This is a genomic window from Pseudomonas viridiflava (assembly GCF_900602065.1).
Classification (GTDB): domain Bacteria; phylum Pseudomonadota; class Gammaproteobacteria; order Pseudomonadales; family Pseudomonadaceae; genus Aquipseudomonas.
Genome location: NZ_UWFN01000245.1, coordinates 1 through 56,476, shown reverse-complemented (window position 1 = coordinate 56,476; position 56,476 = coordinate 1). Strand labels below are relative to the sequence as shown.

55 protein-coding genes and 2 tRNA genes (1 of these 57 cut by a window edge) are annotated in these 56,476 nt (G+C 57.5%); 34 read left to right on the top strand and 23 right to left on the bottom strand.

The annotated features are described in order from the left end of the window. The 8 genes in view from phrB to EE949_RS13305 are tightly spaced (at most 16 nt apart) and all read left to right on the top strand, a layout consistent with a single transcriptional unit that may run on beyond the window. Positions 1-944, top strand: partial view of a deoxyribodipyrimidine photo-lyase gene (phrB, locus tag EE949_RS13340; RefSeq protein ID WP_122664711.1) — the 3' portion only. 505 nt of this gene lie to the left of the window's left edge; 944 of the gene's 1,449 nt are visible here — the last part of the coding sequence; the start codon falls outside the window, past its left edge; the stop codon is at positions 942-944. Next, positions 937-1,359: a nuclear transport factor 2 family protein gene (locus EE949_RS13335; protein ID WP_122664710.1), complete on the top strand. Its 423-nt coding sequence runs from the start codon at positions 937-939 to the stop codon at positions 1,357-1,359. Before phrB ends, EE949_RS13335 begins: the two co-directional genes overlap by 8 nt. Further along, a complete protein-coding gene (locus tag EE949_RS13330) occupies positions 1,356-2,144 on the top strand; it encodes an SDR family NAD(P)-dependent oxidoreductase (protein WP_122664709.1) in 789 nt (262 codons plus the stop codon). Before EE949_RS13335 ends, EE949_RS13330 begins: the two co-directional genes overlap by 4 nt. After that, entirely contained in the window at positions 2,141-3,388 is a 1,248-nt protein-coding gene (locus tag EE949_RS13325; protein WP_122664708.1) for an NAD(P)/FAD-dependent oxidoreductase, read from the top strand. The genes EE949_RS13330 and EE949_RS13325 overlap by 4 nt, the downstream gene beginning before the upstream one ends. Continuing rightward, positions 3,385-4,185 carry a DUF1365 domain-containing protein gene (locus tag EE949_RS13320; protein ID WP_122664707.1) on the top strand — a complete coding sequence of 267 codons (801 nt, stop codon included), beginning with the start codon at positions 3,385-3,387 and terminating at the stop codon, positions 4,183-4,185. Before EE949_RS13325 ends, EE949_RS13320 begins: the two co-directional genes overlap by 4 nt. Then, positions 4,172-5,440 carry an SAM-dependent methyltransferase gene (locus EE949_RS13315; RefSeq protein WP_122664706.1) on the top strand — a complete coding sequence of 423 codons (1,269 nt, stop codon included), beginning with the start codon at positions 4,172-4,174 and terminating at the stop codon, positions 5,438-5,440. Before EE949_RS13320 ends, EE949_RS13315 begins: the two co-directional genes overlap by 14 nt. Further along, positions 5,433-5,954 carry a DUF2878 domain-containing protein gene (locus EE949_RS13310; RefSeq protein WP_122664705.1) on the top strand — a complete coding sequence of 174 codons (522 nt, stop codon included), beginning with the start codon at positions 5,433-5,435 and terminating at the stop codon, positions 5,952-5,954. The genes EE949_RS13315 and EE949_RS13310 overlap by 8 nt, the downstream gene beginning before the upstream one ends. Positions 5,955-5,970: 16 nt before the next feature. Next, positions 5,971-6,285, top strand: a complete 315-nt coding sequence (locus EE949_RS13305; RefSeq protein WP_122664704.1) for a YkgJ family cysteine cluster protein — start codon at positions 5,971-5,973, stop codon at positions 6,283-6,285. 43 nt (positions 6,286-6,328) lie between these two features. Here the strand turns inward: EE949_RS13305 and EE949_RS13300 are convergent, their stop codons facing one another. From EE949_RS13300 to hemA, 6 genes are all read right to left on the bottom strand, one after another. After that, positions 6,329-6,847: an acyloxyacyl hydrolase gene (locus EE949_RS13300; RefSeq protein ID WP_122664703.1), complete on the bottom strand. Its 519-nt coding sequence runs from the start codon at positions 6,845-6,847 to the stop codon at positions 6,329-6,331. A 116-nt stretch (positions 6,848-6,963) separates the two neighbouring features. Continuing rightward, a complete protein-coding gene (murI, locus tag EE949_RS13295) occupies positions 6,964-7,764 on the bottom strand; it encodes a glutamate racemase (RefSeq protein WP_122664702.1) in 801 nt (266 codons plus the stop codon). Next, complete coding sequence (locus EE949_RS13290; RefSeq protein WP_122664701.1) at positions 7,757-8,515, bottom strand: molybdopterin-synthase adenylyltransferase MoeB; 759 nt, start codon at positions 8,513-8,515, stop codon at positions 7,757-7,759. Before EE949_RS13290 ends, murI begins: the two co-directional genes overlap by 8 nt. Further along, a complete protein-coding gene (gene prmC / locus EE949_RS13285; protein WP_122664700.1) occupies positions 8,509-9,342 on the bottom strand; it encodes a peptide chain release factor N(5)-glutamine methyltransferase in 834 nt (277 codons plus the stop codon). Before prmC ends, EE949_RS13290 begins: the two co-directional genes overlap by 7 nt. Further along, the gene (prfA, locus tag EE949_RS13280; RefSeq protein WP_122664699.1) at positions 9,343-10,425 is read right to left on the bottom strand and encodes a peptide chain release factor 1; all 1,083 of its coding nucleotides are present in this window, start codon (positions 10,423-10,425) and stop codon (positions 9,343-9,345) included. After that, positions 10,422-11,699 (bottom strand): glutamyl-tRNA reductase, encoded by a 1,278-nt coding sequence (gene hemA, locus EE949_RS13275; protein WP_122664698.1) that lies wholly within the window; start codon positions 11,697-11,699, stop codon positions 10,422-10,424. The genes prfA and hemA overlap by 4 nt, the downstream gene beginning before the upstream one ends. A gap of 226 nt (positions 11,700-11,925) precedes the next feature. Between hemA and EE949_RS13270 the strand changes: the two genes are divergently transcribed. The 9 genes from EE949_RS13270 (at position 11,926) to EE949_RS13230 (ending at position 20,302) form a co-directional block, all read left to right on the top strand. Further along, positions 11,926-13,653, top strand: a complete 1,728-nt coding sequence (locus EE949_RS13270) for a tetratricopeptide repeat protein (RefSeq protein WP_122664697.1) — start codon at positions 11,926-11,928, stop codon at positions 13,651-13,653. Between the two features lie 4 nt (positions 13,654-13,657). Continuing rightward, positions 13,658-14,275 carry a lipoprotein insertase outer membrane protein LolB gene (lolB, locus tag EE949_RS13265; RefSeq protein ID WP_122664696.1) on the top strand — a complete coding sequence of 206 codons (618 nt, stop codon included), beginning with the start codon at positions 13,658-13,660 and terminating at the stop codon, positions 14,273-14,275. 2 nt (positions 14,276-14,277) lie between these two features. Further along, positions 14,278-15,129, top strand: coding sequence for a 4-(cytidine 5'-diphospho)-2-C-methyl-D-erythritol kinase (gene ispE / locus EE949_RS13260; RefSeq protein WP_122664695.1), 852 nt, complete (start codon positions 14,278-14,280; stop codon positions 15,127-15,129). A 37-nt stretch (positions 15,130-15,166) separates the two neighbouring features. Beyond that, positions 15,167-15,241: transfer RNA gene (locus EE949_RS13255), tRNA-Gln, on the top strand. 46 nt (positions 15,242-15,287) lie between these two features. Further along, positions 15,288-16,229, top strand: a complete 942-nt coding sequence (locus EE949_RS13250; RefSeq protein WP_002552145.1) for a ribose-phosphate pyrophosphokinase — start codon at positions 15,288-15,290, stop codon at positions 16,227-16,229. Positions 16,230-16,367: 138 nt separating this feature from the next. After that, positions 16,368-16,973, top strand: a complete 606-nt coding sequence (locus EE949_RS13245; RefSeq protein WP_122664694.1) for a 50S ribosomal protein L25/general stress protein Ctc — start codon at positions 16,368-16,370, stop codon at positions 16,971-16,973. 162 nt (positions 16,974-17,135) lie between these two features. Then, positions 17,136-17,720 carry an aminoacyl-tRNA hydrolase gene (pth, locus tag EE949_RS13240; protein ID WP_027902866.1) on the top strand — a complete coding sequence of 195 codons (585 nt, stop codon included), beginning with the start codon at positions 17,136-17,138 and terminating at the stop codon, positions 17,718-17,720. 21 nt (positions 17,721-17,741) lie between these two features. Continuing rightward, positions 17,742-18,842, top strand: a complete 1,101-nt coding sequence (gene ychF / locus EE949_RS13235) for a redox-regulated ATPase YchF (protein ID WP_099270509.1) — start codon at positions 17,742-17,744, stop codon at positions 18,840-18,842. 245 nt (positions 18,843-19,087) lie between these two features. Further along, a complete protein-coding gene (locus EE949_RS13230; protein WP_240350560.1) occupies positions 19,088-20,302 on the top strand; it encodes a M20/M25/M40 family metallo-hydrolase in 1,215 nt (404 codons plus the stop codon). Positions 20,303-20,508: 206 nt separating this feature from the next. Here EE949_RS13230 and EE949_RS13225 read toward each other — a convergent pair whose 3' ends face one another. Beyond that, positions 20,509-21,417 (bottom strand): LysR family transcriptional regulator, encoded by a 909-nt coding sequence (locus EE949_RS13225; RefSeq protein ID WP_122664692.1) that lies wholly within the window; start codon positions 21,415-21,417, stop codon positions 20,509-20,511. Between the two features lie 145 nt (positions 21,418-21,562). Here EE949_RS13225 and EE949_RS13220 point away from each other — a divergent pair, with 145 nt between their 5' ends. From EE949_RS13220 to EE949_RS13210, 3 genes are read left to right on the top strand one after another with little or no spacing between them, the layout of a single operon-like run. After that, positions 21,563-22,453, top strand: a complete 891-nt coding sequence (locus tag EE949_RS13220) for an NAD(P)-dependent oxidoreductase (protein WP_122664691.1) — start codon at positions 21,563-21,565, stop codon at positions 22,451-22,453. 3 nt (positions 22,454-22,456) lie between these two features. Next, complete coding sequence (locus tag EE949_RS13215) at positions 22,457-23,974, top strand: aldehyde dehydrogenase family protein (RefSeq protein WP_122664690.1); 1,518 nt, start codon at positions 22,457-22,459, stop codon at positions 23,972-23,974. 5 nt (positions 23,975-23,979) lie between these two features. Next, a complete protein-coding gene (locus EE949_RS13210) occupies positions 23,980-25,137 on the top strand; it encodes a M20 aminoacylase family protein (protein WP_122664689.1) in 1,158 nt (385 codons plus the stop codon). Between the two features lie 147 nt (positions 25,138-25,284). Here the strand turns inward: EE949_RS13210 and EE949_RS13205 are convergent, their stop codons facing one another. Continuing rightward, positions 25,285-26,661: an L-serine ammonia-lyase gene (locus EE949_RS13205; protein WP_122664688.1), complete on the bottom strand. Its 1,377-nt coding sequence runs from the start codon at positions 26,659-26,661 to the stop codon at positions 25,285-25,287. A 129-nt stretch (positions 26,662-26,790) separates the two neighbouring features. Between EE949_RS13205 and EE949_RS13200 the strand changes: the two genes are divergently transcribed. After that, positions 26,791-27,705, top strand: coding sequence for a LysR substrate-binding domain-containing protein (locus tag EE949_RS13200; RefSeq protein WP_122664687.1), 915 nt, complete (start codon positions 26,791-26,793; stop codon positions 27,703-27,705). A gap of 253 nt (positions 27,706-27,958) precedes the next feature. Here EE949_RS13200 and EE949_RS13195 read toward each other — a convergent pair whose 3' ends face one another. After that, the gene (locus EE949_RS13195; protein WP_122664686.1) at positions 27,959-29,287 is read right to left on the bottom strand and encodes a DUF3100 domain-containing protein; all 1,329 of its coding nucleotides are present in this window, start codon (positions 29,285-29,287) and stop codon (positions 27,959-27,961) included. Positions 29,288-29,797: 510 nt separating this feature from the next. After that, positions 29,798-31,855, bottom strand: coding sequence for a methyl-accepting chemotaxis protein (locus tag EE949_RS13185; RefSeq protein ID WP_122664685.1), 2,058 nt, complete (start codon positions 31,853-31,855; stop codon positions 29,798-29,800). A 613-nt stretch (positions 31,856-32,468) separates the two neighbouring features. Here EE949_RS13185 and EE949_RS13175 point away from each other — a divergent pair. From EE949_RS13175 to EE949_RS13165, 3 genes are all read left to right on the top strand, one after another. Further along, positions 32,469-32,545: transfer RNA gene (locus tag EE949_RS13175), tRNA-Met, on the top strand. 331 nt (positions 32,546-32,876) lie between these two features. Then, positions 32,877-33,209 (top strand): type II toxin-antitoxin system HigB family toxin, encoded by a 333-nt coding sequence (locus EE949_RS13170; RefSeq protein ID WP_122664683.1) that lies wholly within the window; start codon positions 32,877-32,879, stop codon positions 33,207-33,209. Then, entirely contained in the window at positions 33,206-33,835 is a 630-nt protein-coding gene (locus tag EE949_RS13165; protein ID WP_122664682.1) for a helix-turn-helix domain-containing protein, read from the top strand. Before EE949_RS13170 ends, EE949_RS13165 begins: the two co-directional genes overlap by 4 nt. Positions 33,836-33,843: 8 nt before the next feature. On the opposite strand, the gene EE949_RS13160 is transcribed toward EE949_RS13165, so the two are convergent. From EE949_RS13160 to EE949_RS13135, 6 genes are all read right to left on the bottom strand, one after another. Further along, on the bottom strand, positions 33,844-36,270 hold the full coding sequence (locus tag EE949_RS13160; RefSeq protein WP_122664681.1) for a TonB-dependent siderophore receptor: 2,427 nt from the start codon (positions 36,268-36,270) through the stop codon (positions 33,844-33,846). 108 nt (positions 36,271-36,378) lie between these two features. Beyond that, positions 36,379-37,347, bottom strand: a complete 969-nt coding sequence (locus EE949_RS13155) for a DUF4880 domain-containing protein (RefSeq protein WP_122664680.1) — start codon at positions 37,345-37,347, stop codon at positions 36,379-36,381. After that, positions 37,344-37,853, bottom strand: coding sequence for a sigma-70 family RNA polymerase sigma factor (locus tag EE949_RS13150; RefSeq protein WP_122664679.1), 510 nt, complete (start codon positions 37,851-37,853; stop codon positions 37,344-37,346). Before EE949_RS13150 ends, EE949_RS13155 begins: the two co-directional genes overlap by 4 nt. Positions 37,854-37,951: 98 nt before the next feature. Beyond that, positions 37,952-38,242 carry a type II toxin-antitoxin system RelE/ParE family toxin gene (locus EE949_RS13145; protein ID WP_122664678.1) on the bottom strand — a complete coding sequence of 97 codons (291 nt, stop codon included), beginning with the start codon at positions 38,240-38,242 and terminating at the stop codon, positions 37,952-37,954. Then, complete coding sequence (locus EE949_RS13140) at positions 38,235-38,480, bottom strand: type II toxin-antitoxin system ParD family antitoxin (protein WP_122664677.1); 246 nt, start codon at positions 38,478-38,480, stop codon at positions 38,235-38,237. The genes EE949_RS13145 and EE949_RS13140 overlap by 8 nt, the downstream gene beginning before the upstream one ends. Before the next feature lie 241 nt (positions 38,481-38,721). Further along, a complete protein-coding gene (locus EE949_RS13135) occupies positions 38,722-38,985 on the bottom strand; it encodes a hypothetical protein (RefSeq protein WP_122664676.1) in 264 nt (87 codons plus the stop codon). A gap of 565 nt (positions 38,986-39,550) precedes the next feature. Here EE949_RS13135 and EE949_RS13130 point away from each other — a divergent pair. Then, positions 39,551-40,012, top strand: coding sequence for a hypothetical protein (locus tag EE949_RS13130; protein WP_122664675.1), 462 nt, complete (start codon positions 39,551-39,553; stop codon positions 40,010-40,012). On the opposite strand, the gene EE949_RS13125 is transcribed toward EE949_RS13130, so the two are convergent. Then, a complete protein-coding gene (locus tag EE949_RS13125) occupies positions 40,009-40,539 on the bottom strand; it encodes an AAA family ATPase (RefSeq protein WP_122664674.1) in 531 nt (176 codons plus the stop codon). The genes EE949_RS13130 and EE949_RS13125 overlap by 4 nt on opposite strands. Positions 40,540-40,683: 144 nt before the next feature. Between EE949_RS13125 and EE949_RS13120 the strand changes: the two genes are divergently transcribed. From EE949_RS13120 to EE949_RS13105, 4 genes are all read left to right on the top strand, one after another. Continuing rightward, complete coding sequence (locus EE949_RS13120; RefSeq protein WP_122664673.1) at positions 40,684-41,106, top strand: RidA family protein; 423 nt, start codon at positions 40,684-40,686, stop codon at positions 41,104-41,106. A 754-nt stretch (positions 41,107-41,860) separates the two neighbouring features. After that, a complete protein-coding gene (locus EE949_RS13115; protein ID WP_122664672.1) occupies positions 41,861-42,580 on the top strand; it encodes a gluconate 2-dehydrogenase subunit 3 family protein in 720 nt (239 codons plus the stop codon). 36 nt (positions 42,581-42,616) lie between these two features. Further along, a complete protein-coding gene (locus EE949_RS13110) occupies positions 42,617-44,386 on the top strand; it encodes a GMC family oxidoreductase (RefSeq protein WP_122664671.1) in 1,770 nt (589 codons plus the stop codon). 11 nt (positions 44,387-44,397) lie between these two features. Further along, positions 44,398-45,774: a c-type cytochrome gene (locus EE949_RS13105; RefSeq protein ID WP_122664670.1), complete on the top strand. Its 1,377-nt coding sequence runs from the start codon at positions 44,398-44,400 to the stop codon at positions 45,772-45,774. A 408-nt stretch (positions 45,775-46,182) separates the two neighbouring features. Here EE949_RS13105 and EE949_RS13100 read toward each other — a convergent pair whose 3' ends face one another. Continuing rightward, the gene (locus EE949_RS13100; protein WP_240350559.1) at positions 46,183-47,505 is read right to left on the bottom strand and encodes an ATP-binding protein; all 1,323 of its coding nucleotides are present in this window, start codon (positions 47,503-47,505) and stop codon (positions 46,183-46,185) included. Positions 47,506-47,581: 76 nt separating this feature from the next. Further along, the gene (locus EE949_RS13095) at positions 47,582-48,301 is read right to left on the bottom strand and encodes a response regulator (protein WP_122664668.1); all 720 of its coding nucleotides are present in this window, start codon (positions 48,299-48,301) and stop codon (positions 47,582-47,584) included. A gap of 240 nt (positions 48,302-48,541) precedes the next feature. On the opposite strand from EE949_RS13095, the gene EE949_RS13090 reads away from it, so the two are divergent. The 3 genes from EE949_RS13090 (at position 48,542) to EE949_RS13080 (ending at position 51,482) form a co-directional block, all read left to right on the top strand. Then, complete coding sequence (locus EE949_RS13090) at positions 48,542-50,761, top strand: TonB-dependent siderophore receptor (protein ID WP_122664718.1); 2,220 nt, start codon at positions 48,542-48,544, stop codon at positions 50,759-50,761. 156 nt (positions 50,762-50,917) lie between these two features. Beyond that, a complete protein-coding gene (locus tag EE949_RS13085) occupies positions 50,918-51,172 on the top strand; it encodes a type II toxin-antitoxin system RelE family toxin (protein ID WP_122664667.1) in 255 nt (84 codons plus the stop codon). Continuing rightward, the gene (locus tag EE949_RS13080) at positions 51,111-51,482 is read left to right on the top strand and encodes a helix-turn-helix domain-containing protein (RefSeq protein ID WP_122664666.1); all 372 of its coding nucleotides are present in this window, start codon (positions 51,111-51,113) and stop codon (positions 51,480-51,482) included. The genes EE949_RS13085 and EE949_RS13080 overlap by 62 nt, the downstream gene beginning before the upstream one ends. A 221-nt stretch (positions 51,483-51,703) precedes the next feature. On the opposite strand, the gene EE949_RS13075 is transcribed toward EE949_RS13080, so the two are convergent. Together EE949_RS13075 and EE949_RS13070 are read right to left on the bottom strand one after the other, a co-directional pair. Continuing rightward, positions 51,704-52,267: a GNAT family N-acetyltransferase gene (locus EE949_RS13075; protein ID WP_122664665.1), complete on the bottom strand. Its 564-nt coding sequence runs from the start codon at positions 52,265-52,267 to the stop codon at positions 51,704-51,706. A gap of 174 nt (positions 52,268-52,441) precedes the next feature. Then, on the bottom strand, positions 52,442-52,813 hold the full coding sequence (locus tag EE949_RS13070; RefSeq protein WP_122664664.1) for a PH domain-containing protein: 372 nt from the start codon (positions 52,811-52,813) through the stop codon (positions 52,442-52,444). 90 nt (positions 52,814-52,903) lie between these two features. Between EE949_RS13070 and EE949_RS13065 the strand changes: the two genes are divergently transcribed. Beyond that, positions 52,904-53,218 (top strand): DUF7693 family protein, encoded by a 315-nt coding sequence (locus tag EE949_RS13065; protein ID WP_122664663.1) that lies wholly within the window; start codon positions 52,904-52,906, stop codon positions 53,216-53,218. Here the strand turns inward: EE949_RS13065 and EE949_RS13060 are convergent. Then, on the bottom strand, positions 53,209-54,540 hold the full coding sequence (locus tag EE949_RS13060) for a PLP-dependent aminotransferase family protein (RefSeq protein ID WP_122664662.1): 1,332 nt from the start codon (positions 54,538-54,540) through the stop codon (positions 53,209-53,211). The two genes, EE949_RS13065 and EE949_RS13060, sit on opposite strands and share 10 nt — an antisense overlap. An 87-nt stretch (positions 54,541-54,627) precedes the next feature. Here EE949_RS13060 and EE949_RS13055 point away from each other — a divergent pair, with 87 nt between their 5' ends. Then, the gene (locus EE949_RS13055) at positions 54,628-55,524 is read left to right on the top strand and encodes a DMT family transporter (RefSeq protein ID WP_122664661.1); all 897 of its coding nucleotides are present in this window, start codon (positions 54,628-54,630) and stop codon (positions 55,522-55,524) included. Between the two features lie 278 nt (positions 55,525-55,802). Here EE949_RS13055 and EE949_RS13050 read toward each other — a convergent pair whose 3' ends face one another. Then, the gene (locus EE949_RS13050) at positions 55,803-56,153 is read right to left on the bottom strand and encodes a DUF6152 family protein (protein WP_122664660.1); all 351 of its coding nucleotides are present in this window, start codon (positions 56,151-56,153) and stop codon (positions 55,803-55,805) included. Between the last annotated feature and the right edge of the window lie 323 nt (positions 56,154-56,476).

The following is a 56,476-nucleotide window of genomic DNA, read 5'->3' as shown; positions in this document are numbered from 1 at the left end:
GCCTGCCCAAACCACAGGCCCCGCTGGATATAAAGAGTGATCACATCCCCGAACAGGTAAAGGGCTTCCCGACGCCGACTCAGGCACTTCAAGCCTTGTGGCCTGCGGGTGAAGACGAAGCCAGTCGGCGTCTGGCCGAGTTCAGCGATGAGCAGATCGACTATTACCGCTCCGAACGTGACTTCCCGGCCAAACCTGGCACCAGCCAGCTCTCGGCCTACCTGGCCGCAGGCGTGATATCGCCGCGCCAATGCCTGCACGCGGCCCTGAGCAGCAATCAGGGTGAATTCGAAACCGGCAGCGTCGGCGCCGTCACCTGGATCAACGAGCTGCTGTGGCGCGAATTCTATAAACACATTCTGGTTGGCTTCCCACGCGTCTCGCGCCACCGTGCGTTCCGCCCGGAAACCGAAGCACTGAAATGGCGTGACGCGCCAGAAGAGCTGGCCGCGTGGCAAGAGGCACGTACAGGGCTGCCAATCATCGACGCCGCCATGCGCCAACTGCTCGACACCGGCTGGATGCACAACCGCCTGCGCATGGTCGTGGCAATGTTCCTGACCAAAAACCTGCTGATTGACTGGCGCGAAGGCGAACGTTTCTTCATGCAGCACCTGATCGACGGTGATCTGGCCGCCAACAACGGTGGCTGGCAGTGGAGCTCTTCTACAGGCACTGACTCTTCGCCCTACTTCCGGATTTTCAATCCGTTGTCGCAATCGGAAAAGTTCGACCCTGAAGGTCGCTTCCTGAAGCAGTGGTTGCCGGAACTGGCCGAGCTCAACAAGAAAGAAGTGCACAACCCGGCCGCTGCCGGTGGCTTGTTCGGCATTGCCAACTATCCAAAACCTATTGTCGACCTGAGCAGCAGTCGCGCCCGTGCTTTGGCCGCGTTCAAGGCCCTGCCTCATCGCCAGCCCGCAACCGGAGTTGCTGATGACTGATTTCCTGCAGCGCTTTGCTCATGAGTTTGCCGCTTTGGACAAGAACAGTCTGGACCGGCTTGGCGAGATGTACAGCGACGACGTGAAGTTCACTGATCCGCTGCATCAGATTCACGGCCTGCCGCAAATGCGCCGCTACTTTGCCGATCTGTACGCCAACGTGACCGATCTGCGTTTCGACTTCCATGGTTTTGACCAGGTCAGTGAAGGCAACGGTTATTTACGCTGGACCATGAGCTACTCACATCCGCGCCTTGCTAAAGGCAAGACCATCCGGGTTGAGGGCTGCTCGCACCTGCTCTGGCGCGACAAGGTTTATCAACATCGCGATTATTTCGACGCAGGCGCTTTGCTGTACGAGCACCTGCCGATCATGGGCCAGCTCATCAGTTGGCTGAAAAGGAGACTGGGATGAGTAATCCGAACATGCGACGTATCTGGTTGACCGGAGCCAGCAGTGGTATTGGTCTCGCGCTCGCTGAAGAGCTGCTCATCGCCGGTCACCATCTGGCACTCACTGCCCGGACGCTGGCCCCGCTTGAAGAGCTGGAACGACGCTTTCCCGGCCAGGTACTGCTCGCGCCGGGGGATTTGAACGACGGCGAGCAAATTACCGCCATCGGCGATCGCATCAGTCAGGAATGGGGGGCTCTGGACAGCGCAATCATCAATGCCGGTACCTGCGAATACATCGACACCAATCACTTCGACGCCGCGCTGCTTGAGCGAGTGGTTCGCACCAACCTGCTGGCCAGCTCCTACTGCGTTCAAGAAGCATTGTTGCTGTTGCGCAAGGGCAACAAACCGCATCTGGTCGGCGTTTGCAGTTCGGTGACGTATCTGCCGCTGACCCGCAGCGAGGCCTACGGCGCGTCCAAGGCCGGTATGCGCTACCTGTTCGAATCCCTGCGGATCGATCTGGCACATGAGCACATTGACGTTACCGTCGTCAGCCCTGGCTTCGTTGATACCCCGCTGACCGCTAAAAACGATTTCGCCATGCCCATGCGCTGGCCGGTCAGAAAAGCCGCCAAGTACATTGCCGAACGCTTGCAGCGGACTCGTCGCCCCATGGAAATCGCCTTCCCCGGGCTGTTCATTCTGACCCTGCGGTTATTGGCGCTGCTCCCCACCCGCGTGCAACTCGCGTTAGGAAAACGTATGGCCCGCTCAGCGGCTCAAACCAGGGACGCCCAATGAAAATCGCCATCATCGGCAGTGGTATCGCCGGCCTGACCAGCGCCTATCTGCTGAACCGCTCTCACGACATTACGGTGTTCGAGGCGGCCGACTGGATTGGCGGGCACACCCATACCGTTGATGTACAGCTGAACGGACGCGACTACGCCATCGATACCGGCTTCATCGTGTTCAACGACTGGACCTACCCGAACTTCATTCGCCTGCTCGGGCAACTCGGCGTGACGTTCAAGCCTACCGAAATGAGCTTCTCCGTCAGCGACCCGAAGACCCGGACTGAATACAACGGCAATAACCTCAACAGCCTGTTCGCCCAACGCAGTAACCTGCTATCTCCGAGCTTCTGGGGCATGCTGCGCGACATTCTGCGCTTTAACCGTGAAGCACTGAGCGATCTGGAAAACCAGCGCATTGCTCAGGACACCACTCTGGGTGATTACCTGCACAGTCGGGGTTACGGCACACGTTTCATTGAGCATTACATTGTGCCCATGGGTGCAGCGATATGGTCGATGTCTCTGGCGGACATGCTTGCGTTTCCTCTGCAGTTCTTTGTGCGCTTTTTCAAGAATCACGGTTTGTTGTCAGTCAGCAATCGGCCACAGTGGTGCGTCATAGAAGGCGGTTCCAGCCGTTACATCGAGCCGTTGACCGCGTCGTTTGCCCAGCGGATTCGCCTGTCGTGCCCGGTCAGCCTCGTGGAACGGGATGCAGAGGGCGTGACCGTTCATAGTTCCGCAGGCATCGAGCGATTCGACAAAGTCGTGTTCGCCTGTCACAGCGACCAGGCCCTGAAAATGCTCGCGCAACCGAGCGCAGCCGAACGGGAAATCCTCGGTGCCCTGCCCTACGCCGAAAACGACGTGGTACTGCATACCGATACGAGCCTGTTGCCCAAGCGACCGCTGGCCTGGGCCAGCTGGAACTACCGACTCGGCGGTGGCGAGCAACAGCTGGCCGCCGTGACTTACGACATGAACATCCTGCAGGGCATCGACAGCGAAACGACGTTCTGCGTCAGCCTCAATCAGACCCAAGCCATCGACCCGAACAAAATTCTTGCCCGCTACAGCTACGCCCATCCGCAGTACAGCCTGGCAGGCGTAGAGGCGCAGGCGCGCTGGCCCGAACTCGACGGTGTTAACCACACCTGGTTCTGCGGCGCGTACTGGGCAAATGGTTTCCATGAAGACGGCGTGGTCAGCGGCCTGCGCGTCGCCTCGGCACTGGGCGAATCATTGTGAACAGCGCCCTGTACAGCGGCTGGATCGCCCACCGGCGTTTTGCGCCGCGAGCCCACGACTTCCGGTATCGAATAGGCCTGCTGTATCTGGACCTGGACGAACAAAGCGCTGTGTTGAATGTGTCGCCGGTCGCGGGCAACAGTCGCTGGGCGCCGTTTTCGTTTCGCGAAACGGACTACCTGCGAGAGCAAACCCGGCAAGGCATCCCACTGATAGACGCTGTGCGCGAGCGAGTCAGCCAGGCTATCGGTCATACGCCGCAGGGCAGGATATGCCTGCTGACCCAAGCGCGCAGTTGGGGCCTGGCGTTCAATCCGGTCAGCTTTTTTTATTGCTTCGAAGAAGACGGCACGCTGGCGGCAATTCTCTGTGAAGTAAGCAATACCCCATGGCGCGAGCGCTACCACTATGTATTGCCGGCCGATGGCGAGGGGCATCAGCATTTCGCGGTGGCCAAAGCCTTTCACGTTTCACCGTTTCTGCCCCGCGACCTTGAGTACCGCATGAGTTTCAGCCCACCGGGCGAGCGTCTCGGCGTGCACATGGCGGACTGGCAAGGTGAGCTGAAAATGTTCGACGCCACGCTCAATCTTGAACGCCAGGACCTGAACCGGGGCAACCTGCATCGTTATCTGCTGGCCTTTCCGTGGATGACCGCCAAGACCTGTCTGGCGATCTACTGGCAAGCCCTGCGTCTGCTTTTGAAACGTATTCCGATTTTTCCTCATCAGGCCGCTGACGGCGACTACCGCACTGCCGCCACGCAATTGAAGGGTCAACGCCATGAAAAGCAGTAGCAGCAGTTTTTCGGCCAATCTGGGCACCAACAGTTTGACGGCCAATATTTTGCGACGAGGCGTGCTGCGTCAACTTGCGCGGCTACGTACCGGCCAACTGGTGGTCACCGAAGGTGAGGAACGCCATGTCTTCGGCGCCGCCGGGGCGCTGATCCAGGGCGAAATCCAGATTCTTGATTCTGCCGTCTGGGGCATGGTCGCCAGCAATGGCTCCATCGGTGCAGGCGAAGCGTTCATCCACGGTTATTGGACCTCGCCCGACCTGACTGCAGTCATCAGGGTGTTTGTCAGCAACCTGGATGTGCTGGATGCCATGGAAGGTGGCATGGCGCGCCTGAGTCGCCCGTTCATTCAAGGGCTGCACTGGCTGAATCGCAATACCCGTGAAGGCTCGCAAAAAAACATCGCCGCTCACTACGATCTGGGCAATGAGCTGTTCGAACAGTTTCTGGATCCGACCATGATGTATTCCGCCGCGCAGTTCCTGACACCGGAAGACACGCTGGAACAGGCACAACTGAACAAACTGGAGCGCATCTGCCAGAAGCTCGGGCTCAAACCCGACGACCATCTGCTGGAAATCGGTACCGGCTGGGGCAGCATGGCGATTTACGCCGCGCAGCAGTATGGCTGCAAAGTCACCACCACGACCCTCTCCAAAGAACAGTTCGCGTACACCGAGAAGCGCATCGAAGCATTGGGCCTGCAGGACAGGATCACCCTGCTGCTCAAAGATTATCGGGACCTCACCGGGCAGTTCGACAAGCTGGTGTCCATCGAAATGATCGAGGCAGTCGGTCACCGCTTTTTACCCACCTACTTCAAGCAGTGTGCGCATTTGCTCAAGGACGATGGCCTGATGCTGCTGCAAGCCATCACCATCCGCGAGCAACGTTATGAACAAGCCAAACGCAGCGTCGACTTCATCCAGCGCTACATCTTCCCGGGCGGAGCATTACCTTCCGTGCACAAAATGCTCGAAATCGTCGGCCGCGATACCGACATGAATCTACTGCACATGGAAGATTTCGGCCTGCATTACGCGCGTACCCTGCGCCTCTGGCACGACAACTTCCGTCATGCACACGGCTACCTCGCAGAGCTGGGTTACGACGATTACTTCCTGCGACTCTGGGAGTTTTACCTGTGCTACTGCGAGGGCGGTTTTCTCGAACGCACCATCGGTACTGCACAATTGCTGCTGGCGAAACCTTGCGCAGTGCCACAACCGTTGCTGGGCCGCTTCGATGCTTAAACAAATAGCCAATGCCGTGCTGTTCCAGATGGGCTGGTTTGCCAGTGTGATGGGCGGCAACAGCTATTGGTTGCTGATACCGGTCGGCGTGCTGCTTATTCACCTCTTGTGGATAAGCTCGTGGGCTGCCGAAGGTAAATTACTGCTGTGGATAACTGCACTGGGTACGGTACTGGACAGTGCGCTGATGCTGTTGGGCGTCTTCGACTTCGGCAGTGATGGACTATTGATCCCACTGTGGCTGATTTTGCTCTGGGCAGTATTGGGCACCACCCTCAGGCATTGTCTGGCCTGGACGGCAAAGCCCTGGTGGCGCGCCAGCCTGCTGGGCGCGATAGGTGGGCCGATGTCGTATTACGCAGGCTCGAAGCTGGCTGGCGTGCAATTACCGCTTGGCTTGTGGCCGAGTATGGTTTTGTTGGCGGCACTATGGGCGGCAGTGTTTCCACTCCTGCAATGGCGGGCTGGGCGCTTGCTCGCCGGTCAGTCAGACAACATGCCTGCCTCGCACTGACATACACTGCGCGCCTATGACCTCTACCCTGATCCCGACTCGCCCGATCCCTACCGAAACCGCTATCACGTGTTCGACCTGCGCAGCTTGCTGCTGCCAACTGGAAGTCATGCTGATTACCGACACCGGCGTGCCTGAACGCTTTATCGACACCGACGATTGGGGCGGCGAAGTCATGTTACGCCTGGACGACGGCTGGTGCGCCGCACTGGATCGCAACACCATGAGGTGCACTATCTACGAGGTACGTCCGCTGATCTGCCGGGAATTCGAGACAGGATCAGAGGAGTGCATGAATGAAAGGCTGGGGATTGAAGGGGCTTATTTGTAGGCGGACTTTGCGTCGCCCGCGATACGGGCGACGCAAATATTCTTTAAAGCGGCATCGTGTAATGCAGCGCGTAGCTTTCGATACCGTCGTTTGGCTCTTTGATCCCGGCGTTCGAGTAGTGAGTCGCGCGGATGCCCACCTCATGACCACCGTTGAAACGCACGCCGAAGCCGATGCGGTCTTCAAACTGGAAGGCCGAGCCGAGCTTGCGGTCCTCAACCTGAGTGTTGGAGAACACGGATACACCGACACCCGCTTCGATGTAAGGCTTCACAGTATCACCGGCGAATTCGTAAACGAAAACCGGAGAGAACGAAAGACTGTTGTTACTGGAACGCTTGTCGCCATCCCAATAAGTGTATGCACCATCAAAGTAGCCAGTCAGGCGACCCACGTCGCTCTGCAGCCAGCTCTGATCCCAATCAAACTTCATGCCCAAGCGATAAGTCTGGGTGGATTCACTGGTCTGACCGACCGAGAATTCAACGCCAGCGGCTTGAGTCAGTGAAGTTTGCCCCATCAACGCAGCCGCAAGCGCAGCCAGACACAACAGACGCTTCATCAGAAACTTCCTATTTCGAATGCAATTATTAGGTGTATTTGCAGATAACCGGCTTGCTATAGAAATCCGGCGTGGAACGTTAGTTCCAACGCCAAGCGAAGCTTTTCACGATTTTTTTACAAATCGAAGAATCGCACATTGTCAGATTTTTTCCATAGCGTAGGTAGGATGTTTCCGAAATTATACAAATCAGCGCTGGTCCAGAACTGCGTTTCCTGAGCGTCTCCATCGTGCAGAAGGCCGTGCTGAGTCAATAATCGCTGGAGCTGGCGAGCCACGGCGTGACCGGTGTCGATCAAAATGACCGATTCCGGAATCATTTCCCGCAGCAGAGGTTTGAGGAAGGGATAGTGGGTACAGCCGAGGATGATCGTGTCACAGCCCTCGGCCAGAAGCGGTTCGACATAGCCCCGCAGCAGGGCACGAATGGTCGGGCTTAACAGATCGCCCGCTTCGATCAGTTCCACCAGGCCGGGGCACGGCTGCGTCACGACCCGTACATCACCCGCGAAACGGTCGAGCAAGGCGGCGAACTTTGCGCTTTGCAAAGTACCGGTGGTAGCGAGCACCCCCACCACACCACTGCGAGTCGCAGCCGCCGCCGGTTTGACCGCAGGTTCCATACCGATAATTGGCCAGTCAGGATAATGCTCACGCAATTGAGCGGCGGCGGCGGCCGTCGCGGTGTTGCAGGCCAGCACCAGTGCCTTGGCCCCTTGCTCGCGAAAGAATTGCGCGATGATCATGCAGCGTTCGCGGATGAACTCCGGGGTTTTCTCTCCGTAAGGGATATGCCCGCAGTCCGCAACGTACAACAGCGACTCATTGGGTAGCAGGTTGTGAATCTCGCCCAGCACCGACAAACCACCTACGCCGGAATCAAACACGCCCACCGGCGCATCGCTGGCTTTACTCATGCTGCCCTGCACCGCAGACGCTACAGCCCGGATCACGCTTGACCTTCAGTTCACGAAAGCGGGTGCTCAGCGCATCAATCAGCAACAAACGCCCCACCAGCGGCTCACCGAAACCGACCAGCACCTTGAGTGCTTCAAGGGCCTGCAGACTGCCGACCAATCCCACAAGAGGCCCGATCACACCGGCTTCGCTACAGGTCAGTTCGGCTTCGCTACCGTGACCATATAAGCAGTGATAGCAAGGGCTTTCAGGTCGACGTGGATCGAACACCGACAGCTGGCCTTCGAGGCGAATCGCCGCACCGCTGACCAATGGCTTGCCCGCTGCGACACAGGCCGCATTGACTGCACCACGGGTGGTGAAATTGTCCGAGCAATCGAGCACCAGATCGACATCGCCCACTGCCGCGGTCAGGGAATCAGCGTCCAGCCCGGTGCGATGAGGGACCAAGGTAACGTCGGGATTGATCGCCGTCAGACGAATAATTGCTGAGTCCACCTTGCTTTGCCCGACAGTCTGGCTGTCGTGAATGATCTGGCGTTGCAGGTTGGTCAGGTCGACAGTGTCGAAATCCGCCAGGTGCAGCTCACCGACACCGGCCGCCGCCAGGTACAGCGCAACCGGTGATCCCAGGCCACCGAGGCCTACTATCAGCACCCGGCTTTGCTTGAGCTTGAGCTGGCCGTCGATATCGACGTGCTGCAACAGAATCTGTCGGCTATAGCGCAACAGTTCCAGATCAGTCAGCACGGCAGACGCCCGAAGGTAATGCGCTCGTGGTCGCCCAGATCGCGACGGGTCTGGATTTTCTCGAAACCATGGCTGCTCAACAAATCGCGTACCGCCGCGCCCTGGTCGTAACCGTGTTCAAGCAACAGCCAGCCTTCGCCATTCAGATAGGTCGGGGCCTGCGCGATGATCATGCGGATATCGTCCAGACCGTCCGACCCTGCAACCAGTGCACTGCTCGGCTCAAAACGCACATCGCCCGCCACCAGGTGCGGGTCCTCGGCGGCAATGTACGGCGGGTTGCTGATGATCAGATCAAAACGCTGCCCTTCAAGGGAGCTGAACCAATGGCTGCTCAGCACCTTGGCGTTATCCAGGTGCAGGCGCTGGCGGTTACGCTCGGCGAGGGCAACGGCTTCAAGCACCCGATCCACCGCCGTCACCTGCCAGACCGAGCGCTCGCTGGCCAGTGCCAGTGCGATTGCACCGGTCCCGGTCCCCAGATCGAGTACACGCGTCGGTGCAAAGGCGGGCACCAGTTCCAGCGCAGCTTCGACCAGCATTTCGGTTTCAGGACGCGGTATCAGGGTATGGGGCGCAACATCCAGATCCAGCTTCCAGAAGCCCTGCTGACCCAGAATGTAGGCGACGGGTTCACCGGTGCGACGGCGTTGCAGGTGGGAGGCAAACGTCAGAGCGGCTTCGCTGCTGACAATCCGCTCCGGCCAGGTATGCAGGAAACTACGCGGTTTACCCAGCGCAGCGGCCAGAAGCAGTTCAGCATCAAGACGGGCAGTTGGTGAATCAGGAAGCTCGGCGCTTCTTAACAGGCTGGCGATGATGGTCATTTACTCACCCAGTGCCGCTAGTTGGTCTGCCTGATATTCGGCAAGCAGCGGCTCTATCACTGCATCGACACCACCGGCCAAAACTTCATCCAGCGAATACAAGGTCAGATTCACGCGGTGATCCGTTACTCGCCCCTGAGGGAAGTTATAGGTTCGAATACGCTCGGATCGATCACCCGAGCCCACCAGCAGTTTACGCTCACTGGCAATGGCATTGGCAGCGGCGCTGGTTTGCTGGTCGTTAAGCTTCGCGGACAGCCAGGACATGGCACGGGCGCGGTTCTTGTGTTGCGAACGCTCTTCCTGGCACTCAACGACGATACCCGACGGAAGGTGGGTGATACGAATCGCCGAATCGGTCTTGTTGACGTGCTGACCACCCGCGCCCGATGAACGATAGGTGTCAACGCGCAGGTCCGCAGGATTAATTTCGATTGCCTGTTGCTCGTCCGGCTCAGGCAACACCGCGACGGTGCAGGCCGAGGTGTGGATGCGGCCCTGGGATTCGGTTTCCGGAACCCGCTGCACGCGATGCGCCCCGGACTCAAACTTCAGCTTGCCGTAGACGTTCTCGCCCTCGACCCGGGCAATCACCTCTTTATAACCGCCATGCTCGCCTTCGTTTTCGGACAGAATCTCTATCCGCCAGCCACGTCGCTCGGCATAACGCGAATACATGCGGAACAGATCGCCAGAGAAGATCGCCGCCTCATCGCCACCGGTCCCGGCACGAATCTCAAGGAACACGTTACGTCCGTCGTTGGGATCCTTGGGCAGCAGCATGCGTTGCAGCTGGCTCTCCAGATCAGCGAGCAACTGCTTGGTCTCGCGCACTTCCTCGACAGCCATTTCGCGCATGTCCGGATCGCTGTCCTTGAGCAACGCCTGGGCGCCGTCCAGATCAGCCAGCGCCTTTAGCAGCTGTTTATAGGCGGCAACAATTGGCTCCACCTCGGCGTACTCACGGGAGTACGCACGGAATTTGGTCTGATCCGAAATAATCTCGGCATCGCCGAGCAACGCGGTCAGTTCCTCGAAGCGATCGCTGAGGACATCGAGTTTGTTGAGCAGTGAGGCTTTCATTGCGGGGGTTTATCCGTCGAGCCCTCACCGAGGGCAAAAAGTTCCTGGGCCATGGCCAGCGCGTCGAGGCGGCCTTCGGCAGAGAGTTTTTTCAATTGCACGCTGGGTGCATGCAGCAACTTGTTGGTCAACCCGCGAGCCAACTGCACCAGCACGTCTTCGGCATTGCTGCCGTTGGCCAGCATACGCTGAGCCTTGAGTAATTCTTCGTCACGCAGCCTTTCGCTTTGCTGGCGGTAAGCGCGCAGCACATCAACCGCGGCCAGTTCACGCAGGCGGAACATGAAGTCATTGGTGCCTGCTGCTACCAATTCTTCAGCAGCCTGCGCAGCGCCCTGACGACTCTTGAGGTTCTCGGCGACGACTTCATGCAGATCGTCGACGGTGTACAGATAAACGTCGTCCAGCTCACCGACCTCGGGCTCGATGTCCCGTGGTACGGCGATATCAACCATGAAAATCGGCTTATGCTTGCGCAGCTTCAGCGCACTTTCAACAGCACCCTTGCCGAGAATCGGCAACTGGCTGGCCGTGGAACTGATCACGATATCGCTGTTGACCAGTTCGGCCGGTATATCCGAGAGCAATACCGCGTGAGCGCCAAACTCGGCAGCCAGAATACTTGCGCGCTCAAGGGTCCGGTTGGCAACCACGATACGCTTGACGCCCAGATCATGCAGATGGCGGGCAACCAGCGTGATGGTTTCGCCAGCACCGATCAGCAAGGCCTGACTGCGCTGCAGATCACTGAAGATCTGTTTCGCCAGACTGACCGCGGCAAACGCCACAGAAACCGGGTTTTCACCAATGGCCGTGTCGGTACGTACCTGCTTGGCCGCACTGAACGTGGCCTGAAACAGCCGCCCCAGCAGCGGACCAATGGTCCCGGCTTCCCGGGCCACGGCATAGGCGGATTTCATCTGCCCGAGAATCTGCGGCTCGCCGAGCACCAGCGAGTCGAGCCCTGAGGCCACCCGCATCATGTGACGAACTGCCGCATCGTCGGCGTGCACATAAGCACTGGCGCGCAGCTCTTCGAGGCTCAAATGATGATAATCAGCGAGCCAGGCAAGAATCGTTTCAGAACCGATCTGGTCCTGCTCGATGTACAACTCGCTACGGTTGCACGTAGAAAGGATCGCAGCTTCGCGGCTGTTGGTGAGGCGGCAAAGCTGCTGCAAGGCCTCAACCAGCTGCTCTGGCGTAAATGCCACGCGCTCGCGGACGTCTACCGAGGCAGTCTTATGGTTGATACCAAGTGCAAGGAAGGCCATTCAAGGTCGCTGATGGTGACGTGAAGCCGGCAATTGTCCTACTTCAATAGACTCAGAACAACCACCGTTGACTATTGTCCTAATAGACTCGCGCTGCAGATGCCCCCATTTGGGGCCTGCAACACAAATAAATACGCGTTCCGGCAGTTTTCCAACCGGCTGTGGGTTTGCTCCCAGCCTTGTGTCATGATGCTCAAAACCGCAGGTAAGTCGTCCCTTCTTATATATGAATAGATCCTCCGCGCTGTTTCTCGCCCTTGTCTTTCTCAGCGGTTGCCAGTCCATGGCGCCGGTACAGCCGCAGACCACGCCTGCGCCGAAAGACACCGCCCCCGCACCTGAAGCCAAGCCTCAGGTATACGGCTCGTTCACCCAGGAAACCCTCGTCAGCCTGTTGAGTGCCGAACTGGCTGGCCAGCGCAATCGTTTCGATATTGCCCTGGACAACTATGTGACCCAGGCAATCAACACTCAGGACCCGGGTGTTTCCGAACGCGCTTTCCGGATTGCCGAGTACCTGGGCGCTGATCAGGCCGCGCTGGATACTTCGCTGATCTGGGCCAGAAACGACCGGGATAATCTTGAAGCACAGCGCGCGGCAGCCATTCAACTGGCCCGGGCCGGGCGTTATGACGACTCCATGATCTACATGGAAAAGGTTCTGCAGGGTCAGGGCGATACACATTTCGACTTCCTTGCGCTGTCTGCCTCTGAAACAAATCCGGAAACCCGCAGCGCATTGCTCACCAGCTTTGACCGCCTGCTGGTCAAGTACCCGAACAACGGTCAGCTGATTTTTGGCAAGGCACTGTTGCTGCAACAGAACGGCGAGGCCGAAGCCTCGTTGAAGTTGCTCGAAGACAACCCGCCTAAAGACGGCGAAATCGCTCCCATATTGCTGCGCGCCCGACTGCTGCAAGGCATGAGCCGGGGCAAGGAAGCGCTGCCAATCCTTGAAAAAAGCATCAAGAAGTATCCGGATGACAAGCGCCTGCGCCTGACCTACGCCCGTATGCTGGTCGAGCAGAACCGAATGGAAGATGCCAAAGTGCAGTTTTCCAGCCTCGTGCAGCAGTATCCCGATGACGACGAGCTGCGCTTTTCCCTTGCACTGGTCTGCCTGGAAGCCAAAGCATGGGACGAAGCCGAAGGCTACCTGGAAGAGCTGATTGCTCGTGGTGCCCATGAGGATTCCGCGCACCTGAATCTGGGCCGCATCCATGAAGAGCGCAATGATCAGGCGAGTGCACTGGCCGAGTATGCTCAGGTCGGTCCGGGGCCGGACTTCCTCTCCGCGCAACTGCGTCAGGCCGATATCCTGATGAGCAACGGCAGTGCCGCCGAAGCCTCCAAACGCCTGGCCGAAGCTCGCGAGGCTCAACCTGACTACGCGATCCAGCTGTACCTGATCGAAGCCGAAACCCTTTCCAGCAACAATCAGGTCGATCGCGCCTGGCAGTTGCTGACTCAAGCACTCAAGCAATACCCGGACGACCTGAACCTGCTGTACACCCGATCGATGATGGCGGAGAAGCGCGGCGATCTGGCGCAGATGGAAAAAGACCTGCGCGCGATTCTGAAACGCGAACCGGAAAACGCCATGGCACTCAACGCGCTGGGCTATACCCTTTCCGACCGCACCACGCGCTATGCAGAAGCCAAGGAACTGATCGAAAGAGCCCACAAACTCAATCCGGAAGATCCTGCAGTCCTCGACAGCCTTGGCTGGGTAAACTACCGCCTGGGCAACCTGGACGAAGCAGAACGTTTGCTGCGCCTGGCACTTGAACGCTTCCCCGACCATGAAGTAGCCGCTCACCTGGGCGAAGTGCTCTGGGCGAAAGGCGAACAACGTGAAGCCCGCAAAATCTGGGGCAAAGCCCTCGAAGAACAACCTGACAGCCCTATTCTGCGCAGCACCCTGCTGCGCCTGACCGGATCCGAGACTCTTTAATTTTATGTTTTTGCGCCACGTAGTCGTATTCAGCTTCATCGCCCTGCTCGCCGGTTGTGCCGGACTCACTTCCCGGGAAGCCGTTGAAGGCAAGGGCGACCCCGCTCAGTGGCGCCAGCACAAAGAACAACTGACCACCCTCGATGGCTGGCAGATCAACGGCAAAGTCGGCATTCGCGCCCCCAAAGATTCAGGTAGCGGCACGCTGTTCTGGCTGCAACGCCAGGATTACTACGACATTCGCCTGTCAGGCCCGCTGGGACGCGGCGCGGCGCGCTTGACGGGCCGACCTGGCAGTGTAGCGCTGGAAGTCGCCAATCAGGGACGCTATGAAGCGCCGACTCCGGAAACCCTGCTCGAAGAGCAACTGGGCTGGAAATTGCCGGTATCGCATCTGGTCTGGTGGGTTCGCGGCCTGCCCGCTCCCGACAGCAAAAGCCGCCTGACCCTCGATGGTGACAGCCGCCTGGCCAGCCTCGAACAGGATGGGTGGCAAGTTGAATACCTCAGCTATGTCGAACAGAACGGTTACTGGCTGCCCGAGCGCGTCAAACTGCACGGACAAGACCTCGACGTCACGCTGGTGATCAAGGACTGGCAGCCACGCAAACTGGGTCAATAAACATGAGCGAAGCACGCCTGACCCTGCCCGCTCCGGCCAAATTGAACCTGATGCTGCACATTCTGGGTCGTCGTCCTGATGGCTATCACGAACTGCAAACCCTGTTTCAGTTTGTCGATTACGGCGACGAACTCAGCTTCGCCGTTCGTCAGGACGGTGAAATCTGCCTGCAAACTGATGTTCCCGGCGTTCCCCATGACAGCAACCTGATCGTCAAAGCGGCGCGCGCGCTGCAAAAACAATCGGGCTGCACACTCGGCATGGACATCTGGCTGGAAAAACGCCTGCCCATGGGAGGCGGAATCGGCGGCGGCAGCTCCGATGCGGCAACCACTTTGCTGGGCCTGAACCATTTATGGAATCTGGACTGGGACGAAGATCGTCTGGCCGCGCTGGGCCTGACCCTTGGCGCCGACGTCCCGGTTTTCGTCCGTGGACACGCCGCATTTGCTGAGGGTGTGGGGGAAAAACTCACCCCTGTAGACCCGGAAGAACCGTGGTATCTGGTACTCGTGCCGCAAGTATCTGTAAGTACAGCAGAAATTTTTTCAGATCCACTGTTGACACGTAACACTCCTCCCATTAAAGTGCGCCCCGTTCCCAAGGGAAACAGTCGAAATGACTGCTTACCGGTTGTAGCAAGGCGTTATCCAGAGGTACGTAACGCATTGAATTTGTTAGGTAAATTTACCGAAGCAAAATTAACCGGAACTGGAAGTTGTGTGTTTGGGGCCTTCCCAAACAAAGCTGAAGCTGATAAAGTCTCGGCCCTTCTGACAGAGACCCTTACAGGGTTTGTAGCGAAAGGAAGCAACGTTTCGATGTTGCATCGCAAGCTACAAAGTCTGCTCTAAAAGGAACCGAGTACTCGGTACTCGTTGCAACAGATACAGGGGCGTCGCCAAGCGGTAAGGCAGCAGGTTTTGATCCTGCCATGCGTTGGTTCGAATCCAGCCGCCCCTGCCATTTTCCTATACTCATCCAGGTTACCCTCAGCCTTCAGGTACTGCGCGTGTCCAAGATGATGGTCTTTACGGGGAACGCTAACCCCGATCTGGCTCGACGTGTCGTACGTCAGCTGCATATCCCACTAGGTGATGTTTCTGTCGGAAAATTTTCCGACGGCGAGATTTCTACTGAGATCAATGAAAACGTCCGCGGTAAAGACGTCTTTATCATTCAGCCGACTTGCGCACCGACCAACGATAACCTGATGGAACTCGTCGTGATGGCTGATGCCTTCCGTCGTTCCTCAGCGTCCCGAATCACTGCTGTGATTCCTTACTTTGGTTATGCCCGTCAGGATCGCCGTCCGCGTTCCGCACGTGTGGCTATCAGCGCAAAAGTTGTTGCTGACATGCTTACCGTAGTCGGGATCGATCGTGTTCTCACGGTTGATCTGCATGCTGACCAAATCCAGGGTTTCTTCGATATTCCGGTAGATAACATCTACGGCTCCCCTGTTCTGGTGGATGACATCGAAGATCAACGCTTTGAAAACCTGATGATCGTTTCCCCGGACATTGGCGGCGTCGTGCGTGCACGTGCTGTTGCCAAGTCGCTGGGTGTTGATCTCGGGATCATCGACAAGCGCCGTGAGAAAGCCAATCACTCTGAAGTGATGCATATCATCGGTGATGTCGAAGGGCGTACCTGTATTCTGGTCGATGACATGGTCGATACCGCCGGCACTCTGTGCCATGCGGCCAAGGCCTTGAAAGAGCATGGCGCTGCCAAGGTCTTTGCCTACTGCACACACCCTGTGCTGTCGGGTCGGGCGATCGAAAACATTGAAAATTCCGTGCTGGACGAACTGGTGGTGACTAACACCATCCCGTTGTCCGCTGCCGCACAAGCCTGTAGCCGTATCCGTCAACTGGATATTGCTCCGGTAGTTGCCGAGGCGGTCCGCCGCATCAGCAACGAAGAATCGATCAGCGCGATGTTCCGCTAAGGGTTTTCCCTGAGCTGACACCCTGTTGACGAAAAGCGCCCCGCCCTGACATTCGGTCAGGGCGGGGCTTTTTTGCCCATATCGTCCTGACGTCGGTCGCAAACGTCAGGTCGAATGTGGCTAATTTGGAGATACAAAATGAACGATTTTACTTTGAATGCTGAACTGCGTTCCGACCTGGGGAAAGGTGCGAGCCGCCGCCTGCGTCGTCTCGCAAGCCTGGTTCCAGCTGTAGTTTACGGTGGCGACAAAGCCCCTGAATCCATCAGCCTGCTGGCCAAGGAAGTTGCAAAACTGCTGGAAAACGAAGCTTCGTACAGCCACATCATCGCGCTGACCGTTGATGGCAAAAAGCAAAACGTGATCATCAAAGCTCTGCAACGTCACCCGGCCAAAGGCCACGTGATGCACGCTGACTTCGTACGCGTTGTTGCTGGTCAAAAACTGACCGCAATCGTACCTGTACACTTCATCGGCGAAGAAGCTCCAGTGAAGAAAGGCGGCGAAGTTTCGCACGTTACTTCCGAGCTGGAAGTAAGCTGCCTGCCGAAAGATCTGCCTGAGTTCATCGAAGTAGACGTGTCTGCTCTGGAAATCGGTTCGATCGTTCACCTGTCCGACGTTAAAGCGCCTAAAGGCGTTGAGTTCGTTGCTCTGGCGCACGGTACTGACCTGGCTATCGCCAACGTCCACGCACCACGCGTTGCACCGACCGAAGACGAAGCAGAAGGTACTGCCGAGTAATTCATTACTCGGTAATACCGGAGTTGCTCGGGAGACCGCTGTAAAAGTCAGGCAAAACGGGCAGAATCGCGGAGTTTACATCATGGTAAATGAGCAGTTTTCTTCCAGTTTTGCCGCTGCCTGCAGCGGTTTCAACCACAACTCCAGAAAAGGGCCCCTGTCGTGACTGCCATACAACTGATCGTTGGCCTGGGAAATCCAGGCGCTGAATACGAACAGACCCGGCATAACGCAGGGGCTCTTTTTGTTGAGCGTATCGCTGACGCGCAACGAGTCAATCTCGTCGCCGAGCGCAAATTTTTTGGCCTGACCGCACGCTTCACTCATCAAGGTCAGGATGTTCGTCTGCTGATTCCCACCACCTACATGAACCGCAGCGGCCAGTCCGTCGCGGCGCTCGCTGGTTTCTACCGGATACCGGTTGATGCCATCCTGGTGGCGCATGACGAACTCGATCTGCCACCGGGCGTTGCCAAGTTCAAACAGGGCGGCGGTCATGGCGGTCACAACGGGCTGCGGGACATCATCGCGCAACTCGGCAATCAGAATACTTTTCATCGCTTGCGGCTTGGCATCGGCCACCCGGGCGACGCCAACAAGGTCTCCGGTTTTGTTCTGGGTCGAGCGCCACGCGCCGAACAGGAAAAGCTGGACGCCAGCATCGACTTTGCCCTCGGCGTGCTGCCGGATATCTTCGCCGGTGAATGGAACCGGGCGATGAAAAACCTGCACAGCCAGAAGGCCTGACATCACTCGAGGGGAAATACCATGGGCTTCAATTGCGGCATCGTCGGCCTGCCCAACGTCGGCAAATCCACCCTGTTCAACGCCCTGACCAAGTCCGGTATTGCGGCGGAGAACTTCCCCTTCTGCACCATCGAACCGAACAGCGGCATCGTGGCCATGCCCGACCCACGCCTTGCGGCACTGGCGGCCATCGTCAATCCCAAGCGTATCCTGCCGACCACCATGGAATTCGTCGACATTGCGGGCCTGGTAGCGGGCGCGTCCAAAGGTGAAGGCCTGGGCAACAAGTTCCTCGCCAACATCCGTGAGACCGACGCCATCGCTCACGTGGTTCGCTGCTTCGAAGACGACAACGTGATTCACGTTTCCAACAGCGTTGACCCGAAGCGTGACATCGAGATCATCGATCTGGAACTGATCTTTGCTGACCTCGACAGCTGTGAAAAACAGCTGCAGAAGGTCACTCGCAACGCCAAGGGCGGCGACAAGGACGCAGTGGTTCAGAAAGGCCTGCTGGAGCAGTTGATCGCTCACTTCACCGAAGGCAAGCCAGCCCGCAGCCTGATGAAGAACATGAACGCTGACGAAAAAGCAGTGATTCGTGGCTTCCACCTGCTGACCACCAAGCCGGTCATGTACATCGCCAACGTGGCTGAAGACGGTTTCGAGAACAACCCGCTGCTGGACGTAGTGCGCGCCATCGCCGAAGAAGAAGGCGCAATGCTGGTGCCGGTGTGCAACAAGATCGAAGCGGAAATCGCCGAGCTTGATGACGGCGAAGAAAAGGACATGTTCCTCGAAGCCCTGGGCTTTGAAGAACCAGGCCTGAACCGCGTGATCCGTGCGGGCTACGAAATGCTGCACCTGCAGACCTACTTCACTGCTGGCGTTGAAGAAGTCCGCGCCTGGACCGTCCGCGTCGGTGCCACCGCACCACAAGCCGCTGGCGTGATCCACACCGACTTCGAAAAAGGCTTCATCCGCGCCGAGTGCATCGCCTACAACGACTTCATCCAGTACAAGGGTGAAGCCGGTGCCAAGGAAGCCGGCAAATGGCGTCTGGAAGGCAAGGACTACATCGTCAAAGACGGCGACGTGCTGCACTTCCGTTTTAACGTCTGATCGGAGTCAGTCCAAGGCGTTTTTTTAAAGCACTGAGAACTGACCAAACCCCATTAAAACCGCGCCTGTGCGCGGTTTTTTTGTTTCTTCATGATCAAAAGAGCCCCCTCCCCCAGTGCCAACGGCCAGGCATGGGCCTTTCTCGACACCAAGATCGAAGGGTACAAAAATAGCCGGTCAAGTGTTACAAAAGCTTCTCTTGAACACCATCTGAGGGATCCAGCATGTTCGTTCGCCGTACCGCAATGGCGGTCGCTGTCGCCGCCACCCTGCTCTGTTCATCGACATTCGCCGTCGAAGTGCCTGCACAGCAACTCCTCAAGAACGCCGAAGCCGAACAGAAGGCTTATCTGGCTACCGTTGAACAACTCGTAGATATCGATACCGGCACCGGTCAGGCGCCGGGACTCAAGACCGTCAGTGAAATGCTGGTAAATCGCCTCAAAGCATTGGGGGCAACGGTGCAGACCACGCCAGCTTCGCCATCCACCGGCGATAACATCGTCGGCACGATCAAGGGCAATGGCAGCAAATCATTCTTGCTGATGATTCACTACGACACGGTGTTTGGTCCGGGTACGGCGGCCAAGCGGCCATTCAAAGTAGAAGGCGAACGGGCCTTCGGGCCGGGTGTGGCAGACGCCAAAGGCGGCGTAGCCATGGTGCTGCATTCACTCAAGCTTTTGCAGGATCAAAAATTCAAGGACTACGGCACCATCACCGTGCTGTTCAACCCGGACGAGGAAACAGGCTCGGCGGGTTCGAAAAAGGTCATCGCCGAACTGGCCAGCAAACACGACTACGTGTTCTCTTATGAGCCGCCTGACTCGGATGCGGTAACGGTAGCCACCAACGGCATCAACGGCGTGTTCGTGGACGTTAAAGGTAAATCATCCCACGCAGGCTCGGCCCCTGAAGCGGGACGCAATGCGGCAATGGAACTGTCCCATCAACTGATCCAACTCAAGGATCTGGGGGATAAGGCCAAGGGCACCACAGTGAACTGGACGGTGATCAACGCTGGCACCAAGCGCAACATCATCCCGGACAGCGCCGTGGCCGAAGGCGACATGCGCTATTCGGACCTCAGCGAGTCCGATCGTGTGCTGGCCGATGGTCAACGCATCGTGCAGGGCAAGCTGATCGATGGGACTCAGGTGACTTTCCGCATGGACAAAGGCCGCCCACCACTCGTGAGGAACCCGGCCACCGAAGACCTGGCTAAAACGGCGCAGACGCTGTACGGCAAGATTGGCCGCAAAGTCGAGCCGATCGCCATGCGCTTCGGTACCGATGCCGGTTATGCCTATGTGCCCGACAGCCAGAAACCTGCAGTGCTGGAAACCATGGGCGTGGTCGGCGCCGGGCTGCACTCCGAAGACGAATACATAGACCTGTCGAGCATCGCGCCGAGGCTTTACCTGACGACGGCGATGATCATGCAGTTATCTGAAAAATAGGCGTGAGCACACATAAAAGCCTTGGTTAACCAAGGACCTTTAAGAGGTCGCGCAGCAACCATTGGGTCTTGTAGGAGCGAGCTTGCTCGCGATAGCGGTTGAATGTTGAGAAATTTATCGCCTGACCAAACGCTATCGCGAGCAAGCTCACTCCTACAAAAATCATTCGAATCCTAATAGTTATTCTATGTTTTTTGCGGTGGCCATCACTTCCCGTTAAACGCCGTCATGTCCTGCTGCAACAGCCCCAGCAATCGGCTCGAACCTACGCTGAGTTGGCGCCCCAACCGGCTGATGATGTGTACCTGGGATTCACTGAACACTTGGGATTCCAGTGGTAACGCAATCAGCTTGCCACTCGCCAGCTCATCCACCACCACGAAGGTTGGTAACAGGGTTACACCACCGCTCATGGCAAAGCGCTTGAGCATGGCGAAGGTGTTGCAGGTCAGGGTTGGCATCAGGGAAACACCCGACTGCTGTTCGGCCTGAGTCAGGATCTGGCGGATGCCGTAAGAAACCCCAAGCAATCCCAACCGATAACTGTCCAGACCTTTCAGAGGGATCGGCCCGTCATGTTGCGCCAGCGGATGATCGGGGCTGACCATCACACAGACCGGCTGTTTCTGGTGAGCGTGTGAGCGAATCTTCGGGTCAGCGGGCGGGTTGAACACCAGGCCGATGTGCGCCTCGTCTTCTACTACCTGACGGATCACTTCGTTGGTGCCGCACACGTTCACTTGCAGCTCGACCTTGGGGTACAGCGTCGAGAATTTTGTCAGCGGCTCGGTCAGGCCATCGATAAACCCTTCACCAATCGCCAACACCACCGAACCGCTCTGTAAACCGCGCAACGCTTGCAGCGACTCCAGCAACACCTCCTGCTGGGAAAGGCGCTGACGGTAGTAAGCCAATACGCGATCCCCCGCCTCGGTCGGTTTCACCCCGCGACGATGGCGCTCCAGCAACGGTGCCCCCAACTCATGCTCCAACTGGGCGATCTGGCGGCTGACCGCAGAGGGCGCAACGTCGAGAAAGTCAGCAGCAGCACGAACGCTGCCCAGTCGTACGGCCTCAAAGAAATAAAGAATGCGTCGATCCTGAACCAGACTCATGGGCCACCTGCGTTGCTTTCAACGCAACAAAAATGAATTTGGTGATTATTGCTGTGTGTGCAGAGCGGTGTCCATACTCGGTTCATCTGCCGATAACCACTGACGGTGCGACGTAGCCTGTCAAACAGCTAAGCGAGCATTCTGAATGACTTTAAAAGTAGGCGTGATTGGACTGGGCAACATGGGCGGCGGCATGGCTGCAACCCTGGCCAGCAAAGGCTTTGACGTAAGCGGTTTTGACCTGTCGCAAGCTGCACTGGAAATCGCCGAGAGCAAAGGCGTGAAACCGGTGACTGACCGCGCCGCACTGATCAAACAGGTCGACGTGCTGATCCTGTCGTTGCCAAAAGCAGAACACGTTGAATCGGTTTGCCTGGGCGCTGAAGGCGTACTGCAGCACGGCAACGCAGGCTTGATCGTGGTCGACACCACCACTTCTACACCGGAAGCCAGCCGCAAGGTGGCTGCCGCCCTGTTGCAAAAGAACATTGGCTTCATCGACGCACCGGTTTCCGGCGGCCCTAAAGGTGCAGCCACCGGCACTATGTCCATGGTCATCGGCGCAGAAGACGCAGACCTGGAAAAAGTATTGCCAGTACTCGAAGGCATGAGCGGCACGCGGGTTCACGTCGGAAAATGCGGCGCAGGCAACGTGGCGAAAATCGCCAACAACATGCTTGCTGCCTGCCACCTGATCAGCACCGCAGAAGCCGTGAGCATGGCTGCCAAAGCGGGCGTCGATCCGGAAAAACTGATGTTGGGTCTGAACGCTGGTTCCGGCCGTAGCGGCGCCACTCAAGTGATGTTTCCGACCTGGGTGCTGAACAAAACCTACAACTCGGGCTTCACCATGGGCCTGATGCGCAAAGACGTCGGCCTGGCCAGCGACCTGGCCGCCAGCCTGGATCTGGACCTGCCACTGGCGCGCATCGTCGCCCAACTGTGGGCCGCCAGCAGCGAAACGCTGCCGGATGGTGAAGACTTCAACTGCATCGTCCAGCGGACCGATGCCCAGCTGTTCGGCAAAGGGGAATAACCGATGAGCACGCAAAAATTGCTGGAATTGATGCGACCATACTGGGGCGACCGTAACACGGTCGCCAGCTATGTTGGCGGCGAGTTCATCGAAGGCCATGGCGAGCCGGTGGAAGTGCGCAACGCCCACGACGACAGCCTGATGCTGAGTTTTCCCGATGCCGACGCATCACTGGTTGCAACCATCGACGCAGCGGCCAAAACCGCCCAGGCCCAGTGGGCAGCCCTGACTGCTCAGGCCCGTGGCCGCTTGATGTATCAGGTCGGCGCATTGATTCGTCAGGAAGCCGCCAATCTGGCGCAGATCGAATCCATCACGGCCAACAAACCAATTCGCGATGCCAACGTTGAAGTGGCAAAAGTCGCCGAAATGTTCGAGTACTACGCCGGCTGGGCCGACAAGCTGCACGGCGAAGTGATCCCGGTACCGACTTCGCACCTCAACTACGTCACCTACGAACCACTGGGCACAGTGCTGCAAATCACCCCGTGGAACGCGCCGATTTTCACTTGCGGCTGGCAGATCGCACCGGCGATCACGGCCGGTAACGCGGTGATTCTCAAGCCGTCCGAACTGACCGCCTTGTCCTCTCTAGTGGTCGCTGTTCTGATCGAGCGCGCCGGTGTGCCAAAAGGTCTGGTCAACGTCGTGGCCGGTTTCGGCCATACCATCGGCCAGGCGCTGATCGCCAAAGCAGATATCCGCAAAGTGGTGTTCGTAGGTTCGCCCGCCACCGGTCGTCACATCGCCAGCGCCGCTGCACAACGTTGCATTCCGTGCGTACTGGAACTGGGCGGCAAGTCGGCCAACATCGTCTTTGAAGACGCTGATCTGGAAGTCGCTCTGCGCGGCGCTCAGGCCGCGATCTTCTCCGGCGCGGGCCAAAGCTGCGTATCCGGTTCGCGTCTGCTGGTGCAGGAATCGATCTTTGAGCGCTTCACCACCGCGCTGGCGGCAGCGGGCAAACAATTCAAGGTCGGCGACCCAAGCGATCCGGAAACCCAGATCGGCCCGATCAATAACGCCAAGCAATATGCACACGTAAAGAGCATGGTCGAAAACGCGCTCCAGGATGGTGCGAAGCTGGTGGGTGTCGATGCTGATCCGCTGCCGAAGGTGCCGGGCTATTACGTCAACCCAACGGTGCTGGCGGGTGACAACGCACTGAACTGCGCGCAGGACGAAATCTTCGGTCCGGTGGTCGTGGCGATTCCGTTCAAAGATGAAGCTGAAGCCATCCGCATTGCCAATGACAGCCGCTTCGGTCTGGCCGGTGCGGTATGGACTCGCGATGTCGGCCGCGCCCACCGCGTCGCCAAACAAGTGCGCGCCGGGACTTTCTGGGTCAACGGTTACAAGACCATCCACGTCAGCTCGCCCTTCGGCGGCTACGGCGACAGCGGCTACGGTCGTTCGTCGGGCCTCGACGCACTGCGCGAATACAGCGAAGTCAAAAGCGTCTGGGTTGAAACGGCTGCCGTCCCTGCGGTCAGCTTCGGTTACGGCGCGAGCCTGGAGTGAAACTGATGAAGCTATCCCAAACGTTGATCGAAGACGCCACGCTATGGCGTCGCGACTTCCATTCAGCCCCGGAACTGGGCTTTGAAGAACTGCGCACCTCCGAGCGCGTTGCGCAGTTGCTCGAAAGCTTTGGCATTGAAGTGCATCGTGGCCTGGGCGGTACGGGCGTGGTCGGTACCTTGCGGACCGGTGAAGGCCCAAGCATCGGCATTCGTGCCGACATGGACGCCCTGCCGATTCAGGAGCTGGGCACCCACTCCCACGCGTCCACACACAAGGGCTGCATGCATGCCTGCGGTCATGACGGTCACACCGCGATTTTGCTGGCCACCGCTCGCCACCTGAGCGAGACCCGCAACTTCAAAGGCACCGTGTATTTCGTGTTCCAGCCTGCTGAGGAAAACCTCGGTGGCGCGGGCAAAATGATCGACGACGGGTTGTTCGAACGCTTCCCAATGGACGCTATCTACGGCCTGCATAACTGGCCGGGCGCCCCTGCCGGGCAAGTGATCATCAATCCGGGGCCGATGATGGCTTCGCTGGACACCTTCGAAATCACCCTGACCGGCAAAGGCAGTCATGCTGCCATGCCGGACAAAGGGGCTGACCCGATTGTTGCCGCTGCGCAGTTGGTGCTGGGCCTGCAGACCATCGTGGCCCGCCGACTTTCGCCACTGGACTCGGCGGTGGTCAGCATCACGCAGTTCAACGCCGGTGAAGCGATCAACGTGATCCCGGAAACGGCAGTCCTGCGCGGTACCGTGCGCTGCCTGCAAACCCCGGTGCGTGACAAGGTCGAAAAGTTGATTGGCGAATTCGTCGAGCAACTGCCAGTCGCCTTCGGCGTGACGGGCAAGCTGGCTTACAAAGTCGGCTATCCGGTTACCGAGAACAACGTCGATGCAGCGGCCACGATTCGTCGTGCGGCCATCACGGCGGTGGGTGAGGAAAACGTGCAATGGGGTTGCAACCCGTCCATGGCCTCCGAAGACTTTGCCTACATGCTCCAGGCCCGCCCCGGCGCTTACATCTGGCTGGGCGTGGACGGCGAAAAACCTTCAGCGGCGCTGCACAACCCGTATTACGACTTCAACGATCAAGTGATCGGCGCGGGCGTGGCGGTGTGGACGAAGCTGGTGGAGCAGGAGTTGGCTGCGAGCTGATCAGGAACTGATTGCCCTGGTTGTCAGAAACCCTGTGGGAGCGAATTCATTCGCGAAAGCGTAGGCACATCCGATAAACGTTCATCGGATGTACCGGCCTCTTCGCGAATGAATTCGCTCCCACATGAGATCGCATTTCAAATCAATTCAGCACTCCACCCACTTCACCGCCAACCCGCCGCGTGACGTTTCCTTGTACTTCTCAAGCATGTCCGCGCCGGTGTCGCGCATGGTGCGGATGGCGTGGTCCAGGGAGATGAAATGCTCGCCGTCGCCACGCATGGCCATTTGTGCAGCGTTGATCGCTTTCACGGCAGCAATTGCGTTGCGCTCGATACAGGGTATTTGCACCAGCCCGCCAACCGGGTCGCAAGTCAGGCCAAGGTTATGTTCCAGACCAATCTCCGCAGCGTTTTCAACCTGCTCAGGCGTAGCGCCGAGAATCTCGGCCAAGCCCGCAGCAGCCATGGCACAGGCCGACCCCACTTCGCCCTGACAGCCCACTTCAGCACCGGAAATCGACGCGTTCTTCTTACACAGAATGCCCACCGCCGCCGCGCTCAAAAAGAACCGCACAACGTCATCTTCAGTGGCATCCGGATTGAATTTCATAAAGTAGTGCAGCACCGCCGGGATGATCCCTGCTGCGCCGTTGGTAGGCGCTGTCACCATGCGCCCGCCTGCAGCGTTTTCTTCGTTGACTGCCAGGGCGAACAGGTTGACCCACTCCATGGCGCTGAGGGTCGAGCTGATCACGTTGGGCTTGCCCAGTTCCTGCAGGCTACGGTGCAGTTTGAACGCACGACGCCGCACATTCAGGCCACCGGGCAAGATCCCTTCTTCGCGCAGCCCTTTGTTTACGCAGTCCTGCATGGCGCCCCAGATGTGCAGAATCCGCGAGCGGATTTCCGCTTCGGTACGCCAGACTTTCTCGTTCTCCATCATCAGCGCAGAAATGCTCAGGCCATGTTTTTTGCACAGGCGCAGCAGCTGGGCACCGCTGGAGAAATCGTAAGGCAACTCGGTAGTATCGCTATCCAGAACGCCGCTGGCGGCCTGTTCGGCATCAACAACGAAACCACCGCCGACCGAATAATAAGTCTGCTCATACACTTCACCAGTGGCACCATAGGCGCAGAGCGTCATGCCGTTAGGGTGATAAGGCAGGCTCTCTTCCAGCAGGCGCATGTCGCGCTGCCAGTCGAAGGTAATGCGCTGCTCACCGCCCAGCAGCAGAACTTGTTGCTCAAGTACGGCATCTACTCGGGGTGCTACCAGCGCCGGGTCAACCTGGTCAGGCCATTCGCCCATCAGACCAATAACCGTTGCACGGTCGCTGCCGTGGCCGATGCCGGTGGCCGACAGCGAGCCATACAAACGTACCTCGACACGCTCGACCTTGTTCAGCAGGCCCAGCTCGCGCAGTTGCACACTGAAGATTGCAGCAGCACGCATTGGCCCTACTGTGTGCGAACTGGAGGGGCCGATGCCGATTTTGAACATGTCGAAGACGCTGATAGCCATACGGTTAGCTCGATTCGTGAGAGGCTTGTAGGCCTCGAAAGACACTTTGTTATGTGCTGGTATTTTTAGGCTCCAGCCAAACGATCCACAAACGAAACTTCCTAAGCCACGGTTAAGCAGAACTGATAGATGAGCAAAATCCTCAACGCGCAAATGCACGCATGGCTTCAGGTTTTCGCCTGTGCCGCCCGGCACCTGTCGTTTACCCGCTGCGCGGACGAACTGCACGTAACGCCCGGCGCCATCAGCCAGCAAATGCGTCAGCTCGAAGAGCGGCTGGGCTTTGCGCTGTTCCATCGGGTCGGTCGTGGTCTTGAGCTGACCGCTGAAGGGCAGCGGCTGGCTATCGTTGCCAACGAGGTTCACAGCCGTATTGATGATGAACTGCGGCTGCTGCACTCGGGACGCATCGGCGGTGTGTTCAAGCTGCGTTGTATTCCTTCGTTCCTGAGCAAATGGCTGATGCCACGCCTGCCGCAACTGGAGCAGGCGTTTCCCGACATTCAGCTACGAATCATTGCCGAGGACAGCAGCGGCTCTTTGCGTGATGACGATTTTGACCTGGCGATTGACCTCAACGACGGCAGTTATCCGGGGTTGATGACCACTTCATTACTGGAAGAGGAGTTGTTCCCGGTCTGCTCGCCCGCCTTGCAAGCCGGCAAGCCACCGCTGGATACACCGAGCCAACTGGTGCATTACCCATTGCTGCACGACATTACGGCCTGGCGCGGCAGCTATGAGTATGCCGAGTGGGAGTTTTATCTGAACGCTATCGGTGCATCAGGCGTTGATGTGCGTCGCGGTCACACGTTCAATCGCAATCACCTGACCATTGAAGCGGCGATCATGGGCATGGGCGTGGCCATTGCGCGCAAGGCGCTGATCACCAATGAGCTGGAGGAAGGCTCGCTGATCATCCCGTTCGGCCACCCGATTGCAGCGCGCAAGAAGTACGTGCTGGTCTACCGCGAAGGCGCCCTGCAAACCCCGGCCCGTCGGGCGGTGCATGACTGGCTGGTGGAGCAGGCGTTGGGAATGTGATCGGTTAACACTCCTTCGGCTAAAGGCCAAGAAGTGTGTTTGGAATGCATCTCTGTGGGATGCGAATTTATTCGCGAAAGGGCCGGCACATCCACACCAGGTGTATTGCCTGAAATACCGCCTTCCCGAATAAATTCGGTCCCACAGGCCTTCATGACTTTGAGATGGTGACCAGCCTGTGCGGTGCTTACCGCAAACAAAACGCCGGGCAGATTCGATCTGCCCGGCGTTTTTATTGCCAACTGCTCAATGCCTAGTGAAAGAACTCAGCGATCAGCACAGCACCAATGAACGTACCAAAGTTAGCCAGGAACGACACCAGCACGATGCGCCAGCCCAACAGGCGGAACGCTGGCAGGTCCTTGGCCACCGACAAACCGGCGAAAGCCAGCATCGGTGTGATCACTGCAAGCATGTTGATCGAGCCAACCATCTGCGCAATCTCAGCCGCCCAAGGGCATGCTGGAGAGGTCATGAACATCGCGACAATCGACACGGTGCACACCGCCGGGATCTTGCGGCGCAGGGCAACGCAGATCATCTCGCCGATGAAAACCGCCAGGATCATCACCGCGATACCGCCAAAGGCGGCAGGCGACAGCGTCTTGTAGCCCACATAGTTGGCGATCAATGCCAACGCACCGGCTGCCAGCCACGCGCTGATCCGTCCGCCCCAACCCAGCTCCTTGACCTCAAGGGATACCTGGTCGTGCTTGGGACCATTGTTCATCACCGAAGCTTTGGTGGTACGGCCGATGATCGGCTCAAGAACCCGGTAGCCCCAGACCGCCAATGGCAGAGAAATGAACAGCGTGAAGTACGTGCCAATAGTGGTGGTGATCAGGTTCGACGCGGCGGCAAGCGCCATGACTTCCTTGGCCACTTCCGGCGTCTGCTGAGCAGCGATTGCACCCGCCGCAGCGGCCATCATGCTGCCTGAACCGATGCCCGAGCCCATCGCCAGCGAGTTGGGATGGAAGATCCCGAGGCTGGTAATGAAGCCTGCAACAACGGCAATGAACAACGCACCGAACAATGTCCCGGTCAGGTATTCAGCGAGTACCCCGCGCCCCTCCGGGGAGTCCATGCCGTAGCGCTCGCCGATGATAGCCAGACTTGGCTCGCGACCTACGGAGAACGTTGCGCCGATGGCTTCACGCTTGATACCGAGCATCAGCGCCACCGGCAGACCGAGGATCACGGTGCCGACAAAATGGCCGAACTCCTGGAACAACAACGCCCAACCGGAGGCAAATACCAACGGCAATGAACCGCCGACGACCATGCCCAGCTTGGCGATGAACACCAACAGAGCCGGTTGCAGAATGGATGCAGAACGTACCTGATCGCCAAGGCTCAGGCCTATAGGACCTGGCAGACGGCGGCTGAAGATGCCGATACCCGCACCGATCAACAGCGCCCAGACCATCGGCAGCAGAACGACTTTGCCAGGGCCGAGGGGAATACTGATCGCGCCGATTGCCTCGGCCACCACCAGAATGACCGCTGCCCAGATGTACAGTTTTACGGTCGATGAAACGGCACGATTTTCGCCCAGTGTCGCGGCGTGAGAATGTTGCATGGTTGTCCCCTCACCTGTTGGCCAATCGTCATGCGGCTGGCCAATAGTTGTTGTTTTTTCAGGAGGTGCCGACGGCACCCAGGGCAGATTCAAAGTCCATGTCAGGCATGGCGACTCGCGTGTGGCGAGCGGTGAAGATTGATGCTCTCGCCTGCTTTATGACGCCCCTTGTGAGGGTTGCTCCGTCAGCAGATCCGGCCTTTCGCCCCCGGCTGGTGGCGTCGGGGTGCAGTTCGAGTATGGGTAGGGAGAGGACACGCACCAATATTACAGAATGAATTTATTGTTGCCTAAAACAGAACACCAAAAGGCTCCTCTATCCCCCTGTTGGAGCGAGGCTTGCCCGCGAATCAGTTGATGCGGTATGCCAGACAAACCACATTATCGTTCTTCGCGGGCAAGCCTCGCTCCAACAGAAAATACGTTCAATTTAGATGGAGTCGGCACCGGGAGACTCAGCAGACACTTCCCCCGCCCCCGAATTGCTCGGGGGCGGGTCTTACTCAACCCTCAATCCAGCTGAAAGCGCGAGGTGTTGTCGCTCAACGCACGGCTGCCTTTGCTCAGCGTGTCAGCAGCCTGATTCACTGCGCGAGCACCGTCGAGCAAGCGCCCTGCGGCTTGGTCGACCTGCTGGATATTGCCGCTGACTTCATCAGCAGTACTGGCCTGCTCTTCAACCGCAGTCGAAATCTGCGCCAGGGTATCGGTAACGCCCTGCACCGCACTGGCGATCTCAACCAAACGCTCGCCCAGATCGGTCACCGACTGCGCATCGTTGACCGCCTGACCGCACGCCGACTCCATCAAGCCCACGGCCTGGCTCACAGTCGAGCGCAGGCTGTCGACGGTGCTGGCAATTTCCGCCGTGGAAACCTGAGTACGCTGCGACAGGCTGCGAACCTCATCAGCGACTACCGCAAAACCACGGCCCTGCTCACCCGCTCGCGCTGCCTCGATGGCTGCGTTGAGCGCCAAGAGGTTGGTCTGTTCAGCAATCCCGCGAATCGCATCGACGACCGACTGAATCTGTTGCCCCTGCTCGCTGACTCGGCCCAGCGCCGCAGCGGTATCCGTCAGGCGCTGATTGAGCTGCTGGATACTCGTGGTCGTGCGCTGACTGTCGCGGCTGCTCTCTTCAGCGATCTGGCGCGTATGCCGGGCGCTGTCAGACGCCTGCTCACAACTTTTTGCCACGCCCTGCGAGGTCGCCGCCAGCTCGGTCGCTGCTGCGGCAATCTGACTGATCTGATACTGCTGCTCTTCAACTTCGGTCAGCGTGCCGCTCGATTGCGTATTGAGGGTCAACACCGCGCTGCCCAGTTGCTTGGTTTCATGGTTGACGCCCAGCAAACTGGTGCGCAACTGCACCACAGCAACGTTCAATGCAGTGCTGATCGCAGCCAGCTCATCACGTCCCTGTACTTCCACCTGCACCAACAGATTGCCGTCACGCAGGGACTCCGCCAACGTAGTGATACCGCTGGCACTGCGACGGATCGATGCCTGCAGGCACGCAAACAGATAAAGCGCAGCCAGCAGCAGCACGCCAAAGCAGATACCCATGGGGATGAACTGCATGTTGGATTTGTTGTGGTAATGGGCCAGGCGACTGTCCAGTGACTGCAACGACTGGTTGCGCAGGCTCGCCAGATCGTTGAGCAAAGTATCCACGCTGCGCTCGAACGCAGGCGCGTCAAGTTTGATGGTGCCGTCAAACACCCCGTCATCCAGCACCTTCAATTCAACGTTCAAGCGCTGCATAACGGCGTCGTAATTGTCTGCCCACGGTTTCATTTCCGCAGGCAGTTTCGCTTTCAGGAAATCCCCGGCCTTGATCAGTTGAGTCTGAGCATCGGAGATACGTCCACGCAGCTCGCGCATCTGCAAGCGGCTTTGCAGGCTGAATTGCCCGGTGACCACCGAGGTCTGACCGATACTGGCCATACGACCAATACGCTCGATCAATTCCGGTACCTGCTGAGTCGACATCTGCATCAACAGATAGGTCTCCAGCCATGGATCAAGGATCAGGCCGCTGTCCGTGGCGATCTGCTCGCGTAAGGCTTGCACATTGGCCAGGGCATTAGTGAATCGGTCATAGCCGTCCGGCCACCAGCCCACGGTTCGCAGCGATGCGATGTCCATGCCGGTGACCGAAGCTTTGAGGGTGTCATAACGCTTGAGCGCGTCGGCGCTGGCGTCTTCGCTTTTGAGCGTAGTACCCAGCGCCTCAAGCGCCTGCGTAATACGCGGGCCTGCGGCATCCATCGAGCTCATTGCAGCCTTGGCAGCGGGCGTAGGTTCCTTGAGGATATCGGAGGCCTTCCAGCGTGCAGCATTGTCGCGCTGATGAGAAAGCTCGGCATCCACCTGATCCAGCGCCAGCAACTGAGTGACACCCGAACGTTCGCCCGAGATCGTCGCGAGCTTACTGCGGTAGTCCTGACCGATCATCCACAGGCTACCCACCAGCGGCAGCATGAACAGAAGGAACAGCATCTGAAACTTACGCGCGAAACCAAAACGGCTAAGCATGCGCATACCAGGTGACAAAAGACTGTACATGACCGACCTACTCCCCCAGAACATCGAACAGAAATGGCAGAAACCATCCCGGATGTCTTTGAAAAAACGCTACCGGCAAAATGCCATGTTATTGATTGAATTACGATAGCCGCCCAGCGCTTCCTAAATGGCGCCAGTGCAGAAATCGTCAGCTATGCGATCTCCTAGCAATATTCAGACCGTGTAGGCGATCGCTGTTTTTATCAGTAGGAAGCTTCCCGCTCGGTGGATAGACACTGCAAAAGTACGTCACCAATGGTTTCGCTTTGTCATTTCCCGGAGGAGAGACCCCAGATGGTCGGCAAACACCCTCAGGTCCTGCAGGCGCAAGATGCTCTTTAAAGACCTTGATGCGGAACGGAATGCCTGGACCTCGAACAGGACGTCGCCTCCCGCAAAAGTCAGCGAAAACATTAAGGTCTGGCTAAACGTGCACCGAGAAGGCATGAAGAATGGCTGGACGATGGCTTGCTCCAGGATCTTTTTTGCTAACGGTAAACCGGCTTCGGCCTTGAATGACGGGGATGAAACCCTAACCGCTTGATCACACGCATAAATTTTTCAGAACAAGGGTTGACACATATCCCTTATCCGCGAATAATGCGCGCCACTTGGCTACATAGCTCAGTTGGTTAGAGCATAGCATTCATAATGCTGGGGTCCGGGGTTCAAGTCCCTGTGTAGCCACCAAGTACCTGCTTCATGACATCATCGATGCTCATGAAGCAACAAGAAGCCCGCCTAGTGCGGGCTTTCTTGTTTCTGGGGTTTACTCGTCACACATCCCAGCAAGCCGATACATAACGTATCCAAATGCCCCCTCCCTACCGATCCGTTTTCCTCTAAAACTATTGAGCGGTGCTCGCACGTGCGGCGCCCGGGCTGATGACGCTTTTTAAGGGCTCGCGGGCATATGCATCGCGTTAGCTATTTTCAGTTGAACATGCCTCATGTCTCACCGACGAACAGCGGTTGTCAAAAACACAACTAGAGTAGCATCGACCCATCGACAGGGAAGCCCATGGATATACTCAAGCCATCACGTTTTGACGACGCTGCGATCTTATATCCGACCGACAAGGCAGGCCTTGAACGGTGCCTGCGCCTTTTGAGAATGGCCCGCCCTAAAGAATTCGCGGACTTGCAAAAGCTGTTCGGTACGCATGGTGTCGATTTGTTCAAGCCGAGAGCCGCGATGAGTTGGGTCTTGATTGACGTAGGTGGCAACAATCTCAGGGTGATAGGTGGCATCAACTACACCCGGCAGAAATTCTATGTCAAACACATCTACACGCACGCTGATTACGACGTTGCAAACGTCTGGTACGCAAGAAACAAAGGGGTAAAACGATGAGCGCAGCGCGAGCCAACTTTCAAACCGTAGCAGCAACGCTTGGCGAGTTATACGCGGTACTGGAGCGCCTGCGCGGTGAGTTTGTGCACGGCATCAAGACTCCTGCCGACTATGCGCGTGCGACCTATCTGCTTGATGAGCTCACCGATGGGCGCGTACTGAGCAATGTCGAGGAGAAAATCCTCGTCGAGCTTGAGGACGAAATTCTGGCCTATCAGCGTGATTCTGAGCAGTTTCGCGAATCGAATGCCGCGTTCGAAGCGACTTGCACCCCCATACAACTGATCAAGGATCTGATGGAAACGCTCGGGCTCACCGGTTCGGATCTTCCTGAGATAGGTGATAAAACGGCGGTATCCAAGGTGCTTGGCGGTGACCGCCCTATTAGTCACAAGATGGCGTACGCGCTGGCAGAAAGGTTTGCAATGGAGCCGGGCGCTTTCATATCTGCCGCCCCGGCAAAAGTAGCTCAAACCAGAAACGCTCCTTCAACCAAGAAGACGTCTGGCTATTACCCTGCTCGCAGTGACGCTGAGAGTGCACGCCCATTGAAGGACAGCGATACCGGTGCATACAACGCGACGGTCTCGAAAAGCCGCCGAAAAGGCGGCCTTCAAGAAACATAACTAGCGCTTCAGAAATCCCAGCGCGTCGACACCATTACGTTACGCGGATCGCCGTAGTACGAAGATCGGTAGAAGCCGATGTTGGTGAAGTACTTCTTATCAAACGCATTGTTCAGGTTCACCGAAGCGGACAGGTTTTTGCTGATCTGATAGCGCGCCATCAGATCGACCAGCCAGTAGGGGTCCTGGGAAAACTCTCGGTTGACTCCCCTGCCGTTATCCACATCCTGCCAGCCTTTGCCTTGCCAGCGAGCGCCACCGCCGAGCGTGAGTTTGTCGAGGCTGCCTGTAAGCTTGTAGCTGGTGTAGAAATTGAGCTGATCTTCAGGCTCCCAGGTTGAAAGCTTCTTGCCGTTTTCATCGCGGATCACCTTATGGGTGTAGCCCGCCTGTAACTGCCAGCCGGGTGCCAGCTCGCCGGAAATCTCGGCTTCGTAACCTTTGGTCTTGGCCTTGATGCCCATATAGGCCCAGTCCACCAGCGAGCCCACCGGAATATTGTTGTTGAACTCGGTGTCTTCTTCCGCTCGGTTCGTCTCGTGAATCTCGAAGTACGCGAGGCTTGCGTTCAAGCGTCCGTCGTAGAACTCTCCCTTTAGCCCCAATTCGTAGTTCTTGCCCTCATCAGGCTCAACCATTTTGTTGGTTCGATCAGGGCGTAGCTGTTGCGGCATGAAGATTTCGGTGTAGCTGGCGTAAGCCGAGAAGTTGTCGTTAAGGTCATACACAACGCCAACATAGGGGATGACCTTGCCGGTCTCCTTCGAGTCGTTGGTGCCGGTCAGTCGGTAGTCAGTCAATCGTGAGCCGAGCAACAGGGACAGGTCTTCAGTGAGGCTAAGCCGTGTTGAAAAGTACACCGCAGCCTGGCGTGTGATGTCGTCTTTCTTGGTCACCGGACCCCAATCCGGCTCCAGACTGTCACCGTCCCAGCCATAGAGATCAAAGTTGTTGCTGTCTCGATACTTCGCGCTGTAGTAATCATCGCCTTTCCAATGGGTACGCGAAATCGACGACCCCAGGACCAGTTCATGCTCACGTCCGCCCAAACTGAAAGGGCCTGAGAGATAAAAGTCGCCGTTGTTGCTGATGGTCCGACCCGAGTACTTGGCGGCATAGACTGCCGCCCTGTCGGTGCTGTTGCGCAGAGGAGCTGAATAACCCAATGGAGCGTCATACCCGTTCAATTGGTTGCTGTAGTTGGCCTTGGCAATCCAGCCGTTATCCAGAGTATGTTCCAGCGTGGCAAACAGACTGCGACTGTATTGCTGCCACCCACTCCACTTCGGCCCGTTGTTGTAAGAGCGATCAAAGCTGATGTTGTTGCCCTGCCCGTCGAACAGGGAACGACTACCTGACCAGCTAGAGCCTTTGGGATCATTGTTTTGATAGTCGGCACCGACGGTCAGAAGCGTGTCGGGCGAGAGATCGAACTCAAGAATGCCGTAATAGACATTGGTCTTGCGCTCGTAGTGGTCCATGAACGAATGCTTGTCCTGATAGACCGTCACTGCGCGTCCACGCACATTACCGCTCTCGGTCAGTGGGCCACTGACATCAAGCTCCGAACGGTAGTTGTCCCAGGACCCGGCCCCTAGGTCCACATGCCCTTTGAAATCCGCCGTCGGCTTCTTGCGAATCAGGTTGATCGTACCGCCCGGCCCACCCGCGCCGGTCATCAACCCTGTGGTGCCCTTGAGCACTTCGACGCGGTCGTAGATTGCCATGTCGCTCAGGGTTTGCCCGGCCGCATAACCGTCATTACGCGCAGTGGGAACGCCATCGTACTGGAAGTTCTGGATAGCAAAGCCGCGGGCGAAATAGTTGGTCCGCTCAGTGTCATAGGTCGATACGGTGATGCCTGGCGTATGACGCATGACGTCGTCGATGGAGTTCAGAGCGAAGTCGTCCATTGTCTGACGAGTCACCACCGAGATCGATTGCGGCGTTTCCCGTGGGGTCAGCACCATGCGGGTCGCCGTCGCGATAGTCCCAGGCGTGTATGAACCCGAACCTTCGGTGACCGTACCCAACTGATTGGCGCTGACCTGAGTTGCTTGCAGCTCCATCATCCCACTCCCGGATACCGGCCTGGGAACCACGCGATAGCCGCCCGATACAGCCTCAGCCTGCAAGTTCAAAGGACTCAACAGCAGCTCAAGGCCTTCGTTGACAGAGAAGTCGCCCTTCAGGCCCCCACTCTGCACGCCTGCCGCCAGCGCAGAATCAATACCGATCATCACGCCCGCCTGTTGCCCGAAAGTGCCCAGCACGCGGTCAAGACTATCGGCAGAGATGTTATAGGCCTGGCGTTGAGCGTGCTCTTGGGCAGCTACCGTATTGGCCGCCAAGGCGCCATGGCTAGCGGTCGCTACTGATAAACCTAAGATGACGGTGCGCAATGCACAGGCAAGCGGAGTGACGCGGCTGAGCATGAAGACTCTCCTGTCGAGAAGGGTTGGGTAGCCGCTTTTTCAGCGTCTTACCTGTCTTGATGCTTGAGATGAGAAATACTGCCGCACTCGCAAAAAAATAATCCGAGGCTAGGCCGCAACGACGGTGACCAGGTAACCAAACACCCTTTGCACACGCAAAGGCAGCACCTTGGCCAACAGATCCAGGCTGGCGTCCGGGTGATCCAGTGAGAACGAGCCCGATACCTGCAAACCGGCAACCGCGGGATCACAACGCAACACGCCGCGCCGGTAGCGATCGAGTTGCTCAATCACCTCCCCCAGTGGCATACGCTCGGCAATCAGCAGCCCTTTAGCCCATGCTTCGGCGCTTGACGGCACGTTGTTCAGCTGCCCGTTGCGGACACTGTCGAAGGTGAGTTGCTGACCGCCGTTGAGCCGGGTGCCGACGCCATGCAGCGGCTCGACCGACGCACTGCCCGCAAGTATTTGCACTTCGGTTCCCGGTCGACGTGGCAGATCCTGGCTGATGATCAACCGCGACAACGCTGCCGGCCGCACCCAGCCATTGGCCGTCTTGATGGCCGTCATGTCGCTGGTACCGGTATTCAATAACAGCCTGCCGAGGTTTAGCGTCATGTCTGCGCCACGAATATCCACCGCCGTGCGCGTATCCAGCTGCAGCTCAACCGCGTTAGCCAGCCGCAGTTGCCGCCGCTCGCCGGTAGCGGTGTGATAGTCGCTGAACAACTCCGGCAGCAACGCCCGCTCGCGCACGCTCAAGCCAAGACATGTCGCAACACCCAGGCCGACAAAGCCTTTAAGCAAGGTGCGACGCGAGCTTGTACTGCGTGCGTTCAACAGTTGCCGGGCATTGGACGCCGACACCGCATGAGTACCGTTGCGCATATCGCGACCAAGCCCGACCAGTCGCTGCCAGGCTAATTCATGCTGAGGGTTTTCATTGCGCCACTGCTGACAGGCGCGCTGTTCGGCGACACCACTGGTACCCGATTGCAGCGTAACCATCCAGTTCAACGCCTGGTCCAGCACGCTTTCGTCCACTGACTGATCACGAGCAGCCTGGCCACGACTCATTGACCGTACACCGCAAGATAGCAATGCCGATAGGCTTTGAGCATGGCCTTTTGCACCACGTTCACGCTCAAGTCCATGCGCTCAGCGATCTGTGGATAAGTCAGCCCGTCGAGCTGCGAGAGCAGGAAAATCTCGCGCACCTTCATGCCGAGTCCATCCAGTACCTGCCCGACAGCATCCAGCGCTTCAAGCACCAGCAAACGGGTTTCCGGCGAGGGCATGTGTTCCGGCTCAAGGATTGTCAGCGATTGCTCGTAAGCTCGCTCCAGTGCCTGCCGACGGAAATACTGCCCGCATAAACGGCTGGCAACCGTCGTCAGATAAGCCCGAGGCTCGCGGAAAATCGGCACGCTGCCACTGCTCAGAATCCGCACAAAAGTATCCTGCGCCAGATCCAGAGCCAAATCCTGCCCACCCAGCTTGCGCCGCAGCAGCTGTACCACCCAACCATGGTGCTGAGCGTAGAGCTCGCCCACAACGTGATGAGTAGAAGAGGATGAAGCCATCAGCGCGATATCCAGAGGGACTAAAGAAAGTCGCGCATGATAATACTTCTCATTCGATGCGGGTTAGGGTTTCTTTTGCTGATTTCTGGCTATCACTCTTACACGTAACGCGGTGCATCCATCCGGTCATGCAAAATACGAATGACCGTAATCCCATATGCTGAGATTCGGAAGTAGATTACATGCCGCTCGACGGTGCGGCGGCGGTAGCCTGATCGAATATAGTCGCAGGCCGGTGCAGTTTTCGGTGACTGAGCCAGCTCTGCGAAAGCCGTTGTTATTAGGTCTATGTAACGATTGGCCTGTGCCGTGTTCCATTCTTGAAACGTATGAATCCAGATGGCTTCCAGATCGCGCTCAGCAGCAGGCGTAAGACGGTATTCAGTCATGCGCTCTCAACATTCTCTGCTTGAATTCATCAGCACTGAATGGACGCGCTTCGCCGCTCGATTCGCCTTCGATAAGTGCAAGGCGGATCCCCTCAATCTCAGCACTGCGCTCCTGCTCGCGCCGAATCAAATCGCGGATATATTCGCTGTCATTTGTGTAGCGGCCTGCCTCAATCTGCGATTTGATCCAAGTATCTTGCTGGTCGGTCACAGTGATGGTTTTGCGTACGGTTCCCATAGCGATTCCCTTGGTTCGGTTATAGATGACGATTAGTTTGTCATACTATTGATGCGCAAGTGCGCACCGCTGGGCGCTGAGGCGTAGATCAAAATCGAAGGCAATGGAGGTTTCTGGGTTTAAAAACAATCTAACTATCTGAAAAATATAATTTCAGGAGAGCGGTGCTTGCCCGCGATCACGGTCATTCGATATACCTGATGCCCTAGGAACCTGAATCGCAGACAAGCGTTGGGCTCTATCAGGCGCTCAGTTTATTCAGCCTGACTTCCATCAACTCCAGCACATCACAGCTGTCTTGCAGCAACAGAAAAGCAGCCTCAGCGACGTGAGCCAACTGGTTTTCATCGGTGTCTTTGGTCGTGGTGCTGGCCAAGCAGCTCATCAGATTTTTGACTGCGCGCAGGCGTTGCGTGGCGCACAGGTGCAGGTCGGCCATCGGGGCTTCAGGGTTTATCGAAAGGACATTATTGGGAAATTGGGACAGCGGGATATTTTGTGTCATGCGAATAACTCCAGATCTATTGGAGCTGCCGCCGTCTTGTCGCCAAACAAGCTTGGGTGACAGCTGTACGCAGGTTGGCGAACCGGTCGCACGCACCCGGCAGACCCGAAGGTCTCCCACGCACAGCTGCCATAACGTTGCCCACAAAAAATGGGCAACCTAGCTCTGGAGCTGTTGCGCGCACAAATCGGATCGCCAAACCCGGTCGCTGATATGCAGCGACGGGGCGAATGATAGGTGCGGGGTTTGCCTCGCGCAACCGCTGTTAAAACCGATGTTGATACTGGGTGAAATTGCTTAATTGATAAGCCTGGATCAGACCTGCCCCCCATTTTTGCTGTGCAAGAGTGGCCGTCCCGTCTTCGACGCTGCGTTGTCGCGTAGCAAGCGCGCTCCTACAGGCGAAAAGTACTCCATCAGATAGCTAAATTTTGTGTGATAAGGACCCGGCAACGCGGGCTTGATCCCACCCGCTGAATAACCGCAAATTACTCAAGTAAATGCCCGACCTGCGGACATTCTGTGGACCCCACCTTCGTTTAATCAGTTGAGGCAGCCAGACCCGATGGCCGTTGTATTAGTTTTCATTGGTTTTCTCGCCTTTGCCTCGGGCTACATCGTCTCGCTTGAAGACCGACTTCAGCGCGACGGAAAGTTTTGCCCGTTCAGCGTGCGAACAAACCTCAAGGCATCTGTGCGAGCACGCAAAACCCTGATCTGGTTGGGAATGCTGATTTGGGTAATAGCGGGTGCAAGCTATCTCTGGGGACCGCCGCTGGAGGCCTCGCCGGAAGACCAAATCGGTGGGCTGGGCGTCATCGGGCTTATCTTCGCGTTCATGTATTGGGGTCGCGCAAGAGAGCACGAATTCCAGAAAACCGGAGCCTCGACCGACTCATACGCTTATCAGGAGGCGATCGAGCCTCATGAATGGTGGCCGATTGCATTCCGGGCTTTGGTTGATGTCACGAAGATTCTGCTCGTTCTGTTCTTGATGTATGCGATCAAGCGCTTGATCAATCTTTAGTACAGAGCACTCTGGCGGCGGAGCCTCTCAATCACCACCAGCACCTTGCTCAACCGGCTCTCCTTCGACAAATCCCCCTCCAGCCTGAGCACTTCACACCGGCGCTGCTCAAGCCAATCCCTATGCTGCTGCAAACTGCGGCCCGGCTCGATACCGGTGTCGTACTGCGCAGCCCATGCCAGAAACTCAGGGTTGGCAGCGCCGAAGCGTTGCTCTTCGCGCACCTTTAATCGCGCAAGGCGTATGTCGCTTGGAACGTAGAGGAAAACCACCAGATCGAAAGCATCTTCCAGCGCTTTGCCCCACCCCATTACCGAACCTGAAACTACAGCATTCGCGCTGGCACGCACATCAGTTAGCAATGCAGTACCGCGCTGATTCTTGGCGACCATCTGTTGATAAGGAGGGCTGGTGGGCAGCCACTGATAGTCATCACCTTCCAGATGCCGGGCCGATAATGCATGAGACAGGTCGCGACCTAATGTCGATGTGCCGGAGCCTGGTGCTCCAGTAATAAGGATGTGCATATTTTCGGGCCAATAGAGTATTGGAGCAGAGCGAGATCTGAATGCTAGTTGATTAGCACACGGTGATCTATGAAACATAGGCCCGCTTGACCTCCACTTAACTAGAGGTCTGAGACTGTCGGCTTTTCCACCTGGAGTTGTCCGATGTCCAAGCCAGAAACCACCCCTGCTTTCGATTTATCCAATCCGCCAGGCCTGTACGATCCCAGTTCAAATGGCTATTCCCATGTAGCCCGATTGCAGCCCCAGGCACAGCTTTTGTACATCGCCGGGCAAGGTGGCGAAGACCAGCAGGGTCAACTGTCTCCAGTGTTTGCCGAGCAAGCGAGGCAAGCGCTCGCCAACCTCGCTATTGCGCTGCAATCCAAGGGCGCCAGTCTCCATGACGTATTCAAACTGACGCTACTGATCGTCGATCACGACCAGCAAAAACTGGCCACGTGGGTCGAGGAAATAGACCGGGCATGGGGCGCGCCGATGAAGCCTGTGTGCACATTGATTCCGGTGCCGCGTCTGGCGCTGGACGGAATGCAGATTGAAATTGATGCCGTTGCCGCCATTCAATAGGAGGTTGTACGACGCCTTCCATGCTGTCTCCAACTAGACGTTCGACCTGTAGGCGCTCACCGAGGTTACGAGGCCAGCGATAGCGGAGTGTCAGACAGACCGCCATCGCTGGCCTCGTAACCTCGGTGAGCGCCTACAGGATTCGGGTCAATTCAGAATTGTATTTCAATGGATAGGACGTGAACTCAATAGAGCCTGAAACCATCAGGATTGGCCCCATCATCGCCAAACTGGCCGATATGCCGCATGGAAATAGCACACAGGTACCATCTGCGACACCACAACACCTTGACAACAAACCAGAAATAATTTGTCGCATGTTTTTCAAACCTGATAGCATCCCGCTACCCGTGATGAGCAGACGATACTTGAGTATCGCGCCTCAATGCTGTGCTGGATGAATACTGTTCATACAGCCGCACCTATGCAAACGAATCACAATTAGAGCAACCCCCGAGGTCTGCCAGCCCTGTTCCTGATTGCGCGCCAGCGCCTGAGACGATCGTGAGTTGTACGTCAACTGGCAACGTATGCCTTTTACGTTGACCGTGACCGGTTGGAAGAACCGCCAACCATCGCCTTCTGTTGAAACGATCCGGAACCTGAAAACGTCGCCGTACCTGTCCTTCAGTCGAGGGCGAATTCGGCTGCGCGCTATTCACGTTAGCTAAGGGGTTGCACAGCAGGTCGAGGCTTTCGATTTCCGAAAAGCACCGTCCGGGGTTTTCTTGTGAGCATTCATAGGGGCCTCACCATGTTGTTGAACAAACCTACGTCACGAAGGAAGTTTCTGCTTTCTTCCTTGATTGCATTACCTGCGATAGGCGTCGCCATTAAAGGCCTGAGCGCTGCGGAAGCAGCGGAGATGGTTGCGCCAAAACTTGAAGAATATCGTCCGACTTTTTTCAGCGCGGCTGAATGGGCCTTCATTATGGCGGCCTGTGATCGCCTGATCCCGGCCGGTGGCCGTGGCCCTGGCGCGCTGGAAACCAACGTTCCCGTTTTTATCGATCAGCAACTGGCCAGCGACCTGGGCAGCGAGATCTATCTGGAAGGCCCTTTCAAACTCGATGCCCCGGCAGAGATGGGTTATCAGATCCCGTACCGCCCGCAAGAGATCTATCAGAAAGGCATCAAGAGCGTTGACGCTTTCTGTCAGGACAAGCACCAGAAGAACTTCGCGTCGCTGGATGCAGCCAAGCAAGAAGACGTCTTGAAGCAACTGCAGAAAGGCGAAGTGAGCTTCAAGGCTTTTGGCGAAGACGTGCTCAAGTCCAAGCAGTTCTTTGGCGAACTGTTGAACCACACCAAGCAGGGCTACCTCTCGGACCCGATCTATGGCGGCAACAAGGGCATGAAAGCCTGGATCGCCATCGGCTTCCCCGGAGCCCGCGCCAGTTACGTGGAGTGGGTGACACAGCACAACGTCAAGTACCCCCTCGGCCCGGTCAGCATCAGCGGCCTGCGCGGTTGATCTCTTTTCGCCAAGCATTTCCAGCATAGGTTTCTCATGGCAAATATTACTAATGACGAAGTCGACGTAGTTGTCGTCGGCCTCGGCTGGGCCGGCTCGTTAATGAGCATTGAACTGGCTCAGGCAGGTTTGAAAGTACGCGCTCTGGAGCGCGGTGAAGATCGCAACAACACCGACTTCGCCTATCCGAAGCCAGCCGATCAGTACGCGTACGGCATCCGTAACAAGATCATGGCCACGCCGAAAGCGGCAGCAATGACCGTTCGCCACACCGCCAACGACGTTGCACTGCCGACCCGCAAATGGGGTGCTTTCGAGCCAGGCACTGGCGTGGGCGGTTCTGGTCTGCACTGGACCGGCGTATTGATTCGTCCGACGCCGACCGACATCAAGCTCAAGACGTATGCAGACCAGGCCTACAAGCCAGGCATCCTGCAAGAAGACATGCGCATCGGCGATTACCCGTTCACCTGGGATGAAATCGAACCGTTCCTGGACAAGTTCGACAAGATCTGTGGCCTGTCGGGTAATACCGGCAACCTGCAAGGTCGCATCATCGAAGGCGGTGACCCGTTCGAAGGGCCACGTTCCAGCGCATTCCCGTTGCCGCCCCTCGAAGACACCCTGAACTGCAAGATGTTTGCAGACGTGGCGCGCAAGATGGGTTACCACCCGTTCCCGAACCCGTCGGCAAACGTCTCTCAGGCGTGGACTAACCCGTACGGCAACCAGATCGCGCCGTGCAACTACTGCGGTTATTGCAGTAAGTACCCGTGCCTGAACTACTCGAAAGCCTCGCCGCAAACCGCGGTGCTGGACTCGCTCAAGCGCATGGAAAACTTCTCGTACCGGGTTAACGCCAACGTACTGAAAGTTGAACTGCATCCAGACGGCAAGACCGCCAAAGGCGTTACCTACGCCGACGCCGACGGCAATCTGGTGTTCCAGCCTGCTGGCATCGTCGTGTTGGCTGGCTTCCAGTTCGTCAACGTGCGTCTGATGCTGTTGTCCGGTATCGGCAAGCCTTACGACCCGATCACCGAAACCGGTACCGTTGGCCGTAACTACGCGTTCCTTAGCAACGGCGGTTCCACGCTGTTCTTCAAGGACAAGGAGTTCAACCCGTTCGCCACCGCCGGTGCTACCGGGCAGATGTTCAACGACGTTTCGCCAGGCAACTACGACGGCGCAGCACTGGGGTTCATTGGCGGCGCGAAGATCCACAGCTCGCAAGCTACAGGTGCACCTATCGGTACAGCACTGCCAAGCGGCACGCCGGATTGGGGCCAGGGCTGGAAAGAAGGCATGCAGGACTGGTATGGCCACTCGATGAAAGTGAGCATCACCACCAGCTGCCAGTCTTATCGTGGTCACTACGTGGACCTGGACCCGACTTACAAAGATCCATGGGGCCTGCCACTGCTGCGTATCACCTTCGACTGGAAACAGAACGAGCTGAAACTGCAGCAGCACTTGCGCAAGATCGTGCTGGATATCACCAAGGAACTGGGCCCGGACAGCTACAGCGAAAGCTTCCTGTCGATGGATTCGCATTGGGATATCACCAAGTACGTATCGACCCACAACGTGGGCGGCGCGGTCATGGGCGACGATCCGAAAACCACTGCGCTCAACCGTTATCTGCAGAGCTGGGACGTGCATAACGTCTTCGTGCCAGGCGGCAACGCCTTCCCGCAGAACTTCCAGGCCAACCCGACTGCATTGATCGGCGCACTGACCCTGTTCTCGGCTCAGGCCATCAAAGACCACTACATCAAAAACCCTGGCCCACTGGTTCAGGTATAAGGAGCGAGAACATGACATCCAAATCCCGCTCCCGGCTGCTGGCATTGCTGGCGGTCTGTGTAGTGCTTGCCCTGCTGGCCTGGCTGGTCAGTGTGTTCCTCAACAAATCGGGTGACGCGGCTGCGCAGATGACTCAGGAAGTGACGCCTGAGCTCATCAGCAAGGGTGCTTATCTGGCTCGCGCTGGCGACTGTGTGGCATGCCACACCGCTCACGACGGCAAAACCTTCGCGGGTGGCCGTGGTATCGAGTCGCCAATCGGCACGATCTACGCGACCAACATCACGCCGGATAAAGACACCGGTATCGGTGGCTGGACCTATGGCGACTTCGAGCGCGCAGTACGTCGCGGTGTCGGTCACGATGGCAGCGCGCTGTACCCGGCGATGCCGTTCCCGTCGTATGCCAAGGTTTCGGACGAAGACACGCAAGCGTTGTATGCGTACTTCATGAAAGGCGTTGAGCCGGTCAAGCAGGCGAATCAGGCCAACGATATTCCGTGGCCGCTGTCGATTCGCTGGCCGTTGGCTTACTGGCGCACGTTCTTCTCGCCTACACCTGAGTCGACCGTTGCACCTGTTGCGGGCACCGATCCGCAACTCGTTCGCGGCGCGTATCTGGTACAGGGCCTGGGCCACTGCGGTTCTTGCCATACACCACGTGCGCTGACCATGCAGGAAAAAGGTCTGGACGAGAAAAGTGCGGACTACCTGACCGGCGCCCTGCTCAACGATTGGGCTGTACCTTCGATCCGTGGCGTTGCTCACTGGTCGCAGGACGAAATCGTCGACTACCTGGGTTCTGGCCGTAATGCCAAAGCTTCGGTCGCCGGTGAAATGACCGACGTTGTGGCCAACAGCACGTCGCACATGACCGATGAAGATCTGCATGCGATGGCGGCTTATCTGAAGTCGTTGTCTGGCCCTGCTGACAAGAATGGCGAAACTGTTTATCAGCACAATGCTGAACGCAGCGCCGCCACGGCCAGCAAGTTGACCGCCGCCAAGGACCTGACCCTGGGCGAGCGTCTGTACCTGGACAACTGTGGCGCCTGCCACTTTGTCAAAGGCGAAGGCGCTGCACGGATCTTCCCGCGTCTGGACGGTGCTTCAATCATCAACGCCGAAAACCCGACCGCTTTGATCCACGTGATTCTCGCTGGCGCGCAAACGCCGTCCACCGCGAGAGGCCCGTCGATCCTGCCGATGCCAGGTTTTGCCCAGCGCATGAACGATGCAGAAGTTGCCGAACTGGCCACCTTCCTGCGTCAGGGCTGGTCCAACAAGGCACCTGCAGTGTCCGCGAAGCTGGTCCAGGAAGTCCGCACGGCCCTGGCCGAAGGGCATCCGAAGCAGCAGAAAAAGCTTGAGGCCAGCAACGAGAAGTAAGTTGTCTCGGTTGTAGCTAACGTTGTTCAGAAAGCCCGCCTCGTGCGGGCTTTTTGTTGGCGGCTCGACCCGTAGGAGCGGCTTTAGCCGGTCCCACTGGACAAACTGGATCTGTGGGAGCTGAGCTTGCTCGCGATAAGGCTGGATGCGGTTCGCCCGGCCAGTCCTACGGCATGCGCCAATCGCAAGATCACATCAACCCCGTGGGAGCTGAGCTTGCTCGCGATAAACGATAACGCGGTGTGTCTTCCGGCAAAGTCTCATGCATCGCGAGCAAGCTCGGCTCCCACAGGGTGGGTTCTATCCAGAAGGATCGGGCGGCAAGAAGTCGGCTCGATCTGGCACCCATAATTTGAGCCGATTACAGGCCTACATAGAATTTCCCGCAGAGATAGCATTCCACCTCAATCACCCTTCCCGATGCGGCAAGAACAGCTCCGCGACCAAGCCTCCTTCAGCCCGGTTGCGCAAGGTAAGGCTGCCGTCGTGGCTCATGGCGATGCGCTTGGCGATGCTCAGACCCAGGCCATAGCCGCCCGATTGCGGGTTGCGGGAGTCTTCGCCGCGAATGAAAGGCTCGGTAATCGACGCCAAAAGCTCCTCTTGTATGCCCGGCCCATGATCCTTGATGCGAACGAAGACGCCATCATCGGTTCTTTCCAGCGAGATCACGATCTGCCGGGCATAACGTAACGCGTTGACCAGAAGATTTTGCAGACAGCGATGCACCAGCACCTCGTTGGCATAGAGCAGCCCTCCTCGTCCCAGAATCGGCAGCGGCTCGTCAACGGTGGTCAGGTCTGCGCACAGCCGGGCCAGCAACTTATCGACATCGACCACCTGAAAGGACTGCTGCCTGGCGCTTTGCAGGTAGTCCAGCACCTGACCGATCATGCGGTCCATCTGCACGATGTTCTGCTTCAAACGCTCGCGATGGGTGTCCTCGGTGAGCCGCTCGATGCGCAGGCGCATACGGGTCAACGGCGTGCGCAAATCGTGGGAGACCGCAGCCAGAAAAAACGTCTGGTCGTTGACCATGGCGATCAGACGTTGCTGCATGGCATTGAAGGTTTGTGCGGCCTGACGCACCTCCTGCGGTCCCTCCACCACCAAGGGAGCCTGTTCGAGGTTATCGCCCAGACCACGCGCAGCATCACTCAAACGCTGCAGCGGACGCAGGCAGATTCGTACTGCCAGCCAGCAGATCGCCAACACCGCGAGAATGCGCAACACATAAATCCTGAGCACGTAATCGGCAATCAGCGCCCAGGCCGACTCACCGCTCCAGCCCTGCAATTCCTGCCCTTCGATATCCAGCCAATGCCCGTCGGCCAAGGGCACCGCAAAACGCACATGAGCCACCGCCGTGCGCAAGCCAAACAGGCTGCGCCAGACCACAGGTTGACCTTGTTCATCAGTGAGAGTGACCTTGAGAATCCGCGCTGGCTGATCATGCCCGAGCTCAAAAGCCAAGGCCTGCCTCAACAACAACTCGATGCGCCGCCGACCGCGCTTCTCCCCGGAATCGGGCTCGGGTACAGCGTCTACACAACTGATCCGATAGCGCGCAGGCGTGGCAACTGGTTCGGCTACGGTGCACCCGGCTTCGCCAATAAGACCCGCGGTGCGGCTCGCAATCAGACGCACCGGCGCTTCAAGCACCTGAGCAAAGCGCACATCAAACCAGATACTGCTGGATAGCAACTGGATCGCCAGAGTGCCGCTGACCATGATCAGCAGCAATTGCGCAAACAGTGTTTTCGGCCACAGGCGTTTGATGCGCGCGCAGATCTGCGCACGTGTCACCTCAGGCTCCCGGGCCGTGGGGCGTGATACTGAGCAAGTAGCCTTCATTACGGATGGTCAGGATTTGCACAACGCCGTCTTGGGTGTCCTTCAGGTGCTGGCGTAGACGACTGATGCACATGTCCACCGAACGATCGTCCGGCTGATAATCGCGCCCCAGCGCACTACGTGTGAGCTGGTCACGAGACAACACTTGTTCATGAGAGGCAAGCAGGTCGCGTAACACTCGATAGTCCGAGCGCGGCAAGCTCAACGACGGGCCTTCGGGTGGGCTCAATAGCCGTTTGACGTGATCAAGCCGATACCCGGCAAACTCCTGCAAGGCGCTGACGGGCGCTTTTTCCAGCGGTTCGTTGCGACCGGGACGACGCAGCACCGCCTTGATTCTGGCAATCAGTTCACGCGGTTCGAAAGGCTTGGCCAGATAATCGTCGGCACCGACCTCAAGCCCGATGATGCGGTCCAGCGCCGTGCCCTTGGCGGAAAGCATGATCACACTCAGCCCCGGCATCCCTTGCAAACGGCGGCACAGGCTCAGACCGTCTTCACCCGGGAGCATCAGATCCAGCACCACCAGATCCACCTTGTGCTGCTCCAGTTGCTCCCACATCTGCGGGCCGTCTGCCGCGGCAAGCACGCGGTCACCTGACTCACTCAGGTAGTCACAGAGCAGTTCGCGAATTTCGTCGTCATCGTCCACGACCAGCAGGGTCCTGGCCATTGGCTGGGGCATTGAAGCAAGGGGGTTCAGAGCGCTCATTACATTCCATTACATACCCGTACAAGCCGGGGATAGTGCTCAAAGTCACGGTGAATAAAATCGTATCAAAAATCATCTGCAAATACGAAACATTACCAGTGACGACAGTACATCATGACCATCCATTTCCCGCAATCTTCTGCACCCCGAGCGCAGTCGCGCAGCGCATTCAAACCCAAATACACAGCTCTGGTCATTGCGATGGGCCTGAGTGCGCTTTCAAGCCAGACCGTCTTTGCCGACGACACGGTTGAACTCGGAGCGGTCAATATCGAAGACAGCTCAATGCCGACCGGCGATGCAGCCGAGCAACTGGGCTATACAGTCAAAAGCACCACCAGCTCTACCGGCATGAAACTGACCCCTAGGCAAACCCCGCAGTCGGTCACGACCATCACCCATGAGCAAATGGCCGACCAGCAGATCACGAGTCTGGAAGACGCGCTGGAAACAGCTCCCGGTGTGACCATGAGCAAGTCGGAAGTGGGCGGTCGCACTGACTACCGTGCCCGCGGTTACTCGATCACCAACTGGAAAGTCGACGGCCTGCAATTCCAGGGCGGCTCCGACTTCAGCGGCGGCGGCAGCGCGCTGAACATGGACATGTACGAGCGCATTGATATCGTGCGTGGCGCCAACGGTTTGCTGGGCGGGACTGGTGATCCTTCGGCAACGGTCAATCTGATCCGCAAGCGCCCTGGCACCGAATTCGGTGGCAGCGCTTACGCCACCTATGGCAGCTGGGACAAGCGCCGACTGGGCGCTGACCTGAACCTGCCACTGTCCGAAGATGGCCGCCTGCGCTCACGCTTTGTGGTCACCCAGCAGGATGCCAACTCTTTCCGCGACAATCAGTCTGATCGCTCCCGCGCGGCGCTGGCCAACTTTGAATTCGACCTGAGCGATGCCACCACCATTGGCGCGGGCTACCAGTATGAGTACGCCAAAGTCGTCGGCGGCGGCTGGGGTGCCAACATTCCCATCTGGTACGGCGACGGCAGCGAGACCAACCTGCCACGCAGCACAAACGTGGTCCCAAGCTGGAGCTTTGGTGAGTACATCACGCGCACCGGTTTTGCCTCGCTGGAACACCGTTTCGACAATGACTGGACGCTGAACGTCAACGCCGCACAAAGCACCAGCGAAGTGCTGAACCATCGCGGCCTGGCCAAGGTGAACTCGTCCGGCGGCGGCAACTATGGCGGTTACTGGGATCAGGACGGCAGCGGTGCTGTGCTCAACGGCCTGCACAGTTCTACCGACACCACACAGCAGTCTGCACAATTTGACCTGACCGGTCCGTTCCAGCTGTTCGGCCGTAGTCATCAGGCGATGTTCGGTTACAACGACAGCCGCACGGTGTCCTGGTCTCCGCAGTACAACTGCAACCTGACCAGCGCTACCCGCACCAGCGCAACCTCGACCAACTGTCAGTTCCGTGCAAACAACGGCTTCCCGCTCAGCGACTGGACCAACGGCGTGGATGACGACTTTTACATGAACGCCTGGAAAACAGGTCTGCACACCAAAACCACCACGCGTTTGCAGGGCATGTATGCCGCCACCCGCCTGAGCATCACTGATCCGTTGTCGGTCATCGTCGGCGCCCGTGTCAGTGATTATTCCGCTACCACGATCAGCACTGCAGGCGCGCGCACCAATCAACAGGAAAGTGGCATCGTCACCCCATACATGGGCGCGGTGTATGACCTGAACGACAACTACTCGCTCTATGCCAGCTACACCGACATCTTCTCGCCACAAACCAGTGAAGATCAGGGTGGCAGCAAGATTGAGCCTATTCGTGGGCAAAGTTACGAAACCGGGATCAAGGGCGAATGGTTCGATGGTCGTCTGAATGGCCAGGCGGCGTATTTCCGCACGCGTCAGGACAACAAGGCTGTTGAAGACGGTGCCAACCTGACGCCAACCGGAGCCCAGGCTTACAAGGCAGGCTCGGGGGTGGAAACCGACGGTATCGACCTGGAGCTGGCGGGCGCCCTGACGCCAAACTGGAACGTCTACGGTGGGTACACCTACCTGCACTTCCGTCGTGAAGACGAAGGCAGCCGCGCTGATCCGTCCCACCTGTTCAAGGCTTCGACGACCTATCGCCTGTCTGGCCTGCTTGATCAGTTGACCATCGGCACGGGCGTTACTGCGCAGACCAACATCCGCACAACCTCGACTCCGGCAGGCATCCCCACCAACGGCGTTAGCCGCGGCCCAACCGACGTGAACTGGTCCGGCTACGCGATCTGGAACGCCATGGCCAAATACGCCATTACCGACGACACATCACTGACACTCAACGCCAACAACCTGTTCGACAAGCACTACTACAGCCGCTACGGCTTCTACGCGGGCGCAATTTATGGTGACCCACGCAGCGTGTCGATGACGCTGAGTACGGCGTTTTGATGGGGAGTTGATTGCATAAAAGAAGCCCGCTTATTGCGGGCTTTTTTGTGGAAGCAGAAATTCGTTGGCAACATCGTGCAAGAGTCTGATCATTGGCAAAATGAATTTTATAAGTAAATATCCGTGCATTACTTATAAAAGACCTATATTTTTCCTGTGAACACCATTAACTGGACACGTAAGGCCGTTAAGCAGCTCCTGAAACTGCACACACTGCATCAGCTCCAGATTCGCGATGCGGTGACCAGGCTTACCGTTATGCCGGACGTGCCCAACGTCAAGATGCTGGTGCGGCACGAACATGGATATCGGCTGAGAGTCGGTGACTACCGCGTCCTGTTCGATTGGGATGGCGCAATCAGGATCGTCAGCATACAAGAGGTCAAGAAACGTGACGAACGCACCTACTGACGTTCAAATCATCAACGGCCCGGATGGAAAACCGGCATTCGTGGTGATTCCTTACGCGCAATACGTCGCGCAACATAATAATCACAGCGACCTGATACCCCATGAGGTAGTGAGTCTCATCGTTGATGGTGCCTCACCTATTCGCGCCTGGCGTGAGCATTTGGGACTGACTCAGGAAGATGTCGCCAAGCGATTGGGCATCAGCCAACCTGCTTATGCACAACAGGAAACGGTCGCCAAGCCGCGCAAGGCGACCCGAGAAAAAATCGCGACAGCGTTCGGGATAGGTTCAGATCAGCTGGAGCTTTGAGGAGGGACTTCGAGTTAGCAGAGGTCAGCCTTGCTATGACATCGCACAGTTGTGCAGCGAACGAGAGTCCTGTGGGGGCGGTGTTTGGTCTGGGCGGCATTCCGACGGTGTGTCTTCCTGACGCGTCTCATGTATCGTCGGAATGCCGCCCAGACCAAGCACTGCTCCCACAGGAAATTCCATTTCAAGCCTGACTTTTGAATATTGCTGAAGAAAACAGCCTATTTACGACGAGGCCTCGAAACCACGGATTCAATATTCTTGCGCCCAATCAGCATTGGTTTTTGCGGCGCCTCTTGTGCCAGCCATTTGAACATCACCAGGCAATCGACGAACCCCAGGCGCGCATGTTGATAAGCACGCGGCAGGCGGCCGACGATGTCGAACCCGAGCTTCTGCCACAGCGCTACCGCGACTTCGTTGCTCGCCACTACCGAATTGAACTGCATGGCCAGGAAGCCGTTTTCAGTCGCGACCTTTTGTGAATGCTCACACATCAACCGGGCAACGCCGCGGCCGCGGGCGGCTTCGGTGACCATGTAGCCGCAGTTGCAGACATGACTACCAGGACCTGCCGCGTTGGCTTTGAGGTAGTAACTGCCGAGCAACACGCCATCTTCTTCGGCGATGAAGGTGTGCAGCGGCATTTCCAGCCAGAGGTACAACGCCTGTTCACGCGTCAGTTGCGGATCGTAGGCGTAGGTTTCCTGCGCAGCGACCACGCCTTGAAAAGTGGGCCAGAAGAGCTCGAAGTCATCGGCAGTCATGGGCCGGATATTGATCATGGGGCAACCTTGAAAAGGTGAGTCAGTGGGCAGGTTTCAGGTTTGAGGAGCATCCTGCAAAGGTTTCGTCGGACTTGATTCTGTAGGAGCTGCCGCAGGCTGCGAATAGCGGTCTGTCAGATGCACCTGATCGCAGCCTTCGGCAGCTCCTACAGAGGTGGATCCAAGCCACTGCTACCCCAACAGATGTTTGGATATAAGCTTCGAAATCTCCACCATCGACGTCTTCCCGGTGAACTCGAACTTCACCTTGCCCAGTGCTGAGAAGTAGATTTCCAGCTCGGAGTCCAGGTCGAAGGTGCCGGAGGTTTCAATAGAGTAGGCAACGATATTTTTATAGGGCAAGGACGTAAAGTCTTTCTTGCTGCCCGTCAGCCCCTGCACGTTGACGGCGATGATGCGCTTGTTGGTAAACACCACGCCGTCGCGCATGGATTTGTAAGAATCAATCACGTGCTCCCCGTCCAGCAATAACGCGGTCACGCGCTCGGCGTACTCGTCGTTCTGCTTGAGTTTGAAGAAGCCCTTGTTATTGAAATCGATCATCCACTGCCCCTCGTTTGTAAAGTAATCTTCCCGGATTTGAGCAGGCATGTTCAGGCAGCGCCGCACGGGTTTCAACAAGAGAATATCTGCATGGCAAAAACCACTACCGACCTTACTGCGCGGGACGTCTATCAACTCCTGAAAGATATCGCCCTCGAAACGCGAACGTTACACACGGTGAACACCCGCAAGGGGTACATCAACGTCGAGGTAGATGGCTGGCAACTCACACTGATCAGTGAAGGCAACATGCTGAGCTACTGCGAGGCGTGCCAATCTCCTGAGGGTAATCTCGGGACAGCGGACCATTGGCAGCGCTACGGCACCGACCCGGTCAAGCTGCTGAGCATCTGGGAACACGAACAACTGCGACGGCTGCTGAAGTTATCCACAACTCAGGAATAAGCCCCAACGACCCAGTTCACTTTCTTCAGTGCCGCACGCAGTGTCGGCATGTCCACTGAGCCGAGCGCCAGACGGATCGCATGCGGCACCTGAGCAGACACCGCAAACGGCTCCGCCGTGGACACCGAGATGTTCTCGCGCATCAACGACGCCACAACCTGATCCGCTCGCGCATCCTCGGCCAATGGCAGCCAGGTGAAATACGAACAGGGATGGCTGACGCAATTCAATCCGCACAGCAGCTCATCGGCGAGCAATTGCCTGGCTTGGGCATCTGCACGCTTCTGCGCTTCCAGCGTGCTGACTGTGCCGTCGTCCAGCCAACCGGTGGCAATCGCGGTCATCACACCGGCGGTGTTCCAGGTCGTCGCTCTGATGACACGCTCCAGCGCCCCGACGAGCGAAACCGGGGCGGCAATGAATCCAAACCGCAACCCGGTAGCGACGCTTTTTGACAAGCCAGACACATACACCGTGCGCTCCGGTGCCAACTCCGCAAGAGGCGGCGGAGGATTAGGGGCCAGAAACGCATAAGCCGCGTCTTCGATAATATGCAGCGCGTGTTGCCGGGCGATGGACACCAGACGCTCGCGCTGCTCGATATCCAGCACCCAGCCCATCGGGTTATGCAGCGTTGGCATGCTGTAAATCCCACGCACCGTTCTCTTTCGGCAAAGCTTTTCCAGAGCATCGAAATCAGGCCCTGAAGCCGTGACCGGGATAGGCAGAACTTCCAGGCTTAGTGATTCAGCCAACACCTTGAAGCCCGGATAGGTCAACGCATCAGCCGCGATCACATCGCCGGGTTTGAACAGCGCCATCATCGCCACCGCCAGACCATGCTGAGCGCCATTGACCAGCAAAACCTGCTCTGACTTAACCGTAAGCCCGCGATTGTGCAGATGACGCGCAACGGACGCCCGCTCGTGGGTACGCCCCGCATGAGGCTGGTAGCGCAACAGCGATTCCAGATCCCCGGACAACGCGAGTTGGCGCAACGCATTGCGCAATAAATCGGCCTGGCCTGGCAACGACGGGTAGTTGAAATTGAGATCGATGACGCCAGTCGCCACCTCTGGCTGATCAATGCCATGCCCCAGTGGTAATGAGGTCTCACGAACGAAAGTGCCGCGCCCCGCTTCACCACTCACCAGGCCCATGGCCTCAAGCTCCGCGTAGACCCGAGACGCCGTAACCAACGCCAAACCTTCCGCCGTGGCCAGGGTTCGGTGTGTGGGTAAACGTGTGCCCGGCGGCAAACGTCCCGAACGAATATCCGCCGCAAAAGTATCCACCAGTGATTTGTAACGGGCCAATGGCATGTGGAACTGTATCCATGACAATTTTTTGATTGTACTGATACTCGACCCTAGGATGCCTTTACGCAACCCGACCAGAGTGTGGCCCGCATGGAACAAGCATCAACTGCAAAAATCCCGTCCATGGAAAACGCCACCCGAGGATGGATCAATGGTCTGATCGGCGTGGTGATCTTCAGCGGTTCATTGCCTGCTACGCGCGTAGCGGTGCTGGAATTCGACCCGGTATTTCTGACCGTCATTCGTGCAACCATCGCAGGCATTCTGGCGCTGTGCATGCTGCTGCTGTTCAAGGAGCGGCGTCCCGCCCGCCATCAACTGCTGTCGTTGTTGATCGTCGCTATCGGGGTGGTCGTCGGTTTCCCGCTATTAACCGCGCTGGCGTTGCAGCACGTCACGTCCGCGCACTCCATCGTCTTCCTCGGCTTGCTACCACTGGCGACAGCTATTTTCGCTGTACTGCGCGGTGGCGAGCGGCCGCGTCCTGCCTTCTGGTTTTTTTCGGTGCTCGGCAGTTTGATGGTGGTCGGCTTCGCTTTCTCCCAAGGCTTGAACGCCTCTGCCACCGGAGACATCCTGATGCTCTTGGCTATTCTGGTCTGCGGGTTGGGTTATGCCGAGGGTGCCAGATTGTCCAGAGCGCTGGGGGGCTGGCAGGTGATCAGTTGGGCGCTGGTATTGGCCCTACCGGTCATGGCAACGCTGAGCTTGCTGCGGAGCCCACCGTCATTTTCGACCATCAGCCCCCTTGCCTGGCTGAGCCTGGGCTACGTGTCGTTGTTCAGCATGCTGATCGGCTTCGTGTTCTGGTATCGCGGCCTTGCCCAAGGCGGAATTGCGGCTGTTGGGCAATTGCAGCTGCTGCAGCCTTTTTTTGGGCTCGCGTTAGCGGCGACATTGCTGCATGAGCAGGTAAGCGCCGGGATGCTGGGGGTGACGGTTGCGGTGATTCTTTGTGTGGTGGGTGTAAGAAGGTTTGCACGGTAGGTGACACGGCGCAATTCGGCCCTGGTGACCCGGCATCGCGCTGTCTTGCGGCAAACATTGGTTCTGTAGGAGCTGCCGAAGGCTGCGATGGCGGTATGTCAGGAGTAATGCTTCGCAGCCTTCGGCAGCGCCTACAAAAAGCGCATTTCAATTCGATGGTTTGCAGTTTTTGATGACAGCGAACTTGTTCGCGAGAGGCGGCAAGCCTGAATCGCCGCATCAAGCCTCTCGGCAACAAATTACCTCCTATCTGACTGCCCGCTGCCTGGCCAAGCGCATCAATCCAGCACAACGGTCTTGCCGTCCAGTGTGATGCTGTCAGCACGCATTTCATCGACTCTGAATTTACCCCGGTACCCGGTCACATCAACCTTTTTACCTACCGCAAGCCCATCTGCGGAAACACCGTGGGATCTCATGCGTGCTGGAGGCGTCAAAATAACCGTCCAGGTTTTCTCATCTGTTCTGAGGCGCATCGTGACGTAGGGGTTGGAGTAGCTTGACGCATCAATCGTCCCACTGAGCTGCTGCGGTTTAGTGGTGTCGTACTCCGTCCATCCATACTCGGCGAACGCGGCTGATGCAGTCAGTAACCATGGCAATGCAAAACTTTTAAGCCAGACGTTCATGATGCTTTCGCTCCTGCGAAATACGGCTTACTCCAGTCCGGCGGTGGCAAGTGGACAGCAAAAATCCCGATCGAGATAACGCCGCGTACAGATTTAGCTTAGTCGTGTTGCGTGCTCAGGACGGCTTTACGGATCGCTAGCGGTGATAATGCCAAACTGGCAACTGTCCCCTTTGAGTTGACAGTAAAACGCTTTCCAGCCGATTTATCCTTTATTCGAAGACCTTTAATCTGGCCTCAAGTTGAACGACGCCACTTACTACTTACCTACTTCGATAAAGGATTCCACCATGACTAACGCCACTTACAACCGCCTGAACAAAG

What these genes read in the sequence shown, in the direction of transcription:
- EE949_RS13335 (WP_122664710.1), top strand. Translation starts at nt 937, where the DNA reads ATGACTGATTTCCTGCAGCGCTTTGCTCATGAGTTTGCCGCTTTGGAC.
- EE949_RS13330 (WP_122664709.1), top strand. Translation starts at nt 1,356, where the DNA reads ATGAGTAATCCGAACATGCGACGTATCTGGTTGACCGGAGCCAGCAGT.
- EE949_RS13325 (WP_122664708.1), top strand. Translation starts at nt 2,141, where the DNA reads ATGAAAATCGCCATCATCGGCAGTGGTATCGCCGGCCTGACCAGCGCC.
- EE949_RS13315 (WP_122664706.1), top strand. Translation starts at nt 4,172, where the DNA reads ATGAAAAGCAGTAGCAGCAGTTTTTCGGCCAATCTGGGCACCAACAGT.
- EE949_RS13310 (WP_122664705.1), top strand. Translation starts at nt 5,433, where the DNA reads ATGCTTAAACAAATAGCCAATGCCGTGCTGTTCCAGATGGGCTGGTTT.
- EE949_RS13305 (WP_122664704.1), top strand. Translation starts at nt 5,971, where the DNA reads ATGACCTCTACCCTGATCCCGACTCGCCCGATCCCTACCGAAACCGCT.
- EE949_RS13300 (WP_122664703.1), bottom strand. Translation starts at nt 6,847, where the DNA reads ATGAAGCGTCTGTTGTGTCTGGCTGCGCTTGCGGCTGCGTTGATGGGG.
- murI (WP_122664702.1), bottom strand. Translation starts at nt 7,764, where the DNA reads ATGAGTAAAGCCAGCGATGCGCCGGTGGGCGTGTTTGATTCCGGCGTA.
- prmC (WP_122664700.1), bottom strand. Translation starts at nt 9,342, where the DNA reads ATGACCATCATCGCCAGCCTGTTAAGAAGCGCCGAGCTTCCTGATTCA.
- prfA (WP_122664699.1), bottom strand. Translation starts at nt 10,425, where the DNA reads ATGAAAGCCTCACTGCTCAACAAACTCGATGTCCTCAGCGATCGCTTC.
- hemA (WP_122664698.1), bottom strand. Translation starts at nt 11,699, where the DNA reads ATGGCCTTCCTTGCACTTGGTATCAACCATAAGACTGCCTCGGTAGAC.
- EE949_RS13270 (WP_122664697.1), top strand. Translation starts at nt 11,926, where the DNA reads ATGAATAGATCCTCCGCGCTGTTTCTCGCCCTTGTCTTTCTCAGCGGT.
- lolB (WP_122664696.1), top strand. Translation starts at nt 13,658, where the DNA reads ATGTTTTTGCGCCACGTAGTCGTATTCAGCTTCATCGCCCTGCTCGCC.
- ispE (WP_122664695.1), top strand. Translation starts at nt 14,278, where the DNA reads ATGAGCGAAGCACGCCTGACCCTGCCCGCTCCGGCCAAATTGAACCTG.
- EE949_RS13245 (WP_122664694.1), top strand. Translation starts at nt 16,368, where the DNA reads ATGAACGATTTTACTTTGAATGCTGAACTGCGTTCCGACCTGGGGAAA.
- ychF (WP_099270509.1), top strand. Translation starts at nt 17,742, where the DNA reads ATGGGCTTCAATTGCGGCATCGTCGGCCTGCCCAACGTCGGCAAATCC.
- EE949_RS13230 (WP_240350560.1), top strand. Translation starts at nt 19,088, where the DNA reads ATGGCGGTCGCTGTCGCCGCCACCCTGCTCTGTTCATCGACATTCGCC.
- EE949_RS13225 (WP_122664692.1), bottom strand. Translation starts at nt 21,417, where the DNA reads ATGAGTCTGGTTCAGGATCGACGCATTCTTTATTTCTTTGAGGCCGTA.
- EE949_RS13220 (WP_122664691.1), top strand. Translation starts at nt 21,563, where the DNA reads ATGACTTTAAAAGTAGGCGTGATTGGACTGGGCAACATGGGCGGCGGC.
- EE949_RS13215 (WP_122664690.1), top strand. Translation starts at nt 22,457, where the DNA reads ATGAGCACGCAAAAATTGCTGGAATTGATGCGACCATACTGGGGCGAC.
- EE949_RS13210 (WP_122664689.1), top strand. Translation starts at nt 23,980, where the DNA reads ATGAAGCTATCCCAAACGTTGATCGAAGACGCCACGCTATGGCGTCGC.
- EE949_RS13205 (WP_122664688.1), bottom strand. Translation starts at nt 26,661, where the DNA reads ATGGCTATCAGCGTCTTCGACATGTTCAAAATCGGCATCGGCCCCTCC.
- EE949_RS13200 (WP_122664687.1), top strand. Translation starts at nt 26,791, where the DNA reads ATGAGCAAAATCCTCAACGCGCAAATGCACGCATGGCTTCAGGTTTTC.
- EE949_RS13195 (WP_122664686.1), bottom strand. Translation starts at nt 29,287, where the DNA reads ATGCAACATTCTCACGCCGCGACACTGGGCGAAAATCGTGCCGTTTCA.
- EE949_RS13185 (WP_122664685.1), bottom strand. Translation starts at nt 31,855, where the DNA reads ATGTACAGTCTTTTGTCACCTGGTATGCGCATGCTTAGCCGTTTTGGT.
- EE949_RS13170 (WP_122664683.1), top strand. Translation starts at nt 32,877, where the DNA reads ATGGATATACTCAAGCCATCACGTTTTGACGACGCTGCGATCTTATAT.
- EE949_RS13165 (WP_122664682.1), top strand. Translation starts at nt 33,206, where the DNA reads ATGAGCGCAGCGCGAGCCAACTTTCAAACCGTAGCAGCAACGCTTGGC.
- EE949_RS13160 (WP_122664681.1), bottom strand. Translation starts at nt 36,270, where the DNA reads ATGCTCAGCCGCGTCACTCCGCTTGCCTGTGCATTGCGCACCGTCATC.
- EE949_RS13155 (WP_122664680.1), bottom strand. Translation starts at nt 37,347, where the DNA reads ATGAGTCGTGGCCAGGCTGCTCGTGATCAGTCAGTGGACGAAAGCGTG.
- EE949_RS13150 (WP_122664679.1), bottom strand. Translation starts at nt 37,853, where the DNA reads ATGGCTTCATCCTCTTCTACTCATCACGTTGTGGGCGAGCTCTACGCT.
- EE949_RS13145 (WP_122664678.1), bottom strand. Translation starts at nt 38,242, where the DNA reads ATGACTGAATACCGTCTTACGCCTGCTGCTGAGCGCGATCTGGAAGCC.
- EE949_RS13140 (WP_122664677.1), bottom strand. Translation starts at nt 38,480, where the DNA reads ATGGGAACCGTACGCAAAACCATCACTGTGACCGACCAGCAAGATACT.
- EE949_RS13135 (WP_122664676.1), bottom strand. Translation starts at nt 38,985, where the DNA reads ATGACACAAAATATCCCGCTGTCCCAATTTCCCAATAATGTCCTTTCG.
- EE949_RS13130 (WP_122664675.1), top strand. Translation starts at nt 39,551, where the DNA reads ATGGCCGTTGTATTAGTTTTCATTGGTTTTCTCGCCTTTGCCTCGGGC.
- EE949_RS13125 (WP_122664674.1), bottom strand. Translation starts at nt 40,539, where the DNA reads ATGCACATCCTTATTACTGGAGCACCAGGCTCCGGCACATCGACATTA.
- EE949_RS13120 (WP_122664673.1), top strand. Translation starts at nt 40,684, where the DNA reads ATGTCCAAGCCAGAAACCACCCCTGCTTTCGATTTATCCAATCCGCCA.
- EE949_RS13115 (WP_122664672.1), top strand. Translation starts at nt 41,861, where the DNA reads ATGTTGTTGAACAAACCTACGTCACGAAGGAAGTTTCTGCTTTCTTCC.
- EE949_RS13110 (WP_122664671.1), top strand. Translation starts at nt 42,617, where the DNA reads ATGGCAAATATTACTAATGACGAAGTCGACGTAGTTGTCGTCGGCCTC.
- EE949_RS13105 (WP_122664670.1), top strand. Translation starts at nt 44,398, where the DNA reads ATGACATCCAAATCCCGCTCCCGGCTGCTGGCATTGCTGGCGGTCTGT.
- EE949_RS13100 (WP_240350559.1), bottom strand. Translation starts at nt 47,505, where the DNA reads ATGGTCAGCGGCACTCTGGCGATCCAGTTGCTATCCAGCAGTATCTGG.
- EE949_RS13095 (WP_122664668.1), bottom strand. Translation starts at nt 48,301, where the DNA reads ATGGCCAGGACCCTGCTGGTCGTGGACGATGACGACGAAATTCGCGAA.
- EE949_RS13090 (WP_122664718.1), top strand. Translation starts at nt 48,542, where the DNA reads ATGGGCCTGAGTGCGCTTTCAAGCCAGACCGTCTTTGCCGACGACACG.
- EE949_RS13080 (WP_122664666.1), top strand. Translation starts at nt 51,111, where the DNA reads ATGGCGCAATCAGGATCGTCAGCATACAAGAGGTCAAGAAACGTGACG.
- EE949_RS13075 (WP_122664665.1), bottom strand. Translation starts at nt 52,267, where the DNA reads ATGATCAATATCCGGCCCATGACTGCCGATGACTTCGAGCTCTTCTGG.
- EE949_RS13070 (WP_122664664.1), bottom strand. Translation starts at nt 52,813, where the DNA reads ATGATCGATTTCAATAACAAGGGCTTCTTCAAACTCAAGCAGAACGAC.
- EE949_RS13065 (WP_122664663.1), top strand. Translation starts at nt 52,904, where the DNA reads ATGGCAAAAACCACTACCGACCTTACTGCGCGGGACGTCTATCAACTC.
- EE949_RS13060 (WP_122664662.1), bottom strand. Translation starts at nt 54,540, where the DNA reads ATGCCATTGGCCCGTTACAAATCACTGGTGGATACTTTTGCGGCGGAT.
- EE949_RS13055 (WP_122664661.1), top strand. Translation starts at nt 54,628, where the DNA reads ATGGAACAAGCATCAACTGCAAAAATCCCGTCCATGGAAAACGCCACC.
- EE949_RS13050 (WP_122664660.1), bottom strand. Translation starts at nt 56,153, where the DNA reads ATGAACGTCTGGCTTAAAAGTTTTGCATTGCCATGGTTACTGACTGCA.